General features: G+C 70.9%; 54 protein-coding genes, 1 tRNA gene and 2 pseudogenes (1 of these 57 cut by a window edge). 26 read left to right on the forward strand and 31 right to left on the reverse strand.

The genetic code is table 11. The features are described 5' to 3' along the window. Together CLV43_RS48990 and CLV43_RS44395 are read left to right on the forward strand one after the other, a co-directional pair. Positions 1-184, forward strand: a pseudogene (locus CLV43_RS48990) (hypothetical protein); the annotation flags it as partial. Positions 185-223: 39 nt separating this feature from the next. Continuing rightward, positions 224-472: pseudogene (locus CLV43_RS44395) on the forward strand (tyrosine-type recombinase/integrase); the annotation flags it as partial. Between the two features lie 136 nt (positions 473-608). Here the strand turns inward: CLV43_RS44395 and CLV43_RS44400 are convergent. From CLV43_RS44400 to CLV43_RS44430, 7 genes are all read right to left on the reverse strand, one after another. Next, positions 609-682, reverse strand: a tRNA-Pro gene (locus CLV43_RS44400). Between the two features lie 108 nt (positions 683-790). Further along, positions 791-2,227: a ribosome biogenesis GTPase Der gene (gene der, locus CLV43_RS44405; protein WP_106196583.1), complete on the reverse strand. Its 1,437-nt coding sequence runs from the start codon at positions 2,225-2,227 to the stop codon at positions 791-793. Continuing rightward, a complete protein-coding gene (locus CLV43_RS44410) occupies positions 2,224-2,883 on the reverse strand; it encodes a lysophospholipid acyltransferase family protein (protein WP_106196584.1) in 660 nt (219 codons plus the stop codon). The genes der and CLV43_RS44410 overlap by 4 nt, the downstream gene beginning before the upstream one ends. Then, the gene (cmk, locus tag CLV43_RS44415; protein WP_245887493.1) at positions 2,880-3,590 is read right to left on the reverse strand and encodes a (d)CMP kinase; all 711 of its coding nucleotides are present in this window, start codon (positions 3,588-3,590) and stop codon (positions 2,880-2,882) included. The genes CLV43_RS44410 and cmk overlap by 4 nt, the downstream gene beginning before the upstream one ends. Positions 3,591-3,713: 123 nt before the next feature. Beyond that, positions 3,714-4,394, reverse strand: coding sequence for an SDR family NAD(P)-dependent oxidoreductase (locus CLV43_RS44420; RefSeq protein ID WP_106196586.1), 681 nt, complete (start codon positions 4,392-4,394; stop codon positions 3,714-3,716). Between the two features lie 105 nt (positions 4,395-4,499). Beyond that, entirely contained in the window at positions 4,500-4,862 is a 363-nt protein-coding gene (aroH, locus tag CLV43_RS44425) for a chorismate mutase (protein ID WP_106196587.1), read from the reverse strand. Between the two features lie 14 nt (positions 4,863-4,876). Next, positions 4,877-6,025, reverse strand: coding sequence for a DUF1015 family protein (locus CLV43_RS44430; RefSeq protein ID WP_106196588.1), 1,149 nt, complete (start codon positions 6,023-6,025; stop codon positions 4,877-4,879). A 92-nt stretch (positions 6,026-6,117) separates the two neighbouring features. On the opposite strand from CLV43_RS44430, the gene CLV43_RS44435 reads away from it, so the two are divergent. The 4 genes from CLV43_RS44435 to CLV43_RS44450 all read left to right on the forward strand — a co-directional run bounded on the left by CLV43_RS44435 (position 6,118) and on the right by CLV43_RS44450 (position 9,312). After that, positions 6,118-6,600 carry a cation:proton antiporter regulatory subunit gene (locus tag CLV43_RS44435; RefSeq protein ID WP_106196589.1) on the forward strand — a complete coding sequence of 161 codons (483 nt, stop codon included), beginning with the start codon at positions 6,118-6,120 and terminating at the stop codon, positions 6,598-6,600. Between the two features lie 6 nt (positions 6,601-6,606). Continuing rightward, positions 6,607-7,791: a cation:proton antiporter gene (locus tag CLV43_RS44440; RefSeq protein WP_106196590.1), complete on the forward strand. Its 1,185-nt coding sequence runs from the start codon at positions 6,607-6,609 to the stop codon at positions 7,789-7,791. A gap of 99 nt (positions 7,792-7,890) precedes the next feature. Continuing rightward, positions 7,891-9,063 (forward strand): S8 family serine peptidase, encoded by a 1,173-nt coding sequence (locus CLV43_RS44445; RefSeq protein ID WP_106196591.1) that lies wholly within the window; start codon positions 7,891-7,893, stop codon positions 9,061-9,063. 21 nt (positions 9,064-9,084) lie between these two features. Then, a complete protein-coding gene (locus CLV43_RS44450; protein WP_106196592.1) occupies positions 9,085-9,312 on the forward strand; it encodes a hypothetical protein in 228 nt (75 codons plus the stop codon). A gap of 35 nt (positions 9,313-9,347) precedes the next feature. On the opposite strand, the gene CLV43_RS44455 is transcribed toward CLV43_RS44450, so the two are convergent. Together CLV43_RS44455 and CLV43_RS44460 are read right to left on the reverse strand one after the other, a co-directional pair. After that, on the reverse strand, positions 9,348-10,310 hold the full coding sequence (locus tag CLV43_RS44455) for an alpha/beta hydrolase family protein (protein ID WP_106196593.1): 963 nt from the start codon (positions 10,308-10,310) through the stop codon (positions 9,348-9,350). Positions 10,311-10,418: 108 nt separating this feature from the next. After that, positions 10,419-11,033, reverse strand: coding sequence for a TetR/AcrR family transcriptional regulator (locus tag CLV43_RS44460; RefSeq protein ID WP_106196594.1), 615 nt, complete (start codon positions 11,031-11,033; stop codon positions 10,419-10,421). 103 nt (positions 11,034-11,136) lie between these two features. Here CLV43_RS44460 and CLV43_RS44465 point away from each other — a divergent pair, with 103 nt between their 5' ends. From CLV43_RS44465 to CLV43_RS44485, 5 genes are all read left to right on the forward strand, one after another. Then, positions 11,137-12,282 (forward strand): acyl-CoA dehydrogenase family protein, encoded by a 1,146-nt coding sequence (locus CLV43_RS44465; RefSeq protein WP_106196595.1) that lies wholly within the window; start codon positions 11,137-11,139, stop codon positions 12,280-12,282. Positions 12,283-12,309: 27 nt separating this feature from the next. Then, positions 12,310-13,071, forward strand: a complete 762-nt coding sequence (locus tag CLV43_RS44470) for an SDR family NAD(P)-dependent oxidoreductase (RefSeq protein WP_106196596.1) — start codon at positions 12,310-12,312, stop codon at positions 13,069-13,071. A 71-nt stretch (positions 13,072-13,142) separates the two neighbouring features. Continuing rightward, positions 13,143-13,676, forward strand: coding sequence for a 3'-5' exonuclease (locus CLV43_RS44475; protein ID WP_245887494.1), 534 nt, complete (start codon positions 13,143-13,145; stop codon positions 13,674-13,676). Between the two features lie 13 nt (positions 13,677-13,689). Next, positions 13,690-14,265 carry a TetR/AcrR family transcriptional regulator gene (locus CLV43_RS44480; RefSeq protein WP_106196597.1) on the forward strand — a complete coding sequence of 192 codons (576 nt, stop codon included), beginning with the start codon at positions 13,690-13,692 and terminating at the stop codon, positions 14,263-14,265. A gap of 62 nt (positions 14,266-14,327) precedes the next feature. Next, complete coding sequence (locus CLV43_RS44485; RefSeq protein ID WP_106196598.1) at positions 14,328-15,107, forward strand: alpha/beta fold hydrolase; 780 nt, start codon at positions 14,328-14,330, stop codon at positions 15,105-15,107. A 166-nt stretch (positions 15,108-15,273) separates the two neighbouring features. Here CLV43_RS44485 and CLV43_RS44490 read toward each other — a convergent pair whose 3' ends face one another. Continuing rightward, positions 15,274-15,726: a MaoC family dehydratase gene (locus CLV43_RS44490; protein WP_106196599.1), complete on the reverse strand. Its 453-nt coding sequence runs from the start codon at positions 15,724-15,726 to the stop codon at positions 15,274-15,276. Between the two features lie 11 nt (positions 15,727-15,737). Continuing rightward, positions 15,738-16,502, reverse strand: a complete 765-nt coding sequence (fabG, locus tag CLV43_RS44495; RefSeq protein ID WP_106196600.1) for a 3-oxoacyl-ACP reductase FabG — start codon at positions 16,500-16,502, stop codon at positions 15,738-15,740. 132 nt (positions 16,503-16,634) lie between these two features. On the opposite strand from fabG, the gene CLV43_RS44500 reads away from it, so the two are divergent. Both CLV43_RS44500 and CLV43_RS44505 read left to right on the forward strand, forming a co-directional pair. After that, positions 16,635-17,444 carry an SDR family NAD(P)-dependent oxidoreductase gene (locus CLV43_RS44500; RefSeq protein ID WP_245887495.1) on the forward strand — a complete coding sequence of 270 codons (810 nt, stop codon included), beginning with the start codon at positions 16,635-16,637 and terminating at the stop codon, positions 17,442-17,444. 5 nt (positions 17,445-17,449) lie between these two features. Continuing rightward, entirely contained in the window at positions 17,450-18,409 is a 960-nt protein-coding gene (locus CLV43_RS44505) for a quinone oxidoreductase family protein (RefSeq protein ID WP_106196601.1), read from the forward strand. A 61-nt stretch (positions 18,410-18,470) separates the two neighbouring features. On the opposite strand, the gene CLV43_RS44510 is transcribed toward CLV43_RS44505, so the two are convergent. The 3 genes from CLV43_RS44510 to CLV43_RS44520 form a co-directional block, all read right to left on the reverse strand. Beyond that, a complete protein-coding gene (locus CLV43_RS44510) occupies positions 18,471-18,971 on the reverse strand; it encodes a DUF6319 family protein (protein WP_245887496.1) in 501 nt (166 codons plus the stop codon). 599 nt (positions 18,972-19,570) lie between these two features. Further along, positions 19,571-19,840 carry a GlsB/YeaQ/YmgE family stress response membrane protein gene (locus CLV43_RS44515; protein WP_106196603.1) on the reverse strand — a complete coding sequence of 90 codons (270 nt, stop codon included), beginning with the start codon at positions 19,838-19,840 and terminating at the stop codon, positions 19,571-19,573. A gap of 118 nt (positions 19,841-19,958) precedes the next feature. Continuing rightward, complete coding sequence (locus CLV43_RS44520; protein WP_106196604.1) at positions 19,959-20,750, reverse strand: sporulation protein; 792 nt, start codon at positions 20,748-20,750, stop codon at positions 19,959-19,961. A 146-nt stretch (positions 20,751-20,896) separates the two neighbouring features. On the opposite strand from CLV43_RS44520, the gene CLV43_RS44525 reads away from it, so the two are divergent. Beyond that, a complete protein-coding gene (locus CLV43_RS44525; RefSeq protein WP_106196605.1) occupies positions 20,897-23,899 on the forward strand; it encodes a carboxyl transferase domain-containing protein in 3,003 nt (1,000 codons plus the stop codon). Positions 23,900-24,081: 182 nt separating this feature from the next. Further along, positions 24,082-26,406, forward strand: a complete 2,325-nt coding sequence (secA2, locus tag CLV43_RS44530; RefSeq protein ID WP_211304860.1) for an accessory Sec system translocase SecA2 — start codon at positions 24,082-24,084, stop codon at positions 26,404-26,406. 878 nt (positions 26,407-27,284) lie between these two features. Here secA2 and CLV43_RS44540 read toward each other — a convergent pair. From CLV43_RS44540 to CLV43_RS44555, 4 genes are all read right to left on the reverse strand, one after another. Beyond that, positions 27,285-28,403 (reverse strand): aromatic ring-hydroxylating oxygenase subunit alpha, encoded by a 1,119-nt coding sequence (locus CLV43_RS44540; protein ID WP_106196607.1) that lies wholly within the window; start codon positions 28,401-28,403, stop codon positions 27,285-27,287. After that, on the reverse strand, positions 28,400-29,563 hold the full coding sequence (gene solA / locus CLV43_RS44545; RefSeq protein ID WP_106196608.1) for an N-methyl-L-tryptophan oxidase: 1,164 nt from the start codon (positions 29,561-29,563) through the stop codon (positions 28,400-28,402). Before solA ends, CLV43_RS44540 begins: the two co-directional genes overlap by 4 nt. Positions 29,564-29,567: 4 nt before the next feature. Continuing rightward, entirely contained in the window at positions 29,568-31,961 is a 2,394-nt protein-coding gene (locus tag CLV43_RS44550; RefSeq protein ID WP_106196609.1) for a GcvT family protein, read from the reverse strand. Between the two features lie 203 nt (positions 31,962-32,164). After that, positions 32,165-32,947 carry an IclR family transcriptional regulator gene (locus CLV43_RS44555; protein ID WP_106196610.1) on the reverse strand — a complete coding sequence of 261 codons (783 nt, stop codon included), beginning with the start codon at positions 32,945-32,947 and terminating at the stop codon, positions 32,165-32,167. A 129-nt stretch (positions 32,948-33,076) separates the two neighbouring features. Between CLV43_RS44555 and CLV43_RS44560 the strand changes: the two genes are divergently transcribed. From CLV43_RS44560 to CLV43_RS44575, 4 genes are all read left to right on the forward strand, one after another. Beyond that, on the forward strand, positions 33,077-33,391 hold the full coding sequence (locus CLV43_RS44560; protein WP_106196611.1) for a bifunctional 3-phenylpropionate/cinnamic acid dioxygenase ferredoxin subunit: 315 nt from the start codon (positions 33,077-33,079) through the stop codon (positions 33,389-33,391). Then, positions 33,388-34,521, forward strand: a complete 1,134-nt coding sequence (locus tag CLV43_RS44565) for an NAD(P)/FAD-dependent oxidoreductase (RefSeq protein ID WP_106196612.1) — start codon at positions 33,388-33,390, stop codon at positions 34,519-34,521. The genes CLV43_RS44560 and CLV43_RS44565 overlap by 4 nt, the downstream gene beginning before the upstream one ends. 73 nt (positions 34,522-34,594) lie before the next feature. Further along, complete coding sequence (locus tag CLV43_RS44570) at positions 34,595-36,076, forward strand: aldehyde dehydrogenase family protein (RefSeq protein ID WP_106196613.1); 1,482 nt, start codon at positions 34,595-34,597, stop codon at positions 36,074-36,076. Further along, positions 36,069-37,535, forward strand: a complete 1,467-nt coding sequence (locus CLV43_RS44575) for a GMC family oxidoreductase (RefSeq protein WP_106196614.1) — start codon at positions 36,069-36,071, stop codon at positions 37,533-37,535. Before CLV43_RS44570 ends, CLV43_RS44575 begins: the two co-directional genes overlap by 8 nt. Before the next feature lie 41 nt (positions 37,536-37,576). Here CLV43_RS44575 and CLV43_RS44580 read toward each other — a convergent pair whose 3' ends face one another. Then, positions 37,577-37,801: a hypothetical protein gene (locus CLV43_RS44580; RefSeq protein WP_146175154.1), complete on the reverse strand. Its 225-nt coding sequence runs from the start codon at positions 37,799-37,801 to the stop codon at positions 37,577-37,579. A gap of 128 nt (positions 37,802-37,929) precedes the next feature. On the opposite strand from CLV43_RS44580, the gene CLV43_RS44585 reads away from it, so the two are divergent. After that, positions 37,930-38,901, forward strand: coding sequence for a helix-turn-helix domain-containing protein (locus CLV43_RS44585; RefSeq protein WP_106196616.1), 972 nt, complete (start codon positions 37,930-37,932; stop codon positions 38,899-38,901). A 14-nt stretch (positions 38,902-38,915) separates the two neighbouring features. Beyond that, the gene (locus tag CLV43_RS44590) at positions 38,916-39,326 is read left to right on the forward strand and encodes a hypothetical protein (RefSeq protein WP_170156290.1); all 411 of its coding nucleotides are present in this window, start codon (positions 38,916-38,918) and stop codon (positions 39,324-39,326) included. Here the strand turns inward: CLV43_RS44590 and CLV43_RS44595 are convergent. Continuing rightward, on the reverse strand, positions 39,323-40,249 hold the full coding sequence (locus CLV43_RS44595) for an extracellular catalytic domain type 1 short-chain-length polyhydroxyalkanoate depolymerase (protein WP_106196618.1): 927 nt from the start codon (positions 40,247-40,249) through the stop codon (positions 39,323-39,325). The genes CLV43_RS44590 and CLV43_RS44595 overlap by 4 nt on opposite strands. Before the next feature lie 127 nt (positions 40,250-40,376). On the opposite strand from CLV43_RS44595, the gene CLV43_RS44600 reads away from it, so the two are divergent. Further along, a complete protein-coding gene (locus tag CLV43_RS44600) occupies positions 40,377-41,600 on the forward strand; it encodes an alpha/beta hydrolase family protein (RefSeq protein ID WP_425445810.1) in 1,224 nt (407 codons plus the stop codon). Here CLV43_RS44600 and CLV43_RS44605 read toward each other — a convergent pair. From CLV43_RS44605 to CLV43_RS44615, 3 genes are read right to left on the reverse strand one after another with little or no spacing between them, the layout of a single operon-like run. After that, the gene (locus tag CLV43_RS44605) at positions 41,597-43,462 is read right to left on the reverse strand and encodes a GAF domain-containing protein (RefSeq protein ID WP_106196620.1); all 1,866 of its coding nucleotides are present in this window, start codon (positions 43,460-43,462) and stop codon (positions 41,597-41,599) included. The two genes, CLV43_RS44600 and CLV43_RS44605, sit on opposite strands and share 4 nt — an antisense overlap. 4 nt (positions 43,463-43,466) lie before the next feature. Then, on the reverse strand, positions 43,467-44,807 hold the full coding sequence (locus CLV43_RS44610) for an MFS transporter (protein WP_106196621.1): 1,341 nt from the start codon (positions 44,805-44,807) through the stop codon (positions 43,467-43,469). A 36-nt stretch (positions 44,808-44,843) separates the two neighbouring features. Then, positions 44,844-45,614 (reverse strand): 3-hydroxybutyrate dehydrogenase, encoded by a 771-nt coding sequence (locus tag CLV43_RS44615; protein ID WP_106196622.1) that lies wholly within the window; start codon positions 45,612-45,614, stop codon positions 44,844-44,846. Between the two features lie 195 nt (positions 45,615-45,809). Between CLV43_RS44615 and CLV43_RS48310 the strand changes: the two genes are divergently transcribed. Then, positions 45,810-45,959 carry a hypothetical protein gene (locus tag CLV43_RS48310; RefSeq protein ID WP_170156291.1) on the forward strand — a complete coding sequence of 50 codons (150 nt, stop codon included), beginning with the start codon at positions 45,810-45,812 and terminating at the stop codon, positions 45,957-45,959. A gap of 13 nt (positions 45,960-45,972) precedes the next feature. Here the strand turns inward: CLV43_RS48310 and CLV43_RS44620 are convergent, their stop codons facing one another. The 6 genes from CLV43_RS44620 to CLV43_RS44645 form a co-directional block, all read right to left on the reverse strand. Then, positions 45,973-46,986 carry an LCP family protein gene (locus CLV43_RS44620; RefSeq protein WP_106196623.1) on the reverse strand — a complete coding sequence of 338 codons (1,014 nt, stop codon included), beginning with the start codon at positions 46,984-46,986 and terminating at the stop codon, positions 45,973-45,975. A gap of 83 nt (positions 46,987-47,069) precedes the next feature. Continuing rightward, positions 47,070-47,459 carry a DUF3037 domain-containing protein gene (locus CLV43_RS44625; RefSeq protein ID WP_106196624.1) on the reverse strand — a complete coding sequence of 130 codons (390 nt, stop codon included), beginning with the start codon at positions 47,457-47,459 and terminating at the stop codon, positions 47,070-47,072. After that, on the reverse strand, positions 47,443-48,237 hold the full coding sequence (locus tag CLV43_RS44630; RefSeq protein WP_106196625.1) for a HipA family kinase: 795 nt from the start codon (positions 48,235-48,237) through the stop codon (positions 47,443-47,445). Before CLV43_RS44630 ends, CLV43_RS44625 begins: the two co-directional genes overlap by 17 nt. Before the next feature lie 509 nt (positions 48,238-48,746). Then, positions 48,747-49,499 (reverse strand): SGNH/GDSL hydrolase family protein, encoded by a 753-nt coding sequence (locus CLV43_RS44635; RefSeq protein ID WP_106196626.1) that lies wholly within the window; start codon positions 49,497-49,499, stop codon positions 48,747-48,749. Positions 49,500-49,540: 41 nt separating this feature from the next. Further along, positions 49,541-50,683, reverse strand: a complete 1,143-nt coding sequence (locus tag CLV43_RS44640; RefSeq protein ID WP_170156292.1) for a lactonase family protein — start codon at positions 50,681-50,683, stop codon at positions 49,541-49,543. 88 nt (positions 50,684-50,771) lie between these two features. Then, a complete protein-coding gene (locus tag CLV43_RS44645) occupies positions 50,772-51,641 on the reverse strand; it encodes a PPK2 family polyphosphate kinase (RefSeq protein WP_106196627.1) in 870 nt (289 codons plus the stop codon). 141 nt (positions 51,642-51,782) lie between these two features. Between CLV43_RS44645 and rocD the strand changes: the two genes are divergently transcribed. Both rocD and CLV43_RS44655 read left to right on the forward strand, forming a co-directional pair. After that, complete coding sequence (gene rocD / locus CLV43_RS44650) at positions 51,783-53,018, forward strand: ornithine--oxo-acid transaminase (RefSeq protein WP_106196628.1); 1,236 nt, start codon at positions 51,783-51,785, stop codon at positions 53,016-53,018. Between the two features lie 77 nt (positions 53,019-53,095). Continuing rightward, positions 53,096-54,475 (forward strand): DUF2252 domain-containing protein, encoded by a 1,380-nt coding sequence (locus CLV43_RS44655; protein ID WP_106196701.1) that lies wholly within the window; start codon positions 53,096-53,098, stop codon positions 54,473-54,475. Here CLV43_RS44655 and CLV43_RS48995 read toward each other — a convergent pair. Continuing rightward, on the reverse strand, positions 54,459-55,106 hold the full coding sequence (locus tag CLV43_RS48995; RefSeq protein ID WP_106196629.1) for a hypothetical protein: 648 nt from the start codon (positions 55,104-55,106) through the stop codon (positions 54,459-54,461). The genes CLV43_RS44655 and CLV43_RS48995 overlap by 17 nt on opposite strands. A gap of 41 nt (positions 55,107-55,147) precedes the next feature. On the opposite strand from CLV43_RS48995, the gene CLV43_RS44665 reads away from it, so the two are divergent. Beyond that, complete coding sequence (locus CLV43_RS44665; RefSeq protein ID WP_106196630.1) at positions 55,148-55,951, forward strand: histidine phosphatase family protein; 804 nt, start codon at positions 55,148-55,150, stop codon at positions 55,949-55,951. Positions 55,952-56,406: 455 nt separating this feature from the next. Here the strand turns inward: CLV43_RS44665 and CLV43_RS44670 are convergent, their stop codons facing one another. Next, positions 56,407-56,545, reverse strand: partial view of an ABC-F family ATP-binding cassette domain-containing protein gene (locus CLV43_RS44670; protein ID WP_106196631.1) — the 3' portion only. It continues 1,481 nt past the right edge of the window; the window shows 139 of its 1,620 coding nt (coding positions 1,482-1,620); its start codon lies off the right edge, out of view — the gene reads right to left on this strand; it ends in the stop codon at positions 56,407-56,409.

A 56,545-nucleotide genomic window follows, 5' to 3' on the forward strand; every position in this document is an offset into this window, starting at 1 on the left:
TGGACAGGTTGCTGCCATACCTGCCGACAACCCGTCCAGCCCACAGGCAGTCCAACAAAACCCCAGCTCAACAGCACCTAACGAAGTCCTACTAGCCACCCGATACGAACGACACGGCAACAACTTCTGCGCGTTTCTCACTCTGGCCGCAGCGCTGACCTGCTTCAAGAAGCTACCCACATGAGACGCCCTCTAAGAGGTCGGCACGGCGCTCGACTCCCACAACGTCCGCCGGGCGTTCCGGCGAGTCGTCAACGCGGCTGGACTCATCGGTGCGGAGTGGACGCTGCGGGAGATGCGGCACAGCTTCGTGTCGGTGCTCTCCGCGTCCGGGGTGACACTTGAGGACATCGCACGCCTGGTCGGCCACAGCAGCACCACCGTCACGGAGACGGTCTACCGCCACCAGATCGTGCCCGTGATGCAGCACGCCGCGATCACGATGAACGACATCTTCCCGTCAGCCAGCTAGGCCGTTGTCACTCAGTTAGTCACTCCGGTCCACAACTGATCGCACAGGCAAGATCATGAGGATGATCCATCCGAAGGCATGAAAAGGCCCTGCTGACCAGGCATTATGCCGTGGTCAGCAGGGCTGATTCAGACCGTCGGGACGACAGGATTCGAACCTGCGACCCCTTGACCCCCAGTCAAGTGCGCTACCAAGCTGCGCCACGTCCCGGCCGCTCCCCGTCTCCGGGGTGCTGGGAAAGCTTAGCGCATCTGCAGTAGTGCTTCGACACGGGGGGTCGGTTTGGTGATCAAGGGGGGTGAGCTGGGGGTTTGGGGGTTATCGCTTGGTGGGTTTGCCGGGCTTGCCGGTTGCGCCGCGCTTCTCGCGGACGCGGACGGAGATGCGGACTGGGCTGCCGGTGAAGCCGAACTCCTCGCGGAGCTTGCGTTCGATGAAGCGGCGGTAGCCCGCCTCGAGGAAGCCGGAGGTGAAGAGGACGAAGGTGGGGGGCCTGGTGGCGGCCTGGGTGGCGAAGAGGACCTTGGGCTGCTTGCCACCACGTACGGGGGGTGGGGTGGCGGCGATGAGGTCGGTGAGCCAGGAGTTGAGGCGGCCGGTGGGGACGCGGGTGTCCCAGGAGGCGAGCGCCGTGCGGAGGGCGGGGGCGAGTTTGCGGACGGCGCGGCCGGTGAGGGCGGAGATGTTGACGGTTTCGGCCCAGGGGACGCGGACGAGGCCTCGTTCGAGCTCTCGGACCATCTCCTTGCGGCGGTCCTCGTCGACGAGGTCCCACTTGTTCATGGCCAGGACGATGCCCTTGCCGGACTCGACGGCCATGGTGAGGACGCGGAGGTCCTGCTCGCTGATGGGCTCGCTGGCGTCCAGCAGGACGATGGCGACCTCGGCGGAGTCGATGGCGGCCTTGGTGCGCAACGAGGCGTAGTACTCGGCGCCGCTGGCGAAGTTGACGCGCTTGCGCAGCCCGGCCGTGTCGACGAAGCGCCAGGTCTCGTCGTCGAGCTCCACGAGGGTGTCGACGGGGTCGACGGTGGTGCCCGCCACGGAGTCGACGACGGAGCGGTTCTCGCCGGTGAGGCGGTTGAGGAGGCTGGACTTGCCGACGTTGGGCTTGCCGACCAGCGCGACGCGGCGGGGGCCCGCGACGGGGTTGAAGTCGTCGCGGGGGGACTCGGGCAGGGCGCGCAGGATCTCGTCGAGCAGGTCGCCGGAGCCGCGGCCGTGCAGGCCGCTGACCGGCCACGGCTCGCCGAGGCCCAACGACCAGAGGGACGCGGTCTCGGCCATGAGCCGTTCGTCGTCGACCTTGTTCGCCACCAGCAGCACCGGGCGCTTGGAGCGGCGCAGGATCTTCGCCACGGCCTCCTCGGTGGTGGTGGCGCCGACGGTGGCGTCCACGACCAGCAGGATGACGTCGGCGGCCTCCATGGCCAGCTCGGCCTGAGCCGCGACGGCGGCCTGCAGGCCGGTCGCGTCGGGCTCCCAGCCGCCGGTGTCGACGACCGTGAACTTGCGGCCGTTCCACAGCGCGTCGTAGGCGATCCGGTCGCGCGTCACGCCGGGCACGTCCTGCACGACCGCCTCGCGGCGGCCGATGATGCGGTTCACCAGGGTCGACTTGCCGACGTTCGGGCGTCCGACCACGGCCAGCGTCGGCTGCGGTACGGCGACGCCCTCCTCGCCGTCCTCCGAGCCGTCACCGTCGAAACCCGACCAGTCGGACTCGTCCGTCCACGTGCCGTCCAAGTCCGTCACTTTGCTTCTCCACTCAGACTTCTGTCGCGAAAATCGTCCAGTTCGGCCACCAGGGTGGCCAGGCGGTCGCGCACCTGCTCGGTGGCAACGTCGAGTGCCTGTTTTCCCTTCCCAGGGGGCAGCTCGAACGGCTCGCCGACCAGCATGTCGACCACGGGCAGAAAACGGCGGGTCGTGCCCGCCGGGCGCAGCGTGCCCCGGCACGCCACCGGCAGCACGACCGCGTTCGACGACCGGGCCAGCCAGGCGGCGCCGTGCTGCGCGTCCGCCACGTCGCCCGCGCCCCGCGTGCCCTCGGGGAAGACCCCGACGACGCCACCGGCGCGGAGCACCTTCAACGCGGCGAGCAGCGGTGCCCGGTCCGGCACGCCGCGGCGCACCGACAGCTGACCGATCTTCCGCAGGAACCAGCCCAGGGGCCCCGCGAACATCTCCTGCTTGATGAGGAACACCACCCGGCGCGGCAGGAAGCCGAACAGCAGCGGCCCGTCCGCCATCGAGCTGTGGTTGGCCACCACCACGACCGCGCCCGTCACCGGCACCCGCTCACGGCCGCGCACCCGCACGCGGAACGGCAGCCCATAAGGGTACCGCGCGATCCACCTGCCGAAATCCGTCCACCCCGCCGACGCGCCGTCGGGGAGCTGTCCGGTCACCTGGTCACCCGATCCGCCACCCGGAGGCCGCGCTCGTCGACCAGGTCCAGCAGCGCGTCCACGGTGCCCACGAGGTCGAGCGAGGTCGTGTCGACCTCGACCGCGTCGTCGGCGGGCCGCAGCGGGGACACCGCGCGCGTCGAGTCGTAGGTGTCGCGCCGCTGCACGTCCGCCAGCGTCGCGTCCACCGTGACGACCCGCCCGGCGGCGGTGTCCTGCCTGGTCCGGCGCTGGGCGCGGGCCTCGGCGGACGCCGTCAGGTACACCTTCAGGTCGGCGTCGGGCGAGACGACGGTGCCGATGTCGCGGCCCTCGACGACGATGCCGTCGGCCTCCGCGATGATCCGGCGCTGCTCGGCGACGAGCAGCTCGCGCACCTCGCGCACGGCCGAGACGGGCGACACGGCCAGAGTCACGTCGGCGCCGCGGATCTCGGTGCCGACGTCCTGGCCGTCCAGCGTCGTGGTCGCGTGCTGCGGGTCGGTGCCGAGCTCCAGCCTGCACGCGCGGGCGATCGAGATCACCCGTTCGGTGTCGAGCGGGTCGACGCCCGCGCGGAGCACGGCGAGCGTGACCGCCCGGTACATCGCGCCCGTGTCCAGGTACCGGGCACCGAGGATCGCCGCGAGGCGGCGCGCCACGGAGGACTTGCCGGTGCCGGAAGGCCCGTCGAGGGCCACCACGCCACGCAGCTCACCTTGTCCCACCGCGACTTCCTCCTGTTGTCGACTGGCGAGGGCTGCTATTTTCCGATGCCCGCGCGCTTCCATTGTGCCTGGTGCGGAGCGTCACGCCCGCAGCAGGCGTGGTTAGTCCCCGAACTCGGCCCGCTAGTCCTTGCCGCCGTCCACGAACAGCTCCTGCCCGGTGATGCCGGAGGCCTGCTCGGAGCAGAGGAACAGCACCGCCGCGGCGACCTCGTCGGCGGTGGCCAGCCGCTGCAACGGGGTGCGCGAGGCCACGTCCGCGACGTGGTCGGCGAAGTCCCCCGTCGCCGCCGCGGTGCGCTCGGAGGCGATGAGGCCGGGCACGACCACGTTGACCGTCACGCCCGAGGGCCCGCCGTCCCACGCCAGGCTGCGGGCGGCGGCGTGCACCGAGCCCTTGGCGGCGGCGTACGCGCCGAGGCCGGGGATGCCCGCGCGCACGACGGCGCTGGACAGCAGGACGACCCGGCCCCAGCCCGCGGCCGTCATGCCGGGCATCGCCGCGCCGACCAGGTCGAGCATGCCCTCGGTGTTGGCGCGCAGCGCCGTGCGCCAGTCGACGGCCGGGTCGGACCAGGCGAACGCGTTGTGCACCAGCACGTCCACCGGGCCGACCGCGTCGAGCAGCGCGGCCGCGGACCCCGGTCGGGCCAGGTCGAACGGTTCGGCGCGGACGCCGAGCGCCTCGACGCGGGCGCGGTCCTCCCGGTACGTGCCGACGACGTCGTAGCCCTCCTTGACCAGGGCCGACGTGATCGCGGCACCGATCCGACTGCCGCCGCCGGTGACGATCGCCTTGCGCACGAGCCACTCCGTTCACGGGGTCCGACCCCGTCAACGGTACTCACCCTGCAGAGCCGACCGGCTACCGCTCGTGAACCGATCGGTCCTCCGGGCGGCTCCCGGCCGTCAGTGGTTGAGGTCGGTGCGCAGGCCCGCGGCGCCGCGCAGGTAGACGTGCTTCACCTCGTCGCGGTGCAGGTCGGTCTCCACGTGCGCCATCAGCCGGATCACCCTGGGCATCGCGCCGGGTACCGCGATCTCGGTCGCCGACAGCAGCGGCACGTCGTCCAGCCCGGCCAGCCGCGCGGCGTAGGCCGGGAACTCGGACACGACGTCCGGTGTGGCCGTCAGGATCACGCTGATCAGGTCGTCCGTGCTCAAGCTGTTGCGCGTCAGGACCTCGCGGACCAGCTCGGCTGTCGCCTCGAGCACCTGGTCCCGGTCGTCCGCGTCGATCTGGGTCGCTCCGCGAATCGCTCGTACCGCCATTCGGGGGACTCTAGTCAGGCGAGGTCGGCGAGCAGCAGGCCGCTGCGCGGTTTGGGGGTGAAGTAGGTGCTCTTGCGGGGCATCCGCTCCCCCGCCGCGTGCACGGCCAGCACGTCGGCGAGCGGCACCGGGGCCACGAGCAGGACGGCGTCGGCGGCGACCGAGCGCCACCGGTCGTCGGCGACCGGGCGCACGCGCGGGGACTCGGGGTCCAGGCCGAGCGCCTTCTCCAGCAGCACGGACTCGACGGCGGCGTGGTCGATGCCGGGGGTGGGGAGCCCGACGCGGAGCACCCGGTCCGGGCAGACCACGACGACCGCGCCGGGCGCGGGTGGTTCGACGGCGGCGAGGTCGTCCACCCGGAGGCCGACCCCGCGCCAGGCGGTGGCGAGGTCGTCGGCGGTGAGGCCGGTGTCGACCAACGCGCGGTGGATGGGGCCGATCCGCAGCGCGGGGCCTGCGGTGACCAGTGCCAGCAGGCCGCTGAGCCCGGCGGCGGCCGCGGCGGCCACCCGGTGGTTGCCGTCCGCGACGAGCAACGGGTGCGCGCCCGCCGCGTCGAGCAGGGTGTCCTGGCGCGCGCCGGGACCGACCAGCCAGAGGCGGTGCCGACGGCCGCCCGAGTCCACCAGCGACACGGCGGGCTCGGAGCCGAACTCGGCCTGCAGCAACGAGGTCAGCTCGTCGTGCGGGGCGACCGGCACGAGCATCGCGGCGCTGGTGGCGACGCCGAGCCCGGCCAGGACGCGGGCGCGTTCGGCCACGACCTCGGGGTAGACCTGCTCGCTATGCCGCACGCGGGTGAACCCGTCGGCGTCGACCGCGGCCGGGTCGACCATGCACAGCAGGCCGCACGCGGTCCCGTCCGGACCGTCCACCCAGTACGGCGCGACCACGTCGACGACCGGCCGGTAGGACCGGCGCACGAGCTCCGCCAGCGCCGCGCGGGCCACCGGCAGCGAGTCGAGCAGGCTCGTCCCGGCGGCCAGGGCGGCGGGCGTGCGGTGCGGGTGCTGGACCGCGAGCAGCGTGCCTCGACCGCCGTCGGGACCGGCCAGCGCGCGGACCACGCGGTCCGGTTCGGCGAACTCGTCGACGTCCGGACCGGGCACCCGGTCGCGCACCACCCATCCCCGCCGCACCGGCTGAAGCCATCCCGTCATCCGGGCACGGTACTGCCGTGGACGGTGCCGGCACGCGGTCGCGGCGGCGCAGCGGCCGGTCCTGTCATGGGACGTAAAGTAAGCTTTAGCTCATGAACGTCGAGGTGACCCCACTGCCTGGCATCGGCACCCGCCAGGACTTCATGATCCGCGCGGATCGCCGGATCGGGGTGATCACCTACCGCGACGGCAAGTTCGAGCTGATCGTCTCCAAGACCGACGACCCCGACGCGTGCATGGCGTCGATACCGCTGACGCCCGCCGAGGCGGGCACGCTCGCCGGCCTGCTCGGCGCGCCGCAGCTGGTGGCGCACCTGGCGAACCAGCACAGCGAGGTCACCGGGATCGACACCAAGCAGTTCCCGATCGTCCCCGGCTCGCACTTCGACGGCCGCGAGCTCGGCGACACCCAGCTGCGCACCAGGACCGGCGCGTCGATCGTGGCGGTCGTGCGGGCGGGCACCGTGCACCCGTCGCCCCGGCCGGACTTCGTGTTCGCGGGCGGTGACCTGGTCGTGGTGGTGGGGACGTCGGACGGACTCTCGTCCTCCGCCGAGATCCTGGGTGGTGGCTGAGCACCCGTGCACACGACAGCGATCGCCCTGATCCAACTCGGCGCGGTCTTCTTCGGCCTGGGCCTGCTCGGCCGGGTGGCGTGGAAGATCGGCATCTCCCCCATCCCGCTCTACCTGATCGGCGGTCTGGCCTTCGGGCACGGCGGCCTGGTCCCGCTGGACGGCATCGAGGAGTTCACCCACATCGCCAGCGAGATCGGCGTGGTCCTGCTGTTGCTGCTGCTGGGCCTGGAGTACTCGGCCAGCGAGCTGGTGACCGGCCTGAAGCGGTCGTGGATGGCGGGCCTGCTCGACATCGTGCTGAACGCGACGCCGGGCGCGGTCGCCGGGCTGCTGCTGGGCTGGGGCCCGGTCGGCGCGCTCGCGATGGCCGGTGTCACCTACATCTCGTCCTCGGGGATCATCGCGAAGGTCCTCGGCGACCTCGGCCGCCTCGGCAACCGGGAGACGCCGGTCGTGCTGTCGGTGCTGGTGTTCGAGGACCTGGCGATGGCGCTGTACCTGCCGATCCTGACCGCCGTGCTGGCGGGCGTGAGCTTCCTCGGCGGGCTGAGCGCGGTGGGGATCTCGCTGGCCGCGATCACCGTCGTGCTGGTGATCGCGCTGAAGTACGGCCGGTACGTGTCCGCGATCGTGGACTCGCCGGACGCCGAGGTGTTCCTGCTCAAGGTGCTCGGGTCGGCGCTGCTGGTGGCGGGCATCGCCTCGCAGCTGCAGGTGTCCGCCGCGGTGGGCGCGTTCCTGCTGGGCATCGCGATCTCCGGGTCCACCGCGGAGAACGCGACCAGGATGCTCGAACCGCTGCGCGACCTGTTCGCGGCGATGTTCTTCGTGGTGTTCGGCCTGAACACCAACCCCTCCTCCATCCCGCCCGTCCTCGGCGTGGCCGTGGCGCTGGCCGTGGTGACGACGCTGACGAAGGTCGCGACCGGGTGGTGGGCGGCTAAGCGGCAGGGGATCGCCAAGATGGGCCGGGCCCGTGCCGGGGCGGCGCTGGTGGCGCGCGGCGAGTTCTCGATCGTCATCGCCGGGCTCACCGTGGCCTCCGGCGCGGTGGACGAGAAGCTGGCCGCGCTGGCGACGGCGTACGTGCTGCTGATGGCCGTGTTCGGGCCGGTCACCGCGCGGATCGTGGAGCCGGTGGTCGGGTTCGTCCGCAAGCGTCGGGGCCTGCGCACGGCAACCGCCTGAACCCCTTGGGCATTCGAGTGAACCCCGGTATCCAGGCCGGTGGCGGCGTCTCACTACTCGCGTAGGGATCCGCCGCCACCGTCCCCGAAGGGGGTCGTCATGTCACAACCGACGAGCACCGAGACCACCGGTCGCTACCTGGTGCTCCTGGAGTCCGGCTCCACCGCCGCGAGCGTGCGCGAGCTGGACCACGTCGCGGGCATCCAGGTCGCCAGCACCACCGACACCGTCGCCGAGCAGATCGCGAGCTCGGACGGCCTGATCTTCCACGAGCTGGGCATCGCGCTCGTGGACGCCACCCCCGACCAGCTGCCCGGCCTCAACCGCGCGGTCGACGAGCCCGGCCCGGTGCTCGCCGTCGAGGCCGAGCGGGTCGTGCACGCGATCACGGCGACCGACCAGGACGCCGACGTGACCGCGGTCGACGAGAGCGCGTTCACCTGGGGCCTGCAGGCCGTCCGGGCGAACCTGAGCACCGCCACCGGCAAGGGGATCCGGGTCGCGGTGCTGGACACCGGGTTCACCGTCGCGCACGCCGACTTCGTCGGCCGCACCGTGACCACGAGCTCGTTCATCCCCGGTGAGGCGGTCGACGACGCGCACGGCCACGGCACGCACTGCGTCGGCGTCTCGTGCGGTCCGCGCAAGCCGGCGAGCGGCCCTGGTTACGGGGTCGCCTACGAAGCCGAGATCTTCGCGGGCAAGGTGCTCAGCAACGCCGGTTCCGGCAGCGACGGCGGCATCCTCGCGGGCATCGAGTGGGCCATCGCCAACGGGTGCGCGGTCATCTCCATGTCGTTGGGCGCGGCCACCCGCCCCGGCACCGCGTACTCCGCGATCTTCGAGCAGGCGGCGTCGCGCGCGCTCGCCAAGGGCACGCTGATCATCGCGGCCGCGGGCAACGAGAGCAGGCGGCCCGGCTCGGTCAACCCGGTCGGCCACCCGGCGAACTGCCCGTCGATCATGGCCGTCGGCGCCACCGACGTGCAGGGCGCGCTCGGCTTCTTCTCCTGCGGCACCGTCGACGCGGTCGGCGCCGTGGACGTCGTCGCACCCGGTGTCGACGTGTACTCCAGCTGGAACGCGGCTCCGGGCACCAAGCGCCTGCAGGGCACCAGCATGGCGACCCCGCACGTCGCGGGCGTCGCGGCGCTGATGGCCGAGCGGTACGGGGCGCGCGGGTTCGAGCTGTGGGCGCGGCTGGCGCAAACCGCTCGCCGACTCCCCTTGCCTTCCACCGATGTCGGTGCAGGATTGGTGCAAGCTCCCTGAGGTCGCACCCGGAGGTCGCCGGTGGAGAAGGTCGTGGTCTCGATCGCCGACGACAGGCTGGACCGGTTGCCCGAGGTCGTCGCCGCGCTGCGCGCGGCGGGGCTGGTCGTGGACGACGTCCTCGAGGCACTCGGTCTGGTGACCGGGGCGGTGCGAGCCGGGGGGCTGGCCGCGTTGGCGGCCGTCGACGGGGTGCTCGACGTGGAGCGGCAGCGGGGTGTCCGGGTGCTGCCGCCGGAGGGTCCCTGAGCGCGTCCGAGGCCGTCGGGGGGCGGCCTCGTCGCTCACTTGCGGTCGACCCGCCCTTGCGCGGCACCGTGTTCCTGGAACGCCTCGCACGCCCGTGCCCACGCCGGGTCACCCTCGACCAGCGCGGAACGCAGGTAGGCCCACGTCATGCGCTGGGTGACGGCCAGCCGGTCCGGGTCCTCGTCGTCCGACTCGCGCGCGTCGTAGCCCGTCACGCCGCCGAGGAAGTGCTTGGCTCCCACCAGGGTCAGCAGGGCGTCCGCGCCGGGGCCGTGGTGGAAGGGGTCGGCGTGCCAGTCGGCGCCGCGCGCGGTCAGCGCCGGGCTCACGTCGTCGTCACCGAAGACCACGAGCGTCCGGGTCGTCATGCCGGAGAAGTCGGTGCTCAGCTCGGGCAGCCGTTCCCGCAGGGAGGGCAGGACGTCGGCACCGCCGCCGACCGGCGCGAGCAGGACACCCGCTTTGACCCGCGGGTCGAGGTACCCGTCGCCGTCCTCCAGGTCGGTCAGCCGCGCCCCGAGCAGCATCGCGGCCGTGTGCGAGCCGCCGGAGTGCCCGACCACCGCGATCCTGTCGTGGTCGAGACGGCCCGCGACCGCGGGTGCCTGCGCCTCGATCTCGTCGAGGCCGTCCAGGATCCGCACGAGGTCCGCGACGCGGGACCGCCAGAAGATCGGGAAGCCCGGCGCGGCGGGGTCGAGCCCGAGTCCGCCGACCCGCGCGCTGAGGTGCGTCGGCTGGACCACGGCGAAGCCGTGCGCGGCGTAGAAGTCCACCAGCGGGCCGTAGCCGTCCTTCGACGGGAGGTAGGTCGACTCGCCGCCGCCGTGCGAGAGGAGGACCACCGGCAGGTCGCTTCCGGTCACCGGTGCGGTGACGCGCAGCGCGAGCGGCAGTGCCCGGTCGGGTGCGGGCAGGGTGACCGGGTTGACCGCCGCGGTCGGGGTCGCCTCGACGACGGGGATGTGCCGGGCGGTGCGGAACAGGCTGTCCGTCATGCCACCACCGTGCCGCGCGGCGGACGGCTCGGGCAGGCAGCGCACATCCCAGGAGCGCCTCTCCCCGCCTGCGGCGCCGCACGGGGACGTTCACGGTCGGGCGCGGGCTCAGGGGGTGCGGAGCATGCGGAGCACGAGGTCGGCGTAGAGGGAGCCGATCTGCTCCGGGGTGCGGGTGCCGTCCGGGCGGTACCAGCGGGCGACGTCGATGCAGAGCGACAGCACGGCCAACGAGGTGCCCTTGAGGTCCGGCACGGTGAAGGCGCCGGACCGCACGCCCTCCTCGACCATCGAGCGCACGTGCGTCTCGATCTTGCGGCGCAGCTCGGCGACCACGGCGTGGTGCTCCGGGGAGAGCGCGCCCAGCTCGTACTGGACGACGCGGGCCGTGGTGCGGAACTCGGCGTGCCAGCGGGCGAACGACGCCACGGTCCTGGCCATCCGGTCGACCGGGTCGGGGTCCTGGACGCCGGTGAGGACCTTGAGGGAGCGCTCGTGGCCGATCCTGCTGATCTGGAAGAGCAGGTCCTCCTTGGACCGGTAGTGGATGTAGACCGCGGCCGGGCTCATACCCGCGCGCGCGGCGATGTCGCGGGTCGTCGTGGCGTGGTAACCCTTGTCGGCGAAGGCCTGGGCGGCCGCGATCAGCATCCGGCGGGCGGCGTCGGGGACCACGTCGTGCCAGGACTGGTCGAGCAGGGCGTACTCACCCAGGCTGGTCATGTGCCCTCCGCGATCGTGTTGACAGGGGGTCGGATGGTACTGCAATCTAAGCGCACGCTTATCTCTAAGCAACCGCTTAGTATGTCGTTTTGAGGAGGCTTTCGTGCAGCGGACGCTGTTCGACGCGGACCACAACGCGTTCCGGGAGTCGGCACGGGAGTTCGTCGACCGCGCGCTGCGTCCGAACTACGAGAAGTACGTGGAGCAGCGGTTCATCGACCGCGAGGCGTGGCTGGAAGCCGGTCGCCAGGGGCTGCTCGGCCTCGAGGTGCCCGAGGAGTACGGCGGCAGCGGCGCGGGCGACTACCGGTTCAACGCCGTGTTCGGCGAGGAGCTGTGCAAGCTCAGCGCGGGCATCGCGTCGTGCATCGGGATCCACGCCGACGTCGTCGCGCCCTACCTGGTGGACCTGTGCACCGAGGAGCAGAAGCAGCGGTGGCTGCCCCGGTTCTGCTCCGGCGAGATGACCACCGGCATCGGCATGACCGAGCCGTCGGGCGGGTCCGACCTGGCCGCGCTGCGCAGCGTCGCCGTGCGCGACGGGTCCGACTGGATCCTCAACGGCTCCAAGACGTTCATCACCAACGGCTACTCCGCGGACATGATCGTCGTGGCCGCCCGCACCTCCCCGGAGAAGGGCGCGAAGGGCATCACGCTGTTCGCCGTCGAGACCGGGATGAAGGGCTTCGAGCGCGGCCGCAAGCTCGACAAGGTCGGCCAGCCCGAGTCCGACACCGCGGAGCTGTTCTTCAGCGACGTGCGGCTGCCCGCCGAGCAGGTCATCGGCGAGGTCGACCGCGGGTTCATCTACATGATGGAGCGGCTGCCGCAGGAGCGCATCGGCGGTGCCATCTCGAACCTGGCGCACGCCGCGCAGATCCTGCTGGAGACCATCGAGTACACCAAGGAGCGCAAGGCGTTCGGCCAGTCCATCGGGTCGTTCCAGGCCAACAAGTTCCTGCTCGCCGAGCTGGTCACCAAGGTCGACGTCACGCAGGCTTTCCTCGACCAGTGCACGCTCGCCCACACCCGCGGCGAGCTGACCGCCGTGGACGCGGCGAAGGCGAAGTACTGGAGCGCGGACGTGCAGAACGAGGTGCTCGACGCCTGCGTGCAGCTGCACGGCGGCTACGGGTACATGACCGAGTACCGGGTCGCCCGCGCCTGGATGGACGCGCGGGTCACCAGGATCTGGGCAGGCTCCAACGAGATCATGAAGGAACTCATCGGCCGCGACCTCGGCCTGTGACCACCCACCCGGAAGGGCTTTGCTGACATGGGAATCCTCGACAAGTTCCGCCTCGACGGTCAGGTCGCCATCGTCACCGGCGCCTCCTCCGGTCTCGGTGTCGCGTTCGCCAAGGGCCTCGCCGAGGCGGGCGCGGACGTCGTGCTCGCCGCCCGCCGCGCGGACCGGCTCAAGGAGACCGCGCAGCTGGTCGAGGCCGCCGGTCGGCGCGCGCTGATCGTGCAGGCCGACGTGTCGCTGCCCGAGGACTGCCGTCGGGTCGCCGAGGAGGCCGCCGCGTTCGGGCCGGTGTCGATCCTGGTCAACAACGCCGGTGTCGGCACGGCCGTGCCCGCCTCGCGCGAGACGCCGGAGCAGTTCCGCGACGTCATCGACGTGAACCTCAACGGCGCGTACTGGATGGCGCAGGCCGCCGCGGCGGCGATGGCGAGCGGCGGTTCCATCATCAACATCTCCAGCGTGCTGGGCCTGATGTCCGGTGGCCTGCCGCAGGCCGCGTACTCGTCGTCGAAGGCCGCGCTGCTCGGCCTCACCAGGGACCTGGCCGCGCAGTGGAGCTCCCGCAAGGGGATCCGCGTCAACGCCATCGCGCCCGGCTACTTCGAGAGCGAGATGACCGACACGTACCCGGACGGCTACCTGGAGGCGCACCTGAAGAGGGCGCCCATGGGCCGTGTCGGCGACGCGGAGGAGCTGGCCGCGGCCGTGGTCTTCCTCGCGTCCAGCGCGGGCGGCTACGTCACCGGCGCCACCCTCGTCGTCGACGGCGGCCTGTCGATCGCGGGCTGAGAACGCTCCGGGAACCCCGTGTCCGGCGAAAGTCGGGCGCGGGGTTCCCGCATTCCTGCGACGATCCTCACGTGGAACTGGATCGGGTGCTGGTGGTGGACGTCGAGGCGACCTGCTGGGCGGGGCGACCGCCGGACGGCGAGACGTCGGAGATCATCGAGATCGGACTGTGCGAACTGGACGTCGAGTCCGGGCGGCGGATGGGCAAGCACAGCATCCTGGTGCGGCCGGAACGGTCGTCGGTCAGCGAGTTCTGCACGTCGCTGACGACGCTGACCCCCGAGCAGGTCGCGGGCGGGGTGACCTACGCGGAAGCGTGCCGCTTGCTGCGCAAGGACTTCCGCTCGCGCGACCGCGTGTGGGCGAGCTACGGCGACTACGACCGCAAGCAGTTCGAACGCCAAGGCGCCTACCCATTCGGCCCGCGCCACCTCAACGTCAAGACCTTGTTCGCCCTCACCAGGAACCTCCCCCGCGAAGTCGGCCTCGCCGAGGCGCTGCGCATCGCGGGTCTCCCGTTGGAGGGCACCCACCACCGCGGCGACGACGACGCCTGGAACATCGCCGCCCTGCTGGCCGGAATCCTGCTTTCCGCGCGCCGGTAGGTAGGCTTCGCCGGTGAGCAACGCCACCGTCCCCGAGCGCCTGATCAGCGCGGCCACCGAACTGTTCGCGGCCAAGGGCTTCGACCGGGTGGCCGTGCAGGAGGTCGTGGACCGCGCGGGCGTCACCAAGGGCGCCATGTACCACTACTTCGGCTCCAAGGACGACCTGCTGCACGAGATCTACGGCAGCGTCCTGCGCATGCAGACCGCCCGCCTGGAGGAGATCGCCGCGGGCCCGGAACCGATCACCCACCGCCTGCACGCCGCGGCCGCCGACGTCATCGTCACCAGCATCGACAACTTCGACCAGGCCAAGGTCTACTTCCGCTCCGCCGACCACCTCGCCGAGGACAAGCGCCTCGCGATGCGCGCCGAACGCCGGACCTACCACGAACGCTTCCGCGCCCTCGTCGAGGAAGGCCAAGCCGCGGGCGTGTTCCGCACCGACATCCCAGCGGACCTCACGGTGCACTACTACTTCGGCTCGGTGCACCACCTCGGCACCTGGTACAGCCCGGAGGGGCCGTTGGCGGCGAAGGACATCGGACGGCACTACGCCGATCTGCTGCTGGCTTCGTTGCGACTTTAGTCGCGGACATCCGCGCCGTTCCGGAGATCCCGCGCAGCCGCGTCGCGTGGCAGGATCCCGTGATGACGGTCTTCGTGAACGAGCTGGGGCCGCGCGACGCGCCCAGCGTCGTCCTGCTCCACGGTCTGAGCACCAGCGGATGGATGTGGCGCGAGCAGGCGGCCGCGCTGGTCGGGGACCTGCACGTGCTGATCCCGGACTTACCCGGACACGGCCTCAGCAACGACCACCCGTGGATCTCCCTGTCCGACACCGTCCGGGTCGTCGCGGACGTCATCGCCTCCCGCACGCCGTCGGGCCGTGCCCACGTCGTCGGGTTGTCGCTGGGCGGGTACGTCGCCGCCCTGCTGGCGGCGGACGCGCCGGAGGTGGTGGACAGCGCGATCGTCAGCGGGGTCAACGTCCTGCCGTTCCCGAACCCCGCGGTGATGCGACTGGCGGGCCGCGTGATGGGGCCGTTCGCGACATCGGGCCCCGTACTGCGGGCGAACGCCCGGACGCTCCGCGTGCGCGACGAGGACTTCCAGGCCTACCGGGCTTCCGCGAAGGCGATGGCCAAGGGCACGATCGGGCGCGTCACCGGCGACGTGATGGCCTTCCGCGTCCCGGCCGCCGCGGGCACGTCGCCGTGCCGGTTGCTCGCGGTGGCGGGCGGGGACGAGAACGAGCTGATCCTCCGGTCGCTGCCCCGGTTGGCCGCCGGGTTCGCCGCGGGCTCGGCGCGGATCGCGTCGGGCATGGGGCACGCGTGGAACGGCGAGGAGCCGGGGCTGTTCACCGCCATGATCCGCGCGCACGTCGCGGACTCGCCGCTCCCGGAGGGGTTGTCGGCCGTGGAGTGAGCACGTCCGTGACGCCGAACGCACCCCTGACACCGGAATTGTCGGACCCTCGAAGTAGCCTCGAATCCGGGGGCCCATCCCACACGCGCGCGGGCGGGGGTCCCCCGAATCCAAGGCTACCCAAGGGGTACGACAATTCCGGCCGACGGTCGGACGTGAAGATCGTTCAAGCCACGAACAGGACCACGGTCTCCGCGACGCAGCCGGGTTTGGGGTTGCCGTCGATTTCGACGGTGACCTTCACGACAGCCTGCTTGCCCGGTGGGAAGTCGACCACGTCGAGGATCTCGGCGCCGGCGCGGACGCGGGAGCCGACGACCACGGGGCTGGGGAAGCGGACCTTGTTGAGGCCGTAGTTGACGCCCATCTTGAGGCCTTCGATGGTGTAGATGTCCTTCACCAGCAACGGGATCAGCGACAGCGTCAGGTAGCCGTGGGCGACCGGGGCACCGAAGGGGCCCGCTTTGGCCTTCTCCAGGTCGATGTGGATCCACTGGTGGTCGCCGGTGGCGTCGGCGAACAGGTTGATCTCGTCCTGGGTGATCTCGTGCCAGTCGCCGTAGCCGAGGTGTTCGCCCTTGGCCTCGGAGTACTCGTCGAGCGAAGCGAAAACGCGCATCGGAAGCCCCCTCAGTCCTTCGGTCCGCCGGCGACGTAGATGACCTGACCGGAGACGAAGCCCGCGCCGTCGCTCACGAGGAACGAGACGGTGTGGGCGATGTCGTCGGGGGTGCCGACGCGGGCGACGGGGATCTGGGAGGCGGCGGCCTTCTTGAAGTCCTCGAAGTCCATCTTGACCCTGGCGGCCGTGGCGGCGGTCATCTCGGTGGCGATGAAGCCGGGGGCGATGGCGTTGACGGTGACACCGAACTTGCCGAGCTCGATGGCGAGGGTCTTGGTGAAGCCCTGCAGACCCGCCTTGGCGGTGGCGTAGTTGGCCTGGCCGCGGTTGCCGAGCGCGGAGGTGCTGGAGAGGTTGACGATGCGGCCCCAGCCCTGTTCGGTCTGGAACTTCTGGACCGCGCGGCTCATCAGGAAGGCGCCCCGGAGGTGCACGTTCATGACGGCGTCCCAGTCGTCGTCGGTCATCTTGAACAGCAGGTTGTCGCGCAGGATGCCCGCGTTGTTGACCAGCACCGTGGGGGCGCCGAGCTCGTCGGCGACCTTCTGCACGACCTCGGCGACCTGGGCCGAGTCGCTCACGTCGAGCGCGGCGGCCAGGGCGCGCCCGCCGGAGGCGTTGATCTTCTCGGCGGCGTCGGAACAGCCTTCCACGTCGAGGTCGAGCAGCGCGACGGCGAAGCCGTCCTGCGCCAGCCGCCACGCGGTGGCGGCACCGATGCCCCGTGCCGCGCCGGTCACGATCGCTACCCGCGAAGCGGTCTCTGCAGCCACTGGTTCCTCCTTGAACGTGAGCTAAGCAAGCGCTTAGAAAGTACTCCGCGCGGGCTGGCTAGCGCCAGCTTGACGGCCTAGCATGTCACCAGAACCATACCGACTGGTCGGAATGTAGTCACGAGGAGGCACGTGCCGGTGGAGGACCGCAGGTTCGAGGGCAAGGTCGCGCTGATCACCGGTGCGGCGAACGGAATCGGCGCGGGCGCGTCCCGCCGCCTCGCCGAGTCGGGGGCGCACGTCGTGGTCGCCGACATCGACGGCGACCGGGGCAAGGTGATCGCCGACGAGGTCGACGGCCTGTTCGTGCACTGCGACGTGCGCGACCCCGAGCACAGCAAGGCCGCCGTCGCGGCCGCCGTGGAGCGGTTCGGCAAGCTGGACCTGGTCGCGCTGAACGCGGGCATCTCCACCGGGTTCACCCTCGGCGAGGACTTCGACCCCGAGCGCTACCGCAGCGTCATGGGCATCAACCTCGACGGCGTCGTCTACGGCGTGCACGCCGCGCTGCCCGCGTTGCGGGAGACCGGCGGCCAGATCATCGCCACGGCGAGCATGGCGGGTATCACGCCGACGCCGATGGACCCGATCTACGGCGCCAACAAGACCGCCGTCGTGGGCCTCGTGCGCTCGCTCGCGCCGTCGTTGCAGAAGACGGGCGTGCGGGTCAACGCGCTGTGCCCGTCGTTCGCCGACACCGCGATCATCGGGCCCTTCCGCGCGCAGCTCGAGTCGACGAACATGCCGATCATGGAGGTCGCCGACGTCGTGAAGGCGTTCATGGCGATCGCCGAGTCCGACGGGACCGGCGAGTGCTGGTTCGTCGTGCCCGGCCGCGAGTCCCAGCCGTTCACCTTCCGCAACGCCCCCGGTCCGCGCACCGCGACCGGTGAGCGCATGTCCGTCGATCCCGGCGCCTTCGCGACCGGGCAGGAGGCCTGAAACCCATGCGTGCCATCCAGATCACCGCGTTCGGCGGGCCCGAGGTCCTCACCGAGGTCGAGCTGCCCGACCCCGTCGCCGGTCCGGGCGAGGTGCTGATCGACGTCAGCCGCGCCGGCCTCAACTACGCCGACACCCACCAGGCGGAGAACTCCTACCTGTCGTCGATGACGCTCCCGCTGGTGCCCGGCGGCGAGATCGCGGGCGTCACCGCGGACGGCAAGCGCGTGGTCGCGCTGACCAGTGGTGGCGGCGGTTACGCGCAGAAGGCCGTGGCCCCGGCCGCGACGACGTTCGAGGTGCCGGACGGCGTGGACGACCTGACCGCGCTGAGCCTCGTCGTGCAGGGCGCGACCGCGTGGCTGCTGCTGCGCAAGAGCGCGCACCTGGCCGAGGGCGAGAGCGTCGTCGTGCACGCCGCCGCAGGCGGGGTCGGCTCGATCGCCGTACAGCTGGCGAAGCTGTGGGGCGCGGGACGGGTCATCGCGACGGCCAGCACCGAGGACAAGCGCAAGCTGGCGCTGGACCTCGGTGCCGACGTGGCGATCTCCTCGACCGAGGAGGACATGACGGAAGCCTTGCGGGAAGCCAACAACGGCCGCCGCGTGGACGTCGTGCTCGACATGACCGGCGGCGCCGTCACCGACCAGAGCGTCGCCGCGCTGGCCGCGTTCGGCAGGCTCGTCTTCTACGGCATGGCCAGCCGCGAACGGCCGAAGCCGGTGCAGCCGGTGAACCTGCTCGTGCACTCCACGGCCGTCATCGGCATGTGGCTGCCGCACGCGTTCCGGCTGCCGGGCCGCGTCGTGCACACGGCGATGGACGAGATGTTCCAGCTCGTGCTGGACGGCAAGCTGCGCGCCGTGCCAGGCGGGGAGTACGGGATGTCCGACGTCCGCCAGGCGCACGAGGACCTGCGGGCCCGGCGCACGAGCGGCAAGCTGCTGCTGGACCCGAACCGGTAGTCCCCCGTCCACGCGGAAGGGCCCCTCTCCCGAGCGGGAGAGGGGCCCTTCGTGCGAAAGATCAGTCGCTCAGCTCGGCCAGGGCCTGCTTGACCTTGGCGAGCTCGGCCTCGAGCTCCTCCATGCGGGTGCGGTGCTGGTCTCGCGCCGCCTCCAGCACGGTCTCGATGCCGCTGAAGATGTCCTCGTGCAGCTCCTTGGCCGCCTTGGACACCGCGATGGCGGGGATGGAGAGACCCTGCACGACACGGGTGGTCCCGTGCAGCAGGTCGGCCTGCCAGTCGCCGTCCATGGTGCCGGTGACCGTGAGCGTGAGCTCCACGGTCCGCGTCTTCTTGGCCGTGCTCTTGGCCCGCTTGACCGGCTTGGCCGGGGGGTCCTCCTGCACCGGCGCGTCGGTGGGCTTGTCCGCCTGCTTGTCGGCGGAAGTGTCGGCGGGGGTGTCTGCCGGCTTGTCGGCGGGCTTCGGGGACAGCGGGTTCGCGGAGGCCTCGGGGGCCGCCGGAATCGTGGCTTCCACCGCGTCTACCTGGTCATCCTGCTCCGTGAGCGTGTTGGCCACGTTCTGGTTTCCTCTCTGGCAATACCGGGTCGACCCGGCCATATCATAGAACACGTGTTCGATGCCGAAACGTCAGGCTCGAGCGGCGCGGACGTCAGCACCGGCGTCGTGCGGGACATCCTTGCACTGCGGGTGGGTGGAGCGGGCGGGGGTTGAGGGAAAGAGGGAAGCCCAGCCCCCGGCGCGCGATTGTCTCAATGCCCCACCCCTGTTTGTCAAGACGGTGAAGCTGTCTTGACAAACAGGGGTGGGGCAGGAGGGCGCTGTTTATCGGGGGCGGGAGGGGATCTGGCTTCGCCAGCAAGGCATCGGGCTCCGCCCGACAAGGCATCGGCTGCGCCGACAGGGCATCCTCGCTGCGCGTCGGACTCAAGCGGGCGGGCGCTCCGCGCCGGATGCGAGGTGGCGGCTGCGCCCTGTCCGGGATCCTCGGCTTCGCCGTCGGACGGGGCATCCTCGCTGCGCGTCGGACAAGGCATCCGAGCTTCGCCGGACAAGGCGGGCGGGCGCTCCGCGCCGGGTGGGGGTGGCGGCTACGCCGGGGGTTGAATGGCCGAGCGCCTGTCGACTGGGTCGGCAGGCGCTCGGTGGGGGTGGAGCTAGTGGGCTTGTTTGCCGTAGATGCCTGCGGCGAGGGTGACGCCTACCGCGGCCAGGGCGATCTGGACGAGGAGTTCGATCCAGTCGATGCCGGGGGTGTCCACGACGCCGAAGATGCGTGCGACGAACGTGCCCAGGAACGCCGCGACGATGCCGACCACGATGGTCAGCCAGATGGGAATGCCCTGCTTGCCGGGAGCGACCAGCTTGCCCAGCACGCCGAGGACCAAACCGATGACCAGGGCGCCGATGACGCTGCCGATGCTCATGCTGCCTCCTGCGGGTCAGTCAACCCCTCGAAGAGGACCCGATCGGGTCGGGGCCTCGGTGAGCATCATTCCACCGGAGGAGCGGGGTGCAGCGCGGCAAGCGGGGCATTCGCCCGCTTCAGTGACCGAAGACGCCGCGGCGGCCCGCGGTCTGGTCCATCCACTGGTGGAGGATGCCCGCCCAGTCGGCGCCCATGGCCTCGTGGTGGCCCATGTGGAAGTGGCCGAAGCTGTCGCCGCCGGAGCGGAACATGCCGCCGCGGCGGTCGGCCTCGAGGATGACCCAGAGGCTGTGCGGGTCGGCGACGAAGGTGAGCTCGACCTGGCTGATCTTGCTGATGAACTGGTGCGGCGGGTGGAACTCGATCTCCTGGTAGAAGCCGAGCTGCTGCGGGACGCCGTGCAGCCTGCCGCCCTCGTTGTCGGCGCGGGTGAAGCGGAAACCGAGCTGCATGAAGGCGTTGAGGACGCGCTCCTGCGAGGGGAGCGGGTGGATCGCGACCGGGTCGAGGTCGCCGGGGTCGATGGCGCCGCGGACGGCGAGCTCGGTGCGCAGGCCGAGGGTCATGCCGTGCAGCTGCTGGCCCGCGACGACGTTGATCGGGGACTCCATCGGCACCTGGTACTGGAACGGGATGGAGAGCTGCTGGCCGGGGGCGACGGCGACGCGCTGGGCGACGTAGGCGTGGCCGTAGTCGACGTTGCGGACGGTCTCGCTGTCGCTGCCCTCGAACTCGACCCTGGTGACCAGCGAGAGCGCGACGTGGTCGATGTCGACGGGGTGGTCGCCGCCGGCGATGCGCACCTCCCCGGTCAGCAGCTCACCGGGACGCGCGTTCGGGTTGGTGAGCACGGTGTCCACCGTGGGCCCGCCGACACCGAACGCGCGCAACATCCTCTTGAACACCACTGGGGGACCTCCTGGGGGCGGCTGACGGCTTGGGTGAAGTGTCCCATTGACGCCTGACAGGGGGTTTCGGTTCCGTGTAGACGTGGTACCGCTTCCGCTGCGACCATGGCGGCCGGAACATACTAAGCGGTCGCTCAGGAGGTCGTGTGTCCACTTTGCTGGTCGCGAACAGGGGCGAGGTCGCGGTCCGGGTGCTGCGGACCGCGGCCGACCTGGGTCTGCGCACGGTCGCCGTGCACTCGACCGACGACGCGGACGCGCTGCACGTCCGGCTCGCCGACGTGGCGGTCCGGCTGGACGGCGAGGGGCCCGCGCCCTACCTCGACCCCGACCAGTTGGTGAAGGCCGCGCTGGAACACGGCTGCGACCTCGTGCACCCCGGTTACGGCTTCCTGTCCGAGAACGCCGACTTCGCCAGGGCGTGCGCGGAGGCGGGGCTGGTGTTCGTGGGGCCCAGCCCCGAGGTGTTGGCGCTGCTGGGTGACAAGAGCCGGGCGCGGGCGTTGGCCGCGAGCCTGGACATCCCGGTCCTGGAGGGCACCGGGCCGGTCGACCTGGCCGCCGCACGGGAGTTCTTCACCGGGCCGGTGATGGTGAAGGCGGTCGCGGGCGGTGGGGGCAAGGGCATGCGCGAGGTGCACCGCGCGGAGGACCTGCCCGCGGCGTTCGAACGGTGCCGCGCCGAGGCGCTGGCGGCGTTCGGCGACGGCGAGGTCTACCTGGAGCGGCTGCTGACCCGCGCCCGGCACGTCGAGGTGCAGCTGGTCGGCACAACCGTGCTCGGCGACCGCGACTGCTCCCTCCAAAGTGGACACCAGAAGGTCGTGGAGATCGCCCCGGCGCCGCGGTTGGCGGCCGGGGTGCGCGCGGGTCTGCACGACGCGGCGGCGCGGATCGCGGAGGCGGTCGACTACACGGGCGTGGGCACGGTCGAGTTCCTGGTCTCCCCCGACGGCGGGTTCGTGTTCCTGGAGGCCAACCCCCGGCTCCAGGTCGAGCACACGGTCACCGAGGAGGTGACGGGCGTCGACCTGGTCCGCGCGCAGCTCGTGCTGGCCGCGGGCGGGACGCCCGACCTCACCCGCCACGACCGCGGCTGCGCGGTCCAGCTGCGGATCACCCTGGGCTCGGCGGGCACGGTCGCGGTGTTCCAGCCCGCGACCGGCCCCGGCGTGCGGGTCGACACCCACGCCTACGGCGGGTACCGGGCGGGCGACCGGTTCGACGCGCTGCTGGCGAAGCTGGTCGTGCACGCCGACGACCTGGACACCGCGCTGCGCAAGGCCCGCCGCGCGCTGGCGGAGTTCCGCGTGGACGGTGTGCCGACGAACCTGCCGTTCCTGCACGACCTGCTGGAGCGAGACCTCACCGACGCGCACACCGGGTTCCTCGACGAGCTGCCCGCGCCGCCGACCGGGGACGGCCCGCGCTCCCCCGTGCACGGCACGGTCGTCGCGGTCGAGCCCGGCGCGGTCGTGGTCGAGGCGATGAAGATGCAGCACGTGGTCCCCGTGGGCGACGGCCGGGTCCTCGTGGCGGTCGGCGACACGGTGACCGAGGGCGCGCCGCTGGCCGAGTCCGGCACGGCCGACGCGGTCGCCGAGGTCGAGCAGGCCGACCTCGACGCGATCCGCCCGGACCTCGCGGAAGTGCTGGCGCGCCACGACTTCCGCCGTCCGGACGCCGAGGCGAAGCGGCACGCGGCCGGTCGCCGGACGGCCCGCGAGAACGTCGCGGACCTGTGCGACCCGGACGGTTTCGTGGAGTACGGCGGGCTGGCCATCGCGGCGCAGCGGCAGCGGCGGTCGGTGGCCGAACTGGTCGAACGCACCCCGGCGGACGGCCTGGTCGCCGGGATCGGCACGGTCGACGGCCGCCGCGCGGTCGTGATGTCCTACGACTACGCGGTGCTGGCGGGCACCCAGGGCGTGCGCAACCACGCGAAGCTGGACCGGATGCTCGCGCTGGCCGAGCAGCGGCGGCTGCCGGTGGTGCTGTTCGCGGAGGGCGGCGGAGGGCGGCCCGGCGACACCGACCACGGCATGGTCAGCGGGCTGGACACCGGGTCGTTCCACGCCATGGCGAAGCTGAGCGGCCTGGTGCCGCTGGTGGGCGTGGTGTCCGGGCGGTGCTTCGCGGGCAACGCGGTGCTGCTCGGCACCTGCGACGTGATCATCGCGACCGCGGACGCGAACATCGGCATGGGCGGCCCGGCGATGGTCGAGGGCGGCGGGCTGGGCGTGTTCCGGCCGGAGGAGATCGGGCCGATGGACGTCCAGGTCCCCAACGGGGTCGTGGACGTCGCCGTGGCCGACGAGGCGGAGGCCGTCGCGGTGGCGCGCAGGTACCTCTCCTACTTCGGCGGCCCCAAGGCCGACTGGACGGCTCCGGACCAGCGGCTGCTGCGGCACGCCGTGCCGGAGAACCGGTTGCGCGCCTACGACGTGCGGACCGTGGTGGAGACCATCGCCGACACCGGCGAGGTGCTGGAGCTGCGCCGGGCGTTCGGCCGCGGCATCGTCACGGCGCTGGTGCGGGTGGAGGGCAGGCCGTTCGGGCTGATCGCCAACGACCCCGCGCACCTGGGCGGCGCGATCGACGCGGACGCGGCGGACAAGGCGGCGCGGTTCCTGCGGCTGTGCGACGCGTTCGACCTGCCGGTGCTGTCCCTGTGCGACACACCGGGGTTCATGGTCGGCCCGGACGCCGAGCGCACGGCCACCGTGCGGCACCTGACCAGGATGATGGTCGCCGCGGCGGACCTGGACGTGCCGTTCGGCCTCGTCGTGCTGCGCAAGGCCTACGGGCTGGGCGCGCAGGCGATGGCGGGCGGCAGCCTTGCCGTGCCGGGGTTTGCGGTGTCCTGGCCCAGCGGCGAGTTCGGCCCGATGGGGCTGGAAGGGGCCGTGCGGCTGGGTTTCCGGCGCGAGCTGGAGGCGATCGACGACCCGGCGGAGCGGCAGGCTGCGTTCGACCGGATGGTCGCGGCGTCCTACGAGCACGGCAAGGCGCTCAACCTGGCGGCGGCGTTCGAGATCGACGACGTCATCGACCCGGCCGACACCCGGCGGTGGATCAGCTCGTCGCTGACCGCGGACCGGGGCGAGCAGCGCCGCGAGCGGAGGCGGAAGGTCGTGGACACCTGGTGAGCGTGGGCTGATCGGGTGCGCACCCCCGCCCCGATCGGGGGTGCCCACGGCCTCCGTTCACCTTCTTCGCCCGGAGTATTCGCTGGTCACGGGCGCGCGAACGGCGTCGGGAGCGGCAACTGTGAAGGTCCGCTCCCCCACCACACGGGGAACGCAACCGCCGTGCCGTACGTTTCGGCACCGTGACCACACTCATGGCACGGCTGAAGCAGCGGATGCGTCGGTTCGCACAACGCCCCGGCTCGGCCGACCTCACGCCCTACCGGACCCTGCTGACCGCCGTGAACACCCACGAGGAGCGCATCGGCGCGCTCACCGACTCCGAGCTCACCGAGGCGGCCAAGGAGCTGCGCGAACGGTCGACGTTCGGCAAGGACGAGCTGGTCGAGGTGTGCGCCCTCGCGCGGGAGGCCGCCGACCGCGCGCTGGGGCTGCGGCCGTTCGACGTGCAGATCCTCGGCGCCCTTGGGCTCCTGGAGGGTCACGTCGTCGAGATGGCCACCGGTGAGGGCAAGACGCTGTCCGGCGCGATCGCGGCGGCCGGGTTCGCCCTGCGCGGCGACCAGGTGCACGTGGCGTCGGTCAACGACTACCTCGCCCAGCGCGACGCCGAGTGGATGGGTCCGCTGTACAAGCTGCTCGGCGTGTCCGTGGGGTGGCTGAACCAGAGCTCCAAGCCGGACGAGCGCCGCGCGGCCTACGAGGCCGAGGTCACCTACGCCGCGGTCAGCGAGATCGGCTTCGACGTCCTGCGCGACCGGTTGGCCACCGACGAGGCCGACCGGATCGTGCCCGAGCCGCGCGTGGTGCTGGTCGACGAGGCGGACTCCGTGCTCGTGGACGAGGCCCGCGTGCCGCTGGTGCTGGCCGGGTCGACCGCGAACGAGGCCGCCGACCCCGTCATCGCCGACCTGGTCCGCAGGCTCCGCCTCGACCTGCACTACGAGGTCGACGACGAGGAGCGCAACGTCTACCTGACGGGTGCGGGCTCCGAGGCCGTGGAGCGGGCGCTCGGTGGCATCGACCTGTACTCCGACGAGCACGTCCAGACCACGCTGAGCAAGGTCAACGTGGCCCTGCACGCGCACGTCCTGCTGCACCGCGACATCGACTACATCGTGCGCGACGGCAAGGTGCACCTGATCAACGACACCCGCGGCCGGATCGCCCGGCTCCAGCGCTGGCCCGACGGCCTGCAGGCGGCCGTGGAGGCCAAGGAGTCGGTGGCGGCGACCGACAGCGGCGAGGTGCTGGACTCGATCACCGTGCAGGCGCTGCTCAACCGCTACCCCACCGTGTGCGGCATGACCGGTACGGCGGTCGCCGTCGCCGAGCAGCTGCGCACGTTCTACAACCTCGAGGTGCTGGTCATCCCCTCGAACCAGGAGTGCATCCGGGAGGACGAGGCGCCGCGGCTGTACACGACGCTGGAGCTCAAGGAAGCCGCGCTGGTCAAGGAGATCGCCTCGGTCCACGAGACCGGGCGGCCGATCCTGGTGGGCACGCTGGACGTGGCCGAGTCCGAGCGGCTCTCGACGAAGCTGCGCGCGGCGGGCCTGGAACCGGTGGTGCTGAACGCGAAGAACGACGCCGAGGAGGCGACGATCATCGCGGACGCCGGGTCGTTCGAGCGGATCACCGTGTCGACGCAGATGGCCGGGCGGGGGACGGACATCCGGCTGGGCGGGCACGACGGCGAGGACCACGACCGGATCGTGGAGCTCGGCGGGCTGTACGTGGTCGGGTCCGGACGGCACACCTCCAGCCGGTTGGACGACCAGCTGCGCGGACGCGCCGGACGGCAGGGCGACCCCGGCGGGTCGGTGTTCTTCGGGTCGTTGCAGGACGAGCTGGTGACGCAGTTCGCGCCGGACCACGACTCGCCCGTCGAGGTGGACGACGACGGGCTGATCACGGACGCGGGGACGCTGCACACGGTGGAGCACGCGCAGCGGGTGGCCGAGGGCGTGCACCTGGAGATCCACCGGAACACGTGGCGGTACAACAAGCTGGTCGAACACCAGCGCGAACTGCTGATGTCGCACCGGGACAAGGTGCTGACGTCCGACGCCGCCTGGGAAGAGCTGTCCACGCGGTCGCCGGAGAGGGCGGCGGAGCTGAAGGAAGCCGTGTCGGACGAGGAAGTGCTCGTCTCGGCGGCGCGCCTGATCACGCTGTACCACCTGGACCAGCGGTGGAGCGAACACCTGACGTTCCTGACCGACCTGCGCGAGGGGATCCACCTGCGGGCACTGGCCCGGCAGAACCCGCTGGACGAGTTCCACCGGGAAGCGATCCCGGCGTTCAACCGGATCGTGCCGGACTCGTGGGAAGCGGCCGAGGAGACGCTGGCGGAGGCGAAGGTCGGGGAGGACGGGGTGGAGCTGGTTAAGGCGGGGGTGAAGAGGCCGAACACGACCTGGACGTACCTCGTGCACGACAACCCGTTCTCGTCGGGGTTGGAGGAGACGTTCAAGGGGTTGGTGAAGATGGTGAAGCGGCGGTAGGGGTTGGAGGTCTTGGGGGAAGCCCGGCCCCCGGTGCGCGATTGTCTCAATGCTTCACCCTTGTTTGTCAAGACGATAAAGCCATCTTGACAAACAAGGGTGAAGCAGGAGGGCGCTGTTTATCGGGGGCGGGAGGGGATCTGGCTTCGCCAGCATCAGGCTGCGCCTGACAGGGCATCCTCGGCTTCGCCGTCGGACAGGGCATCCTTGCTGCGCTGCGGACAAGGCCCCAGGCGCTCCGCGCCGGATGCGCGTTGGCGGGCTGCGCCCCGTCGGGGTGGTCCTCGCTGCGCGTGGACACGGCATCGGTTGGCGCCGACGGGCCCTAGGCGCTTCGCGCCGGATGCGAGTGGCGGTGCGCCCGGCGGGTCATCCTCGCTGCGCGTCGGACCGAGCGGGCGGGTGTGTTGTTCTGTGGTCTTCGCTGTGCGTTGGACCGAAGGCTTGGGGGTGGCGACCCCGGCGGGGGTTGCCCGCCGGGTGTCGTGCTGTTGTTCGGCACGGCCGATGCCCCGGACCGGTTGGTTGCCGGGGCATCGGTGTGCTTACTACTGGGTCCGGACAGCGAGGACGACCCTGTGGTCGTCCGCGGGCTCGGCCTGTCGGGGCATCATGGACTTCGAGGTCACCGTGAGGTGCGACTCGGTGAGTGCGCGGATCTCCGCCAAGAGCGCCAAGTGCTCCTGGGAGGGGGGTGGACCCACGAAGTTGGAGTGGTCGTGGGCCGTCCGTTCAGCACGCCGGGCCAGGTGCTGAATCCGCCGAATGAGTACCAGGTCTTCGTCCGAGACCTGCGAGCGCCGTTGCTCCATCACCACAGCAGCGTTCACCCCCGGCGGTGGGATGGTCCATCCCCTAGAGGAGCGAACCTCGGACCGTCACATCAGTACCCGTTCGACCCACGCGTGGAACTGCCCGATGTGGTGTTCCGACGGTACGAGCACACCTCCGTTGGCATACGCGCGTGACGACATACCCGGTTGGCAGCGTTCGCAGGCGTCGAAGTCCTGTTCGTTCACCCGGTGGAACAACTCGACCGACCGCGAGACGTCACGCCCCCCGGACACGACCTGTTCGGCGTACAGCCAATCGCACTCCACGATCGTGAGATCCGGCGCCATCGGGTACATGCGGTGGATGATCACGTGATCGGGGACGAGGTTGATGAAGACCTGCGGGCGGATGGTGATGGCGTAGTAGCGGCGGTCCTGGTCGTCGCTGACGCCGTCCAGCTTCTCGAAGCCCTCACTGCCGTCCACGGTGAAACCGCTGATCCCCGAGCCGAACTCGGCGCCATGTCCGACGTAGTACTGAGCCGCGTACCCATCGGCGAACTCGGGCAGCACCTCGGTCAGTTCGGGGTGGATCGTCGCGCAGTGGTAGCACTCCATGAAGTTCTCGATGATGAGCTTCCAATTCGCCTTCACCTCGTACCTGATCCGCCTGCCGACCCTCAGTTCGTCGATCTCGTACCCGTCGATGGCGTCCAGAGCGCCGAGACGTTCGGTCACGGCGCTCTGGACGGTGTCGGCGAAGGAGGCTGGCTCCTCCGCCAGGCTGATCCACGCGTAGCCGAGCCACTCGCGCAGGTGCACCCCGGTCAGGCCGTACTCGACGCGGTCGACGTCCGGCATGGAGGTGAGGTTGGGCGCGGCGATCAGCTTGCCGTCCAGACCGTAGGTCCAGGCGTGGTAGGGGCACTGGAAGGCGCGCTTCACCGAGCCGGTCTCGGTGGTGCACAGCCGGGCGCCGCGGTGGCGGCAGACGTTGAGGAACGCGCGCAGCCCGCCGTCGCGCCCACGGGAGATCAGCACGCTCTCGCGGCCGATCGTGACGGTGCGGAAGTCGCCGGGGTTCGGCAGGTCGGAGCCGCGCACCGCGCAGAACCACATCTGCTCGAAGATCTTCTCCTGCTCGGCGGCGAACACCCCGGGGTCGGTGTAGAACCTCCCGCCGAGGGTGCGGATCAGGCTGCTCGGCTGCTCGGTCGCGGTCATCTGGTGGCCACCCTCTCCTCGGAACCGGCCAGCCGCGCCGGGTCGAACAACGCGATGGGGTGCCGGGTGGCGCCGTCGGCCACCAGGTCGGCCAGGATCTCGCCGACCACCGGCACGAACTTGAAGCCGTGCCCGGAGAAGCCGCACGCGACGACCACGGCCTCGTGGTCGGGGTGGCGGGCGATGACGAAGTGCTCGTCGGCGGTGTTGGTGTACATGCAGGTCGCCGCGCGCAGGAAGTCACCGGGCAGGGTGGGCATGGCGGCGCCGACGAAGTCGGCCATCGCGGCCACCTCGTGGGGGTGCACGGTGCGGTCGATCGTCTCGGGGGTGCAGGTGAGGCCACCGCGGAAGAACGCGACCTTCACACCGCCGTCGAGCCCGTTGTGCGCGGGGAAGCCATAGAACTGGCGGCCCTCCGGGTTCTCCCAGATGTAGACGGGGTGCCGGTCGGACAGGAACGGGGTCGCGCCCCCCGCCGGTTCGAACCAGTACTGGACCTGCCGCTCGACGGTGAAAGGGATGCCGAGGTCGGCGAGCAGGCCGGGTGCCCAGGCACCGGGGCAGATCACCAGCTGGTCGGCGCGGTAGGTGCCCTGGGCGGTGGTGACCTCGACGCCGCCGTCGGCGGTCCAGGACAGGACCTCCTCCTCGAAGCGCAGCTCGGCACCGGCCCTGGCCGCCAGGTCGAGGTGCGCGCCGACGCTGGCCTCCGGGACCACCAGGCCGGCGCCCGCCTCGTAGAGGGCGATGTCCTCTTCGGACGGTCGCATGGTCGGGAAGCGGTGGCGGATCTCCCGCGCGTCCAGCAGCTCGTGCGGCAGGTCCCACTCCTGCGCGGACAGCAGGCTGCCCGCCACGGTCCGGGACTCCGGCCTGCCGACCATGACGCCGCCCACCCGGTGGAAGATCCGCCGTCCGGAGTCGGCCTCGATCTGGTCCCACATCTCGTGCGCGCGCAGCAGCAGCGGCACGTAGTCGGGGTCCTCGAAGTAGGCCTGCCGGGTGATCCGGGAACCACCGTGGCTGGACCCCTGCGTGTGCACGGGCTTGAACTTCTCCAGCCCCAGCACGCGCTGCCCGCGTTCGGCCAGCCGGTACGCCGCGGCGCTGCCCATCCCGCCGAGGCCGATCACGATGACGTCATGGGTGTTGGGCACGGCGTCAGCTCCTCAGCCGGGTCATCTTCGGGTCGAACAGGGGCTCCTCGGCGACGACGGCCGCGACGCGCTCGCCGAAGTACTCGACCTCCACCGCCCGACCGGGTTCGGCCAGCTCGGCGGGCAGCCACGCGTAGGCGATGTTGACGCCGGTCGTGTACCCGTAGGCCGCGCTGGTCACGTAGCCGACCGGGGCGCCGTCGACGTGCACGGGCTCGTTGCCGAGCACCACGGCGTGCGGGTCGGTGATGGTCAGGCAGGCCAGTTTCCGCGTCCGGGTCCGCGCGGCCAGCGCGTCGCGCCCGACGAAGTAGCCCTTGTCCATCCGCACCGCGAACCCGACACCGGCCTCGTGCGGGTCGTGCTCGGTGGTCATGTCGGTGCCCCAGGACCGGTAGCCCTTCTCCAGCCGCAGGCTGTTGAACGCCCCGCGACCGGCCGCGATGACGCCGTGCGACTGGCCGGCCTCCCAGAGCGTGTCCCACAGCTCGCGGCCGAGGTCCGCGGTCGTGTACAGCTCCCAGCCGAGCTCGCCGACGTAGGACAGCCGCAGCGCGGTGACCGGGACGTGGCCGACGTAGGCCCGCTGCGCCTTGAAGTAGCCGAGCCTCGTGTCCACTGTGGAGATCGGCTCTACCAACTCGCGCGCGAGCGGTCCCCACAGGCCGATGCAGCACGTGCCCGAAGTGATGTCGCGGACCTGGACGCTGCCGTCACCGGGCAGGTGCCTGCCCAGCCAGTCGAGGTCGAGGTTGCCGTTCGCGCCGACCTGGAACCGGTTGTCCGCCAGCCGCGCCACGGTGAGGTCGCTGCGCACGCCGCCGTCCTCGCCGAGCAGCAGCGTGTAGGTGACCGCGCCGGGCTTGCGGGCCAGGTTGTTCGTGGTCATGGTCTGCAGGAAGTCCAGCGCGCCGGGGCCGGTGACCTCCAGCCGCTTCAACGGGGTCATGTCGAACAGCGCCACCCGGCTGCGGGTCACCAGCGCCTCGGCACCGGCGATCGGCGACCAGAAGCGCGACGCCCACTCGTTGCGGGCGGGGACCTCGGCGACCTCGGACAGGTCGGCGTTGGCCTCGTACCAGTGCGGCCGCTCCCAGCCCGCACCTTCGAGGAACACCGCGCCCAGCGCTTGCTGGCGTTCGTAGAACGGGCTGGTGCGCAGCGGCCGCGGGCTCTCCATGGGCTGCAACGGGTGCAGGATGTCGTAGACCTCGACGAAGTTCCGGCAGCTGCGCTCGCGGATGTAACCGGGCGAGAGCTGCACGTCCTCGAACCGGTTCAGGTCCGCCGAGTGCAGGTCCTGCTCGGGCTGGCCGTCGACCAGCCACTGCGCCACGGCCCGCGCGACCCCCGCGGAGTGCGTGATCCACACGGCCTCCGCGACCCAGAACCCGTCCAGGTCGGGGTGCTCGCCGAGCAGCGGCATCCCGTCGGTCGTGAACGAGAACAGCCCGTTGATGCCGTCGTCCACCTTGGACTCGGCGAGCACGGGCAGCAGGTCCACCGCCGCGGCCCACGAGTCGTCGAAGTCCTCGGGAGTGAACAGCCGCTCGGAGGGCATCGACTTGGTGAACCGCGGGTCGCCGATCTCGCGGGGATCGATCGGCATCGGGTCGTGCCCGTAGGCGCCGATGCCGAGCCGGTCGCCGTGCCCGCGGAAGTAGAGGTCCGCGTCCTGGTGCCGCAGGATCGGGCCGCCGACCCGACCCGACGCCAGCGCGGTGGTCTTCGCGTACTGGTGGGCCATCGGCACCAGCGGCACGGTGAGGTCGACCATCTCGCCGAGCAGCGGCCCCCACATCCCGGCGCAGGACACCACGACGTCGGCCTTGAAGGTGCCGCCGCGGGTGGTCACGCCGGTGACCCGGCCCGCGGAGCGCTCGACCGCGGTCACCTGCTGGTCCGGCACGAACGTCGCCCCGCGCGCGATGGCCCGTTCCGCCTGCGCCCGCGCGGCGGCCACGGGCTTCGCGAGCCCGTCGGTGGGGATGTGGAACCCGCCCAGCACCTTGTCCGCGGCGATCAGCGGGTGCAGCGCGACGCACTCCTCGGGCGAGACCAGCGACGTCTCCACGCCCCACGCGGTCGCCCAGCCGTGCCGCCGCTTCAGCTCGGTCAGCCGTTCCGGCGTGGTCGCGACCTCCAGGCCGCCGACGGCGTCGAAGCAGCCCAGCTCGCCGTACTTGCGCGCGGTGTAGCTCGCGAACTCGGTCATGGTCTTGTTGCCGGTGGTCTGGAAGACCAGCCCCGGCGCGTGCGAGCTGGACCCGCCGGTGGCGAACAGCGGTCCCTGCTCCAGGACCGTGACGTCGGTCCAGCCCCGCTCGGTCAGCTCGTCGGCCAGCGCGCACCCCACGATGCCCGCGCCGACGATGACCACCCGTGGTCGACCCGCCATCCGTACCCTCCCACCGGAGTTGCGAAAGGCGCTTGGTGTTCCGCCCTCTGCAACAAGCTGCGCTCAGCGCTCCCCGATGTCAATCCCTCCATCCGAGTAGTAGCACGCCGGAAACGCGGCGTTCGGCCGCTACTCGCAGGTAATGGGACAGAACGACAACAACCCCGTCCCACCAGGTGAAACGGGGTCCAAGATCGTCGGGGCTAGTCGGCGAAGTAGCCCAGCTGCGCGGACAGCTCGGAGGCCGCCTCGGTCATCGGGGGCACGATCTGGCGCACCCGCTGCCGGGACAGCCGGTAGGAGGGCCCGGACGCGCTCATGGCGGCGATCACCTCGCCGCGCTGCCCCCGGATCGGCACGGCGACCGCGTGCAGGCCGAGCTCCAGCTCCTCGTAGCAGGCCGCGTACCCCTCGACGGCGATGCGGTCCAGCTCCACCGACAGCTCGTCCGGCTCGACGACCGTGCGCGGCGTGTACCGGTCCAGCGGCAGGCCCAGCAACCGCTTGCGCTCCTCCGGGACCATGAACGCGAACAGCACCTTGCCGCTCGAGGTCGCGTGCAGCGGCGTGCGCTGCCCGATCCAGTTCTGCGCGCTGATCGCCGCCGACCCCCTGGCCTGCGTGATGTTGATGGCGACCCCCTGGTCGGCCACCGCGATGTTCACCGTCTCGCCAAACTCGTCGGCCAACGACTGGCACGTCGGCTGCCCCAGCTTGGCCAGGTCCATGCGGCCGGTCGCCGCACCGGCCAGCCGGACGACCCCGAAGCCGATCGCGTACTTGCCCCGGTCGCCCAGCTGCTCCACGAGCCCGCGGGACTCCAGCACGCTCACCAGCCTGGACGCGGTGGACTTGTGCACACCCAGCTCACCAGCGATTTCGGTGATGCCCGCCTCGCCGTGCGCCAGCATCTCCAGCACGCTGATGGCGCGGTCCACGGACTGGACCTGCGCCACCGTTCCCCGATCTGCGTCCGAGTTGCTCATGGCGCAACAGTAACCACCGGGTAAACCACGTCTGCTCCAACCAGGCGAACCCCTTGACGGCGGCCCCCGCCAGCCTCACATTGTTGCGTTATCCAGGTCGTGTTCTGCATCGCGCAACGGAGGCGCCCCATGATCCGCGTCTGCACCGTCCTCGACCTCCCCCCTGGCGAGGCGGTCCGCGTCGTGGCGCACGTGCCCATCGCGGTGTTCAACGCCGACGGCGAGCTGTACGCGGTCGACGACACCTGCACCCACCAGGACGCCTCGCTCGCCGACGGCTGGCTGGAGGGCTGCTGGGTCGAGTGCCCGTTGCACGCGTCGTCGTTCGACCTGCGGACCGGGCTGCCCAACGGGCTGCCCGCCAAGAGACCCGTCCGCACCTACCCGGTCGTCGTGCGCGACGACGTGGTCTACGTGGACACCGCCGTGCAGGACGTGGCGTGAGGACCATCGCGGTCATCGGCGCCTCGCTCGCCGGACTGCGCTCCGCGGAGGCGTTGCGCGCACAGGGTTTCGACGGCAGGTTGGTCGTGGTCGGCGACGAGCCCCACGAGCCCTACGACCGGCCCCCGCTCTCGAAGGGCTTCCTGCTCGGCACCACCGACCGCGAGTCGCTCGCGCTGGCCGACGCCGACGGGCTCGCCGCGCTGGACGCGGAGTGGCGGCTGGGCGTGCGGGCCGAACGGCTCGACACGAGCACCCGCGAGGTCCACCTGTCCGACGGCGCGACCGTGGTCGCGGACGGCGTGGTGATCGCGACCGGCGGCGCGCCGCGGACGCTGCCCGGCACCCGCGCGCTGCGCACGCTGGACGACGCGGTGGAGCTGCGGGCCGCGCTCACCGGTGGGGCGGAACGGCTCGTGGTGGTCGGCGCGGGCTTCATCGGCGCCGAGGTCGCCTCGACCGCGCGCCTGCTCGGCCTGGACGTGACGGTGGTGGAGGTGCTGCCGATCCCGCTCGGCCGGATCCTCGGACCCGAGATCGGCGCGGTGTGCGGCGAGCTGCACCTCGACCACGGCGTGCGGCTGCGCTGCGGTGTGGGCGTGGAGGAGGTGTCCACCTCCGGGGTCGTGCTCACCGACGGCGAGGTGCTGCCCGCGGACGTGGTCGTCGCGGGTGTCGGCGCGCGGCCGGAGACGGACTGGCTGGCGGGCTCGGACGTGGCCGTCGGCAACGGCGTGCTGTGCGACCAGGGCGGTGTGACCAACGTCCCCGGCGTGGTCGCCGTCGGCGACGTCGCCCGGTGGAGCGGGCAGCGGCACGAGCACTGGACCAGCGCCGCCGAACAAGCGGCCGTCGCGGTGCGCAACCTGCTCGCGGGGGCCACCGTGGACACCCACGACAAGCCCGGCTACTTCTGGTCCGACCAGTACGGGGTGCGGATCCAGTTCATCGGCGAGACGCACCTCTACGACGAGATCCGCTACGTCGACGGGTCGGCCCAGGACCGCAAGTTCGCCGCCGTGTACCTGCGCGAGGACGTGGTCGTCGGCGTGGTGTCGATGAACGACGCGCGCCACTTCACCCGGCTGCGCAGGCAGCTCGGCACCGCCGCACTGTCCACACCGAACTGACCCGGCTTGACAGGGCCCGCCCCCGGCGGGAACGGTGCTACGACCAGTCCAGGTCTTGAGGAGGCGGGCACCCGTGTCGAAGCTGTACGTCGACGGCCGGTGGGGCGGAGCGAGTGGCGGCGCCGAGCGCGAGGTGATCAACCCGTTCGACCGGAGCGTGGTCGCCACCGTCGCCGAGGGCACCGCCGAGGACGCCGCGGCGGCCATCGCGGCGGCGCGGCGCGCGTTCGACGACGGCGCGTGGACCTCCACCAGCCCGGAGCACCGCGCGGCCGTGCTGAACCACGTGGCGGACCTGCTGGAGCGGGCGAAGGAGGACATCGCCCGCACCGAGACCCTCGACACCGGCAAGACGCTGGTGGAGAGCCGGATCGACGTGGACGACGTCGCCGCGGTGTTCCGCTACTACGGCAACCTCGCGGGCGCGCTGCACCCCCGCGTGGTGACCGGCGCTGGTCCGGACGTGATCAGCCGGATCGACTACGCCCCGGTCGGCGTGTGCGCGATGATCGCGCCGTGGAACTACCCGCTGCTCCAGGTGGCGTGGAAGATCGCGCCCGCGTTGTTGGCGGGCAACACGTTCGTCGTGAAGCCCAGCGAGATCACCCCGTTGTCGACGATCAAGCTGTTCGAGCTGTTCGCCGAGGCCGGTGTGCCCGCGGGTGTCGCGAACCTGGTGCTGGGCACCGGTCCCGAGGTGGGCTCGGTGCTGGTCGAGAGCCCGGACGTGGACCTGGTGTCGTTCACCGGGAGCCTCAAGGTGGGGCAGTACGTCATGCGGGCGGCGGCCGACACCGTGAAGAAGGTCGCGCTGGAGCTGGGCGGCAAGAACCCGAACATCGTGTTCGCCGACGCCGACCTGGACATCGCGGTCGACTACGCGCTCACCGCCGCGTTCTTCCACGCGGGCCAGGTGTGCTCGTCGGGCACGCGGCTGATCGTGCAGGACTCCGTGTACGACGACTTCGTCGCCGAGGTGGCCCGACGGGCGGACCTCGTGAGGCTGGGCAACGGTTTCTCGCCCGACTCGGAGAGCGGGCCGCTGGTGTCGGCCGAGCACCGGGCGAAGGTCGAGGAGTACGTGCGGATCGGACAGGCCGAGGGCGCCCGGCTGCTGGCGGGCGGGAAGCGGCCGACCGAGCCGGAGCTGCAGGACGGGTTCTTCTTCCGCCCCACCGTGTTCGCGGACTGCACGCGGGAGATGCGGCTGGTGCGCGAGGAGACGTTCGGGCCGATCATCACCGCCGAGCGGTTCGGCGACCAGCGGGAGGCCGTGCTGCTGGGCAACGACACCGAGTACGGGCTCGCCGGCGGCGTGTGGTCGCAGGACCTGGAGAAGGCGCAGTGGGTCGCCAGGCGCCTGCGCCACGGCACCGTGTGGATCAACGACTTCGGCCCGTACCTGCCGCAGGCCGAGTGGGGCGGGTTCAAGCGGTCCGGTCTCGGCCGCGAACTCGGGCCGTCCGGGCTGCACGAGTACTGCGAGCCCAAGCACGTCTACCAGAACCTCAAGCCCACGGCCCAGAACTGGTTCGCGAGGAGCGCCGATGCCTGAGTACGACTACGTCGTCGTCGGCGGGGGCACCGCCGGATCGGTGCTCGCCTCAAGACTCAGCGAGGACCCCGACGTGACGGTGTGCGTCGTGGAGGGCGGCCCGAGCGACGTCGGCGACGAGCGCGTGCTGCAGCTGCGGAACTGGATCAACCTGCTCGGGTCCGAACTGGACTACGACTACCCGACCGTCGAGCAGCCGCGCGGCAACTCCCACATCCGGCACTCGCGGGCACGGGTGCTGGGCGGGTGCTCCTCGCACAACACGCTGATCAGCTTCGCGCCGTTCCCGCAGGACGTGGCGGACTGGGGGCCGGGCTGGGACTGGGAGACGTTCGGGCCGTACTACGACCGGCTGCTGAACAACATCATCCCGGTGGCGCCCGCGGACCGGAACCCGATCGCGCTGGACTTCATCGCCGCCGCGAAGGCCGCGCTGGGCGTTCCGGAGATCCAGGACTTCAACGCGAAGCCGTTCGCCGAGGGCACCGGGTTCTTCTCGGTCGCCTACCACCCCGAGAACGGCCACCGCTCGTCCGCGTCCACGGCGTACCTGCACCCGGTCCTGTCCAGACCCAACCTGACCCTGATGCTGGAGACCTGGGTCAGCCGGGTGACCTTTGTGGATGGTCGCGCCGTCGGCGTCGAGACGTCGGCCGGCCCCGTGACCGCGCGCCGCGAGGTGCTGCTGTGCGCGGGGGCCATCGACACGCCGAGGTTGTTGATGCTCTCGGGTGTCGGCCGCGGCTCGGACCTGGCGGCGTTGGGCATCGAGGTCGTGCACGACCTGCCCGGCGTCGGCGAGAACCTGCTGGACCACCCGGAGTCCGTCATCATCTGGGAGACCGACGGCCCGATCCCGCTGAACTCCGTCATGGACTCCGACGCGGGCCTGTTCGTCCGCCGCGACACCGCGGACCCCCGCCCGGACCTGATGTTCCACTTCTACCAGATCCCCTTCACCGCCAACACCGAACGCCTCGGCTTCCCGGTGGTGGAGCACGGCGTCTGCATGACCCCGAACATCCCGCGCCCGCACAGCGTCGGCCGGATGTGGCTCACCAGCGCGGACCCGACCGTGAAACCCGCACTGGACTTCGGCTACTTCACCAACCCCGACGGCTACGACGAGCAGACCCTCGTCGACGGCTTCCGCATCGCCCGCGAGATCGCCTCCCACGAACCCCTGAAGTCCTGGCTGCTGCGCGAGATCGCCCCCGGCCCCACCGTCACGACCGACGAGGCCCTCTCCGAGTACGGCCGCCGCGCCGCCCACACCGTCTACCACCCGGCCGGCACCTGCGCCATCGGCTCGGTGGTGGACCGGTCGCTGAAGGTCATCGGGTTGGAGGGGCTGCGCATCGCGGACGCCTCGGTCTTCCCCACCATGCCCACCGTGAACCCGATGGTGACGGTGCTGATGATCGGCGAACGGGCAGCGGACCTGATCCGCGGCACGTGACCAGGTGTGGAGCTTCCCGGCGGGGAAGCTCCACTCATCGCTCAGTCGAGGATGCGGTCGTGCCGGATCCTGTGCGTGTGCATGTCCTCGTGCCACTTGGACAACGCCAGGTCGACCGACGACTGCAAGGTGCTCATCCGCGCCTCCATCAGGTGCATGGAAGGCGCCACGTGCGCCGTCATCTCCTGCCTGACGTACCGGACACAAGCCACCGCACCGATGAGCACACCCAACAACGCGCCGATGAGGAAGATCAGAACCGTCATCGCGACCACCCGCCCACTTCCGATCAAGCTATCCGCAATTTTTGCGGACTTGATTTCTGGCCGTGCAGCCTGAATTATGCGCTCTTTGTGCGGCCGGTCAAGCCAGCCTCGTAAGCCATACTTGACGCTTGTACAGCCAAACTTCACTCAAGGGGTCGGCCGCTTCGAGTCGATTCCAGCTCAGACAGCGGGTGGATGAAGTGGAAAAACGCGAAGTGAAGCTGGGACAAACGCTCAGTTCACTGATCGAGCGGGGTGGCTACAGCAGAAATAGACGAGACATCCTCACCGCCCTGGACATCAGCCCGGCGGCCCTGTCCCAGTACGCGCGGAACCAGACGCGACCGAGCTTCCAGAAGCTCGTGGCACTGGCCGACTTCTTCGGCGTGAGCCTCGACTACCTGGTCTACGGGCAACCGATGATCGACCACAGCACGACGACCGGCTACATCGAGAGCACCTGGCAGCGGGTAATGGCCAACACCCGCCGCCATTCGGCCCTCGTCGGGCGGATGGGCAGGTTGCTCGCCGACCGCGTTGACGAGGTGGCCCGCGAGTTGGCGAACTCCCCGACCGCAGGACGTGAAGGTCTGATCCAGGACGACGAGGCAGCGCGACTGGAACGCTTCTGCCTGTCCGCCGACATCCTCACGCTGAACCTGGACTTCGACATGGTCAACCTGCCGGACGGCAGTGCCGCCGCGGGCAGGTTCATGGACGTCGTGGCGATGAACCTGCTGGCTGGATGCACCTACAGGTTCCTCGTACCCGTCGATTCGGAGCACGTCATCGAACAGTTCCGACTCCTTCTCGTGAACCAGGTCGGTCGGGACCTGGTCCGTCGCAACTGCTCATTCCGCCGTACAGCTCAACCGGTCTACTCTGGAATGGTGATATACCGACTCGACCTGGGCAGACTCGGCATGGAAGAGCCCGCTCTGCTCACACAGATGCAGGACTACATCGGAGCCCACGGGGAACTCGGCTACGTCATTCGCCCGAACGAGGACTCGAACAGCGACATGATGATGAGCAATGGACACCGCAACCGCGCCAAGGCTGCCTTCAACACACTGTGGGCCTCCGGACGGCATGAATGATCTACGATCCCGCGATGCCCACTGGTGTCGTTGCGGGACTGGTCGTTGAGGTCAACATCCACCCCGGCGGTGACTTCATCCGCCTTGCCACAGTCGATGTCGGACACAACAAAGTGCAGATCGTGTTCGGAGGGCCCGATCTCGTGAGGGCGGGCGACTTCGTCCCGGTCGCCCTGCCCGGAACGAGGCTCCCCGGCCGGAAGAAAATACGGCGTACCAAGTTCCGCGGGAAGACGTCGCACGGGATGTTGTGCAGCGCCGCCGAGCTCGGTTGGGAGCCGGATGGCCCCGATGAGGTCGCCCTGTTGAAACCGGATGGCCTGCGCCCAGGGACCAGATTGGACAACGTCGAGTGGCCAGGCCTCCAAGCCGACATGAGGCCCGGCCACCTTGAGCTTCGTGAGCGTTGGAGACGTGGGCGCTAGGCGTCCAAACCCCACCCGTGCGCCAGGTACCAGGCCGCGCAGATGTTGACGTCGAGCACGTAGGCGGTGGCGGTGCCGCATTGCTTGGGGCCGGTGCCGGGGTCGACGGGTTGGCCGTGGCCCATGGTGGTGAGGGTGTAGGTCTCGACGGCGGGGGTGCCGGACGGGGCGCGGTAGGTGGAGTGGGGGTAGCCGGCGACGGTGTCGGTGGTGTCCGGGGTGGTGTCGGTGCCGAGGGCGTTGGTCCACTGGTCGACCAGTTCGCGCTGGTTCGCGGTGGCGACGGTGTAGTCGGCGGTGCCGTGCCAGATGGTGACGGGTGGGCGGGGGCCGGTGTAGGGGCTGGCGGCGCGGACCTTGTCGCCCCACTGCTGCGGGGTGAGGTTCTTGCCGGGGTTCATGCACGTGTAGGCGTCGATGATGCTTGCCGCGCAGCCGTGCGGGAGGCCGGCGACGATGCCGCCGCCGCGGAAGGACTCGGGGTAGGTGGCGAGCATGACGGAGGTCATGGCGCCGCCGGCGGACAAGCCCGTGACGTAGGCGGGGCCGGCTGCCATCTTGGTGACCATCTGGGCGATGGAGGCGGCTTCACCCTGACCGCGGGTGGTGTCGGCGGTCTGGAACCAGGAGAAGCACTTGTTGGCGTTGTTGGTGGTCTGCTGCTGCGGGAGCAGCACGGAGAAGCGGTAGCGGTCGGCCAGCGCGACCCAGCCCGACGCGGTGCCGTACCCGGCGGCGTCCTGGGTGCAGCCGTGCAGGGCGACCACGACGGGGCGGCCGGCGGGCAGGTCGTCGGGAACGTAGCGGAACATCCTGAGGTTGCCGGGGTTCGTGCCGAACCCGGTGACCTCCGTGATACCCGCGGCCTGGGCGGACGGCGTGAGGGTCGTCAACAGGAGCAGGGCCAGTAAGACGGTTCGCATGCGGACCTCCTTGTCCGCACCCCACGGTAGGAACGCCGCCGGCGCCCCGCGATGGACCGCGCCACCACATCCGCGGCGCGCGGAGTGGCGGCCACAACCATTACCCCGCAACGGCTACGGCCCTAACGTGACCGCCGTGAACATCGTCGTTCCCCTGTTCGCCGCACTGGCCGTCCTCGGCACGGTCCCCGCCCCGGCCCCGTCGGCCGTCGGCTGCGGCTCATCGCGCGTCCCCGGCGCCGACCACCAGGAGTCGTCGCGCACCACCGACCTGACCACCGCCGGTGGTCTCACCGACCCGGCCGACTGGGCCGGGCTGACACCGGCCGGGCTGGCGGCACCGACCGCCGTGCCCGGCACGCAGGTCGACGGGTACTTCCCCGACGACTCCACGACCAACACCAACCACGGCTGGAACCACGACTCGCAGTTCGTGATCCGGTTGCCGCGGCACTGGAACGGCGGCCTGGTGGTCACCGGGTCGCCGGGCGTGCGCGAGCAGTACGCCAACGACCGCGCCATCGGCGACTGGGTGCTCCAGCGCGGGTACGCGTTCGCGGCGACGGACAAGGGCAACACCGGCGTGGAGTTCCACACCGACGGCGCCGCGATCGAGGAGTGGAACGAGCGCGTGACGCAGCTCGCCCGCGCGGCGAAGGCGTTGGTGCGCCTGCACTACTGCCGTCCGCCGACCCGGACCATCGCGACCGGCCTGTCCAACGGCGGCTACCTGGTCCGGTGGCAGCTGGAGAACCACCCCGAGCTCTACGACGGCGGCGTGGACTGGGAAGGCGTGCTGTGGCGGGAGGAGGGGCCGAACCTGCTCACGTTCCTGCCGCCCGCGCTGCGCGGCGAACCGGTGTTCCCGGCCGAGTCGGAGTTCCTGTGGCCCTTCTACCGGCAGTACTACTGGGAGCTGACCCAGCGCGTCTACCGCGAGGAGCTGGACCCGGACTACCAGGGCGCCGAGGCCGACTACGACTACCGGACCAGGCCCGCGGCCCAGCGCGCCGTGCGGCGGATCGCGCTGACCGGCCGGATCGGCAGACCGCTGATCACCCTGCACGGCACCCTGGACGGGCTGCTGCCGATCACCCAGGACTCCGACGTGTACGCGGACATGGTGCGGGGCAGGGGAAGGGCGGCGCTGTTCCGGTACTACCGGATCGAGGGCGGCACCCACGTCGACTCCCTGTACGACGCGCATCCCGACCGGGTCCGCCCGCTGACCCCTTGCCACCACACGGCTTTCGCCGCGCTGGAACGGTGGCTGGACGGCGTCCGACCACCTGCCTCAGCCACCATCGCCAGGCCGACGGCGGTCTCCCCCGACGACTGCGCCTTGGGCTAGCCGACCAACCGCAGCAGCCGCAACGCCAACTGGACCTCCAGCACCCGCTCCGGGGACACCCAGTCGTCCCCGAGCAGGGTGGCGACCCGGTCCAGCCGCTGCACGACCGTGTTCACGTGGACGTGCAGCTCGTCCTTGGCACGACTCAGGTTCGCGCCGCACGCGAAGTACGCGGACAGCGTCCGCACCAGCTCCGTCCCCCGGCTCGCGTCGTAGTCCAACAGGGGCCCCAGGGTCGTGCGCACGTACCCGGCCACGTCGGCGCGCTCCCCCAGCAGCACCCCGACGAACCCGAGGTCCGCGGGCGTCCCGCCCTGACCGCACCGGTCCAGCACCAGCAGCGCGGACAGGCAGCGGGCGGCCTCGGCGTGCGCCTGCACGACCTGGTCCGGCCCGGCGGCCGGACCACCCGCCCCCACGGTCACCGGGGCGCCGACGGCCTTCCCCAGCACACGGGCGGTGTCGGCGGCGGCGGAGGCCGCGTCCGTGCCGGGCAGCAGCAGGACGACGTGCTCGCCGTGCGCACCGGCCAGCCCGCGACCGACCGAGGCCAGGTGCGCGGCGGCGGCCAGCAGGCGTTCGCGAGGCGCGGACGCACCGTCGGCGACCAGGACGACGTGCGGCACCCCGAGCTCCACGCCGATGCGGCGGGCACGGGCCGTGAGCCCGGCGGGGTCGCGGTCCGGAGCCGTGAGCAGGTCGGCGATCAGCTCACCGCGCACCTTGTTCTCCGCCTCGGCCACGCTGCGGCGCAACAGCAGCAGCAGCGCCGTCACCACGCTGGCGCGCTCGAACAGCCGCCGGTCCGCGTCGGTCAGGTCGGGACGGCCCGCGAGCGTGATGCTGCCGAGCAGCTCCCGCCCGGCCAGCACCGCGCACACCCACGTCCCGTCCTGGGCCACGGCCCGGCCGGTCGCGCGCGAGGAGTTGACCGCCGACCGCGCCGGAGTCCCCTTGGTGGCACCGATCCTGGCCAGCTCGCCCAGGTCGCTGTCGTGCACGGCGATCGCGCCGCCGAGCACCTTGGCGACCGCGGCGGCCACCTCGGGCACGTCGGCGCCGCGCAGCACGAGGTCGGCGAGCCGGTCGTGGGCCTCCTCGGCCCGGCGCATCGCCTCGCTGTTCGCGCGGATGACCTCGTTGGCCTCGTTGCGCTCGCGCAGCGCGACCCTGGTCTCCTCCAGCAGGTGCGCGGTGTCCAGCGCGATGGCGGCGTGGTCGGCCAGCGAGGACAGCAGAGCCACCTCGTCGGGCGGGAACTGCCGGGTCGTCCGGTTCGCCGCGTACAGCACGCCGATCACCCGGCTGCCCAGCGTCAGCGGCACGCCCAGGATCGCGACGAGCCCCTCGTCCTTCACGGCGGTGTCGATCGGGGTGGTGTGGTCGAACCGCAGGTCGGCGAAGTAGTCGGCGGTGGCGTACGGCCGGGCCGTCTGGGCGACGAGGCCGCCCAGCCCCTCCCCCATGCCCAGGCGCACCTCCTGGAACAGCGCGGACACCGAGCCGTCGGTGACCCGCATGGAGGTCCCGTGCGCCGAGGGCTCGTTCATGCTCAGGTACGCCACGTCCGTGCCGAGCAGCAGCCGGGCGCGGCGCACGATGGACTTCAGCACGGCGTCCGGGTCGCGGGCGCCCGCGAGGTCGCTGGCGGTGTCGAACAGCGCCTCCAGCTCGGCCTCGCGGCGACGGTGCTCGGTCAGCGTGCGACGGATCCGCAGCGCCCACTCGGTGGCCCGCTCGACCCGGTCGAGGTCCGCGCCCGCGGCCCCCGCGGCACGGGCCGCGGGGAGCACCTGCGCGAGCCGTTCGCTCCCCGCGTCCTGGGCGAGCAGTTCGAGCAGGCGCTCCACCGGGTCGGTCATGGCATCATGCTGGCACTTCGGCGGGGTCGGTGGCGCTCTTCTCCAGCGACACGCCCCTGGTCTCCTTCGCGACCACCACCGCGATGACGCTGAGCAGGCAGGCGAACCCGACGTACAGCGCGACCGGGACCGTGCTGCCGTACGCCTTGAGCAGCGCCGTCGCGATCAGCGGGGCCAGCGCACCGGCCACGATGGACGCGAGCTGGTAGCCGATCGAGGCACCCGAGTAGCGGACCCTGGTGCCGAACAGCTCCGAGAAGAACGCGGCCTGCGGTCCGTACATCGCGCCGTGCAGCACGAGCCCGACGGCGGTGGCGAGCAGGATCGCGCCGAAGGACTTGGTGTCGAGCAGCGTGAAGAACACGAAGATCCACACGCCGACGCCGACCGCGCCGAACAGGTACACCGCGCGGCGGCCGACCCGGTCGGACAGCGCGCCCCACAACGGGATCGAGACGAAGTGGATCACCGAGCCGATCAGCACCGCGTTGAGCCCGTAGGACTTCGACAGCCCCAGCGGTCCGGTGATGTAGACGAGGATGAACGCGGTGATCACGTAGTACGACACGTTCTCGCCCATCCGCGCGCCCATCGCGATCAGCACCTCGCGCCAGTGCTCCCGCATCAGCGTGACGATCGGCGCCTTCTCCACGATCGGGGCCTTGGCCAGCTCCGCCTTGCGCTGCGCCTCCAGGAAGATCGGCGACTCGCTGACGGTCAGCCGGATCCACAGCCCGATGCCGACCAGCAGGCCGGACAGCAGGAACGGCACCCGCCAGCCCCAGGACAGGAAGGCGTCGTCGGTCTGCACGGCCGCCAGCACCGCGAGCACCGCGGTCGCCAGCAGGTTGCCCAGCGGCACACCCGCCTGCGGCCACGAGGCCCAGAAGCCGCGCCGCTTCGCGTCCCCGTGCTCGGAGACGATCAGCACCGCACCGCCCCACTCGCCACCCAGCGCGAACCCCTGCACCAGCCGCAGCAGGGTCAGCAGAATCGGCGCGCCGATGCCGATCGTGGCGTATGTCGGCAGCAGGCCCATCGCGAACGTCGCGCCGCCCATCAGCACCAGCGCCAGCACGAGCAGCCTCTTGCGGCCGATCTTGTCGCCGAAGTGGCCGAACACCAGACCGCCCAACGGCCTGGCCAGGAAGCCGATGGCGTACGTCGTGAACGCCAGCAGCGTGCCGGTGAGCGGGTCCACGCTCGGGAAGAACAGCTTGTTGAACACCAACGCGGCCGCGGAGCCGTAGAGGAAGAAGTCGTACCACTCGATGGTGGTGCCGATCAGGCTCGCCGCGACGACCTTGACGATGGACTTCTTCGGTGGGGCAGGGGTCTCGACCATGAGATCACCACTTCTTCGGGGTGGGCTTGCGGGTGACTACTGGGCGGACCAGCCGCCGTCGATCGTGAACGTCGTGCCGGTGACGTGCCCGGAGTTGGCTCCGCAGAGCCACAGCACGGTCGCCGCGATGTCGACGGGCTCGATCAGCCGCTTGATCGCGGTGCGCTGGAGCATGACCTCGGCCAGCACCCGGTCCTCCGGGATGCCGTGCGCGCGGGCCTGGTCGGCGACCTGCCCCTCGACCAGCGGCGTGCGGACGTAGCCGGGGCTGACGCAGTTGCTGGTCACGCCGTGCTCGGCGCCCTCCAGCGCGGCGACCTTGCTCAGCCCCTCCAGGCCGTGCTTCGCCGCGGTGTAGGCGGACTTGAACGCGCTGGCGCGCAGCCCGTGCACGCTGGTGAGGTTGACGATCCGGCCCCAGCCGCGCTCGTACATGTGCGGCAGGCAGTGCCGCATCAGCAGGAACGGGGCGGTGACCATGACCCGCTGCATCAGCTCGAAGCGCTCGGGCGGGAAGTCGTGGATCGGCGCGACGTGCTGGAGCCCCGCGTTGTTGACGAGGACGTCGACGTCGCGCGGGAGGTCGCGCACCGGGTCGGGCGCCGAGAGGTCGACCACGTGCGTCGTGCCCTCGACCTCCTCGGCGACGGCGCGCACCGCGGCGTCGTCCCGGTCGACGAGGTGGATCTTCGCACCGGCTTCGGCGAACGCGAGGGCGCAGGCGCGGCCGATGCCGCCCCCGGCCCCCGTGATGAGGGCGGTGCGGCCCGCGAGGCCTTCGCCGGTGTGACCGAGACCACTGTTCATGCCCACGACGCTAGCGAGGGGCACGTGGGTCAGCACATGTGTGACCAGCACATAACGGCGTATTGCTTCATGTGCCCGGCCGACAGTCCGGATTGTGATTCTCGGCTTATGCAATACCTGGTGCAATCACCCCTGGTGCATGAGTACTCTTCATTGATCCGTTCGGGGGACGACCACGTACTTGGGGGTAACTAAATGTCATTAACGCCGATCTACGACGACGTCATGCGCGAGCTCGACGGCATCATGGCAGCCAGCAAGGCGAAGCAGGCCCAGGTCGCGGCGGACACCGCGAACGCGGAGAAGGCCGCCGAGCAGAAGCTCGACGACCCCCTCGCCAGCTAGCGGACCCGGAGACCTAGCCGGGCTGCTGGAGCAGGTCCGCGGGGACCGGCTCGTCCTTCTCCAACGCGCCGAACAGGCGCAGGGCGTTCTCCCGGTCCCACTGCACGACCGAGCCGACCCCGTCCAGCGTCGGCGTGCTGCCGATGGGCACGGTCGCCGTGTCCACGCCGCCACCCATGCCGAACGCCAGGCCCACCAGGTTCTGCAGGTGGTCGCTGTCGTCGACCGAGATGGCGTCCGTGCTGGCGAACAGCAGCGGGAACGCCCGGAACGGGTTGGCCAGCGTGCCCACGCTCGTCGCCCGCTCGGACAGCGCGGCGAGGAACTTGCGCTGGTTCTGCACGCGCTGGAGGTCCGCCGTGGCGAACGCCCTGGTGCGCACGTAGCCGAGCGCCTGGGTGCCGTCCAGCTCCTGGCAGCCCGCCTTGAGGTCGAGGCCCGCCAACGGGTCCTGCATCGGCTCGTCGATGCACATGTCGACACCGCCGACGGCGTCCACGATGCCCGCGAACCCGCCGAAGCCGATCTCCATGTAGTGGTCGAGGTGCAGCCCGGTCGCGGTCTCGACCGTCCGCGCCAGCAGCGGCGCGCCGCCGAGCGAGAACGCGGCGTTGATCTTGTTCTTGTCGTTGCCCGCGATGTCCACATAGGAGTCGCGCGGCAGGCTCACCAGCGTCGCCTTCCCGGAGCCGTCCGGGATGTGCAGGATCATGATGGTGTCCGTGCGCTTGCCGCCCGCGTCACCGGTCGACAGCGCGTCCTTCTGCTCCTGCGTCAGGTCGTCGCGGGCGTCCGAGCCCACCAGCAGCCAGTTGGTGCCGGGGGTGTCCGCCGGTCGGCCCTCGTAGTCCGGCAGCGCGTCGGAGCGCTTCAGCGACGAGTCGACGTAGAACCACAGACCGACCACGGCCAGCAACAACACGAACACGACGGCCAGGAACACACGGCCCTTCTTGACCTTGCGCCGCTGCGGCATCGGCCTGCGCGCGGGCGGTTGCTGGTACCCCTGCTGGTATCCAGCGCTCATGTCGCCAACCCCGATCTGGATGGATGTCTTCGGTCAACCGGTCTTGCACCTAGAGACGCGGCGCAAGCGGAGAGGTTGCCACCTTAGTCAGTCAGCGGCAGGACGAGCGCCCCGAGCAGCCGGGTGAGCTCGGCCTCCGGGTCGGCCGTGAGACCGGTGTGCGTGGGCGACGTCTGGACCACCGTGCTGCGCGGCGCGGTCAGCCAGCGGAACCGCTGCCCCTGCGTCGTCCCGGACACCGGCCCGGCCTCCCGCGCGCCGTCGCACGACGTGCCCAGGTGCGCCAGCGTCGCCTCCAGCAGCTCCACGTCGAACCCCGGATCCAGCGCCTTGACCCGCTGGGCGTCCACGAACGTCTTGGCGCGCAGGAACTTCAGCTCCGGGCAGTAGAGCAGGACACCGACGTTCGCGAACTCGCCGCGCTCGGGCCTGGGCACCGCCCGCAGGACCGCGTACTCAAACACGTGCGGCACGGGCCACCTCCAACGCCTCGACCCACGCCCGCGGACCGGCCAGCCGGGCCGCGAAGTACGCGAGGTACGCCTCCCGCACGGCCGGCGCCCCCTCGAACACCTGGTCCTGCGCCAACCACTCGTCCGGCACCAGCGCCAGCACCTCCCGCAGCAGCTCCGGGGTGACCTTCGCGGCCAGCTCGGCGTCGACGTCCGCGAGCGGACCGGCGAACGGGAGCATCAGGTGGTCGGCGGCGTCGAACCGGTACTCCTTGGCGGGGAAGCGATCCGCGCGCCAACCGTGATGGAAGTAGAGGGCGGCGCCGTGGTCGATCAGCCAGAGCTGCCGGTGCCACAACAAGGTGTTCGGGTTGCGCCAGCTGCGGTCGACGTTGACGGTCAGACCGTCGAGCCAGAGGAGCCGGGTGGCCGTCTCCTGGTCCGGTTCGCGCACGACGGGGTTGTAGTCGAACGAGCCGGGCAGGTAGTCCAGGCCGAGGTTCACGCCACCGCTCTTGCGGAGCAGGTCCTGGATCTCCTCGTCGGGCTCGGAGCGGGCCAGCTCGGGGTCGAGGTCGACCAGGACGATCTCGGGGACGCGGAAGCCGAGGCGGCGGGCGAGCTCGCCGACGACGATCTCGGCGATGAGGGCTTTGACGCCCTGGCCTGCGCCGCGGAACTTGAGGACGTACATGCCGAGGTCGTCGGCTTCGACGAGGCCGGGGAGGGAGCCGCCTTCGCGGAAGGGGGTGACGTACCGGGTGGCCGCGACCGTCCGCAGGCCGTTGGGGGATTCCACGCGGACATCATGGTCTGGGGGTGGGGGTTTCGCGAACTGGTTGGTGGGTGGGGGTGGTGGGTGGAGAGTTGGTTTGGGTGGGGTTGTCGAGGCGTAGCGAGTTCGTCTGGGTGCGTGGCTGGGTGGGTTGTGCGTGGTTGTCGAGGCGTAGCGAGTTCGTTTAGGTGCGTGGCTGGGTGGGTTGTGCGTGGTTGTCGAGGCGTAGCGAGTTCGCCGGGGTGCGTGGCTGGGTGGGGGTTACGACCCGCGGTGGTGTGGTCGATTTGACTTGGGGCCCCTCTTTTTGGGCCTCGTCGGGCGAAAAAGGGCAGGTGGTAGAGCCTGCCCGCCGACCAATTTTAGGCCCAAAAACCCCAAGTAAAATCGACCACGGTTGCGTGCTTTCGTTGCGTACCAGCGGCTTGCGCGGGTCGGACTTTGGTAGGCCTGACTTTGGTGGGTCTGGCTTTGTGTCTTGCTCTCCAGCGGCTTGGGTGGGCTCTGTCCGGTTGCCGTTGCTTTCCCTCTGTCTACCGCTCGCCGAGTGCTGATTCCAGGGCCTTGAGGTAGGCGAGCTGGCCTTGTTTGGTGGGGTGGTAGGAGTCTTCGAAGGGGACGGTGATGCCGTTCAGCCAGGGGTCCGCGGAGCAGATGCCGTGGTTGGCGAAGGGGGTGCGGAGGTCGATGTAGGTGGCGCCGGCGGTGGTCGTGGCGGATTTGACGACGTCTGCCAGGAGGTCGGCGCCGGTGTTGATGGCGGTGCGCTTGGTTTCGGTGAGGCCGGCGGCGCAGGAGGTCGGTTCGAAGAGGTGGGGGTAGCCGAGGACGTAGGTCTTGGCGGCGGGGGCGGCCTTGTTGAGGGCTGTGAAGAGTTGGGTGAGCTTGGCGGGGAGCTCGTCCCTGGTGGTGGTGTTGGCCTTGTCGACGGCTTGCAGGCAGGCGCGGTCGGACTTGAGGGAGCAGGTGCTCATGACGTCGCTGAAGCCGATGTCGTTGCCGCCGATGGTGAGCGTGACGAGGCCGGTCTCGGGGGTGAGGGTGGGGAGTTGGCGTTCCAGGACCTCGCCGACGGTGGCGCCGGAGCAGGCGGGGAACTGGAAGGAGGCGGGGCTGTGGGCGTCCTTCCACAGGTTGGGGTAGGCGAAGGCGGTGCGGCCGCAGCCGCCGCTGGAGCTGCCGGTTCCCACGCCCGCGGCGTAGGAGTCGCCGAGTGCGGCGTACTCCGGTGCGACGGGCGCGGGGACCATGACCAGGCTGAGGACGAGTGCGGCGGCGATACCCATGACCTAGCGGTACCACTGTGGACAGTCCCGGCGGTAGGGCGTTAACCCAGCCGGGTGGGGACCACGCAGACCGGGATCGGGGTCGACAGCGGGGTGCCGGTGGGGCGCAGGCGGCCGGTGGCCAGGTCGACCCTGAACGAGGTGACGGTGTTCGAGTTCTGGTTGGCCGCGAACAGGAATCGCCCGGTCGGGTCGAACGTGATGTGCCTGGGGAACTTGCCGCCGGTGGGCACGGTCTCCACGAAGCGCAGCCGGGCGCCGCCCTGGTCGACCGCGAACAGCGCCACGCTGTCGTGGCCGCGGTTGGACAGGTAGACGAAGCGGCCGTCGGCGGAGACGACGACCTCGGCCGGGTAGTTGCGCGGGGTCGCGGGGGTGCCGATCGGGGTGGTGCGCAGGGTCTGCGCGGGGGTCAGCAGGCCGCGTTCCGGGTCGTAGGCGGCCGCGACGATCGTCGAGTCCAGCTCGTTGGCCAGGTAGGCGAACGAGCCGGACGGGTGGAACGCGAGGTGGCGCGGACCGGCGCCGGGCTTGACCTTGGCGGTGCCGACCAGGGTCAGCTTCCCCGTGGTGGTGTCCAGCCGGTAGCTGTAGACGGAGTCGGTGCCAAGGTCGACGGCGAGCAGGTGCTTGCCCGCGGGGTCCGGCAGGACCTGGTGGGCGTGCGGGCCCTCCTGGCGCTCCTTGTCCGGCCCCGAGCCCTGGTGCTGCACGAGGTCGACGCGGGCGCCCAGGCCGCCGTCGGCGCGCACCGGGTGCACGGCGACGCTGCCGGAGGAGTAGTTCGCGCTCAGCAGGTACCGGCCGCTGGGGTCCAGGGCCAGGTGGCACGGGTCCGCGCCGCCGGTGCTCTGGCTGTTGATCACCCGCAGCCCACCGCCGGCACCGATCGCGATCGAGGTCACCGCGCCCGCGGACTGCTCGTTGACCGCGTAGAGCGTGCGCCCGGCCTCGATGACGAACGACGGGTTCGCGACACCGGGGAACACGCCGGTCTGCCGCAGCTGACCGGTGGTCTGGTCGTAGGCCGCGAGGCCGATCCCCGTCCCCCCGCCCGACCAGGTCGTGTACGTCCCCAAGTACGCGGTGGTCTCCGCGCGTGGTTGTGCCGCAGCGGCCTCACCGGTCACCAGCATCCCCGCCCCAACGCCCACGGCTCCGAGGAACCTTCGCCTGTCGATCATCGCTGCGCACCTCCGCTTCATCACTGGCGGCGAACCCACAGTGGCCTAGACCACTGCGTCCCGACAAGGGATGCAACGAAGATTGCGCCTACCGCAACGGGTCGGCCTCGGTCAACGTGGCCAGCTCCGCTACGGGGTCGTAGTCCGGCACAGGATACGTCGGCGCGAGGTCGCGCAAGGTGTGCAGCAGCAGCCGGGCGACGGCCCAGTTGCGGTACCACTTGCGGTCCGAGGGCACGGCGTACCAGGGCGCGGTCGGCGGCGAGCACTTGGTCAGCAGGTCGGTGTAGGCCAGCTGGTACTGCGACCACTTGGCCCGCACGGCGAGGTCCTGCGGGTTGTACTTCCACCGCTTCTCCGGCGTCTCCAGCCGGGCCACGAGCCGTTCCTTCTGCCGTTCCGGCGAGATGTGCAGGAAGCACTTCAGGATCGTCACGCCGGACTCGGCCAGCTCGGCCTCGAAGTCGTTGATCTGCTGGTAGCGGGCCCGCCACACCGACGGCGGCACCAGCTTGTCCACCCTGGGGACCAGCACGTCCTCGTAGTGCGACCGGTCGAAGAAGCCGATCTCCCCCGGCGTGGGCAGCTGGCGGCGGATCCGCCACAGGAAGTCGTGCGACAGCTCCGAGCGGGTCGGCTTCTTGAACGACACGATCCGCAGGCCCTGCGGGTTGACCAACCCCGCGACGTGCCGGATCGTGCCGCCCTTGCCCGAGGTGTCCATGCCCTGGAGCACGACCAGCACGCGCCGCTTCCCGCCGAGGACGCCCTCGGCGTAGAGGTTCTCCTGGAGCTGGTCCAGCTCGGCCGCCATCCCCGCGAGGTCCTCGGCCGCGTCGGACTTGCTCTTCGGGCCGACCGGGGAGCCCGCCGGGTCGACCGCCGAGAGGTCGACGGCCTCCGGGTCGATCCGGAGGACGTCGCGGACGGACTGGACGTGCGCCGACTTCTTCGCCATCGTCGGAGGGTAACCAGGACGTGATCACTTCGCAGGGCGCGCAACGGATCTCCGCCGATCATCGCGTTTGCGCAACGAACCTGACACATGCGCAACACCTCACGGATGAAATCGCTGGCATTTCCCCCTTAGCCTTGTCCTATGACCGCCATCGCCGTTCCCACCACCGTGACCCCGGCCCACGCGGCCGACTACATCGCGCTCGACGAGGCCTGGAGCACGCACAACTACCACCCGCTGCCGGTCGTGATCTCCCACGGCGAGGGGGCGTGGGTGACGGACGTGGACGGTCGCCGGTACCTGGACTTCCTGTCCGGCTACTCGTCCCTCAACTTCGGCCACCGGCACCCCGCCCTGGTCGCCGCCGCGGTCGAGCAGCTCGGCCGCGTCACGCTGACCAGCCGCGCGTTCCACCACGACCAGTTCGGCCTGTTCTGCCGCGAGCTCGCCGAGCTGACCGGCACCGAGATGGTGCTGGCGATGAACTCCGGGGCCGAGGCCGTCGAGTCGGCCATCAAGGTCGCCCGCAAGTGGGCCTACCAGGTCAAGGGCGTTCCGGAGGGCACCGCGGAGATCGTCGTCGCGGGGGCCAACTTCCACGGCCGGACCACCACGATCGTGTCGTTCTCGACCGACGAGGTCGCGCGCGCCGACTTCGGGCCGTTCACGCCCGGCTTCACGGTCGTGGCCTACGGCGACGAGCAGGCGCTGCGGGACGCGATCACCGAGCGCACCGCGGCCGTGCTGATCGAGCCCATCCAGGGCGAGGCGGGCATCGTGGTGCCGCCCGCGGGCTACCTGGCGGCCGTGCGGCGGATCTGCGACGAGAACAACGTCCTCATGGTCGCCGACGAGATCCAGTCCGGGCTCGGCCGCACCGGCGAGCTGCTGGCGCTCGACGACGCGGGCGTGCGCGCCGACCTCTACACGCTCGGCAAGGCGCTGGGCGGCGGGATCATGCCGGTGTCGGCCGTGGTGGGCAGCCGGTCGGTGCTCGGCCTGCTCAAGCCCGGCGAGCACGGGTCCACGTTCGGCGGCAACCCGCTGGCCTGCGCCATCGGCCGCGCCGTGGTGAAGCTGCTGGCGACCGGCGAGTTCCAGGAGCGCTCCCGCGAGCTGGGCGGGTACCTGCACGCCCGACTGGGTGAACTCGTCGGGCACGGCGTGTCCGAGGTCCGCGGCCGCGGCCTGTGGGCGGGCGTCGAGATCGCGCCCGGCGGTCCGAAGGGCCGGGAGGCATCCGAGGCGCTGGCCGCGCGGGGCGTGCTGTGCAAGGAGACGCACGACTCGACGCTGCGCGTCGCTCCCCCGCTGGTGATCACCCGCGAGGAGCTGGACCTGGGCGTGGAGGCCATCGCGGCGGTCGTCGCGCGATAGTCACGATCGGCGTTCGGGCACCTCACGATGCGTGAAACACCTCGTGAGGTGCCCGGACGGCATGCATGATGCCGTTCATGGGTGAACGGGTACGCGCGCAGGCGGCAGCGGCGCTCGGTCGGTGGACCGAGCCGGAAGAGGTCCTCGCGAACGGCCGCGCGCTGCGCGACGCCGTCGGCCACCAGGCGCACCGCAAGGCGCTGCTGGCCGTGGACCGGCCATCCATCCCGGACTACGTGCGCGCCAGCAACCAGGGCAGGCTCGAGGAGCTGATCCCGTTGCGGATCGGCCGGATGATCGCCTCCCCGTTCTCGTTCTTCCGCGGCAGCGCGGGCCTGATGGCGGGCGACCTCGCGGTGAGCCCGCGCAGCGGCGTGGACGCCCAGCTCTGCGGGGACGCGCACGCGGCGAACTTCGGCCTCTACGGCACGCCCGAGGGCCAGATCGTCATGGACATCAACGACTTCGACGAGACGCTGCCCGGCCCGTGGGAGTGGGACCTCAAGCGGCTGGCGACCAGCCTCGTGCTCGCGGGCCGCGAGGGCGGGGTGTCGGAGAAGGGCTGCCGCGACGCCGCCGAGGACGCCGTCCGCGCCTACCGGGGCGCGCTGCGGCACCTGGCCGAGGTGCCGTTCCTGGAGTCGTGGAGCGCGCTGGGCGACGAGTCGGTGCTGAGCAAGGCCAAGGCCGACGACCTGACCGAGGAGTTCAGCAAGGCGGCGTCCAAGGCGCGGAAGAACACCAGCGCGCGGGTCGCCGCGAAGTGGACCCGCAAGGAGGGCGAGCACTGGCGCTTCATCGCGGACCCGCCCGTGCTCACCAGGATCCCCGAGGCGACCGCCGACGCCGTGCTCGGCGCGCTGCCGTCCTACGTGGACACGCTGCGCGAGTCCCGCCGCAACCTGATCACCCGCTACGGGGTGTCCGACGTGGCGTTCCGGGTCGTCGGCACCGGCAGCGTCGGCCTGCGCAACTACCTGGTCCTGCTGCACGGCAACGGCGACGAGGCGCTCATCCTCCAGGCCAAGGAGGCCCGCCCGTCCGCGCTGGCGCCGTTCCTGGGCGCGCCCATGGCCAGGCACGAGGGCAAGCGCATCGTGCACGGCGCGCGGCTCGTGCAGGCCGAGACGGACATCCTGCTGGGCTGGACGACCATCGAGGGCAGGCCGTTCATCGTCCGCCAGTTCCGCAACCGCAAGGGCGAGATCGACGCCACCACGCTCAAGCGCGACGACCTCGACGACTACGGCCGGTTCGCGGGAGCCCTGCTGGCCCGCGCCCACACCCGCTCGGTCGACCCCCGGCTGCTCGCGGGCTACTGCGACGACGGCGAGGACCTCGACGAGGCGTTCGCGAAGTACGCGATCGACTACGCCGACCAGACCGAGTCCGACCACGCGCGGCTCGTGGCCGAGGTGGACGCGGGCCGGATGCCCGCGCTCATCGAGGAGGACTGACCCGCACCAGCGCCTCCCGCGCGACCAGGAACAGCACGACCGCGTTGAGCAGGTGCCACAGGTAGTGCGTGCCCGACGGCCAGTCGGCGCACCACGTGAGGTCGACCGTCCGCAACGTCAGCGACACCGCGAACACCACCCCGGCGACCGCGAACGCGCGCCAGTGGTGCCGCGTCCCGGTCGGGCCGAAGAACCGCAGCGCCACCGCCAGCCCGACCAGCGCCACCCCGGCGGCCAGGTAGGACCCCGAGCCGCCGGGGATGGCCAGCGAGACCGGGACCAGCAGCACACCGAGCACCGCCAGCCCCGGCGCGAACCACCACGCCCGGTGCCACGGCAGCCCCCAGAACCAGTGCCCGAAGCACACGACGTAGAAGAACACGAACACCGCGATGAACAGCACGTCGAACACGCGCGTCAGCTCCGTCGCCGCGGTGTGGAACGCCAGGCTCGCCACCCCGATCAGCGCGAGCAGCACGACCAGCGCCCGCATGCTCCGCTGCTCCGGCCGGAACCGGAACCAGAGCACCGCCGCCGCCAGCAGGAACCCCAGGTTGCTGAGCGCGTTGAGCGGCTCACCCCACAGGCCCGGAGCCAGCCGCTCGCAGTAGGCGTCGACGTAGTTGTTCATGCGGGGGTTTTAGCGCACGGGAATCGGGTACGTCTCGCGGCGTGACGGATCTCGGGTGGATCGGCTTGATCAGGCACGGTGAGAGCACCGGCAACATCGCGAGGGACCGGGCCGAGGCCGCGGGACTGGACGTCATCGAGATAGCCGAGCGCGACGCGGACGTACCGCTGTCGCCGCGCGGCGAGGAGCACGGCCGGGCCGTCGGCCGCTGGCTGACCTCGCTGCCCGCCGACCAGCGCCCCCAGGTGATCGTGTGCTCGCCGTACCAGCGGACGCTGGCCACCGCGTGGCTCGCCACCCGCGAGATCGACTTCCAGCCGGTGCAGGTGGTGGACGAACGGCTGCGGGACCGCGAACTGGGCATCCTGGACCTGCTGACCGGGCACGGCGTGGCCAAGCAGTACCCCGGTGAGCTGGCCCGGATGCGCAGACTGGGCAAGTTCTACTACCGGCCGCCGGGCGGGGAGTCCTGGGCGGACGTGGCGCTGCGGCTGCGGTCGCTGCTGTCGGACCTGGAGAGGGACCATCCGGGTGAGCGGGTGCTGCTGTTCGGGCACGAGGTGACGGCTTACCTGCTGCGGTACCTGCTGGAGGGGGTGCCGGAGAAGGACCTGTTGGCGGTGGCTCGGAGCTCGGTGGTGGCGAACGGGTCGTTGACGTCGTGGAGTCGGGCGGACGCGGAGTTCCGGCTGGTGCATGAGCATTCGGTGGAGCATCTGGAGGTTGGGGGGTCGGAGGTCGCGGGGTCGGAGGTCGCGGGGTCGGAGGAGCCGACTGTGGAGGTGCCGGTGCGGCCTAGTACTTGGAGGGCTACTCGGTCCAGGGCTTGGAGGAGGACGGGGTAGTTCGGTATTGGATTTGCCGAGGTCGAGGCGGGGTGTCGCTACAGCCGTCTCCGGGTGCGGTCGGCTTGACTTGGGGCCCCTTTTTTGGGCTTCGTCGGGCGAAAAAGGGCAGGTAGTAGAGCCTGCCCGCCGACCAATTTTAAGCCCAAAAACCCCAAGTCAAGCCGACCGCACTAGCGGACGAGCACCGCTCGCTTCCAGCTGGGTTGGGTTACCTGTGTTCCGTTCCAGTGTCGTTGGGCGGCTTGGCTTGGGCGTTGGCCGCCGAAAGCGGCGTCCACGGCGGGGTGGATGCGGGTGTTGAAGGCGGTGGTGCAGGCGGATTCGGATTCCCGGACGTCGATGTAGCTGAGGCCGCCGTCGGGGCGGCGTAGCCAGAAACGTCAAGCGTCGGAGCCCGGAGAGGTTCCGGGTGTGGATCGCCGACTCGTGGACCAGGCTGCTGCTGGTCTGAGCTACCGGGCCCGTTGCACGCGGGCCTCGTCCCACACCGGTTCGTCCACCTCGGACACCACGCCGTCGGAGCGGAACAGCAGGAAGCGGTCGAACGACCGCGCGAACCAGCGGTCGTGGGTCACCGCGACCACGGTCCCG

Source organism: Umezawaea tangerina, assembly GCF_003002815.1.
Classification (GTDB): Bacteria; Actinomycetota; Actinomycetes; order Mycobacteriales; family Pseudonocardiaceae; genus Umezawaea; species Umezawaea tangerina.

Bases quoted from the DNA above. Each gene is read 5' to 3' on its own strand.
- aroH (WP_106196587.1), bottom strand. From the start codon at position 4,862: ATGGCGGTACGAGCGATTCGCGGAGCGACCCAGATCGACGCGGACGAC.
- CLV43_RS44430 (WP_106196588.1), bottom strand. From the start codon at position 6,025: ATGACGGGATGGCTTCAGCCGGTGCGGCGGGGATGGGTGGTGCGCGAC.
- CLV43_RS44435 (WP_106196589.1), top strand. From the start codon at position 6,118: ATGAACGTCGAGGTGACCCCACTGCCTGGCATCGGCACCCGCCAGGAC.
- CLV43_RS44445 (WP_106196591.1), top strand. From the start codon at position 7,891: ATGTCACAACCGACGAGCACCGAGACCACCGGTCGCTACCTGGTGCTC.
- CLV43_RS44455 (WP_106196593.1), bottom strand. From the start codon at position 10,310: ATGACGGACAGCCTGTTCCGCACCGCCCGGCACATCCCCGTCGTCGAG.
- CLV43_RS44460 (WP_106196594.1), bottom strand. From the start codon at position 11,033: ATGACCAGCCTGGGTGAGTACGCCCTGCTCGACCAGTCCTGGCACGAC.
- CLV43_RS44470 (WP_106196596.1), top strand. From the start codon at position 12,310: ATGGGAATCCTCGACAAGTTCCGCCTCGACGGTCAGGTCGCCATCGTC.
- CLV43_RS44485 (WP_106196598.1), top strand. From the start codon at position 14,328: ATGACGGTCTTCGTGAACGAGCTGGGGCCGCGCGACGCGCCCAGCGTC.
- CLV43_RS44490 (WP_106196599.1), bottom strand. From the start codon at position 15,726: ATGCGCGTTTTCGCTTCGCTCGACGAGTACTCCGAGGCCAAGGGCGAA.
- CLV43_RS44505 (WP_106196601.1), top strand. From the start codon at position 17,450: ATGCGTGCCATCCAGATCACCGCGTTCGGCGGGCCCGAGGTCCTCACC.
- CLV43_RS44515 (WP_106196603.1), bottom strand. From the start codon at position 19,840: ATGAGCATCGGCAGCGTCATCGGCGCCCTGGTCATCGGTTTGGTCCTC.
- CLV43_RS44540 (WP_106196607.1), bottom strand. From the start codon at position 28,403: ATGACCGCGACCGAGCAGCCGAGCAGCCTGATCCGCACCCTCGGCGGG.
- CLV43_RS44550 (WP_106196609.1), bottom strand. From the start codon at position 31,961: ATGGCGGGTCGACCACGGGTGGTCATCGTCGGCGCGGGCATCGTGGGG.
- CLV43_RS44555 (WP_106196610.1), bottom strand. From the start codon at position 32,947: ATGAGCAACTCGGACGCAGATCGGGGAACGGTGGCGCAGGTCCAGTCC.
- CLV43_RS44560 (WP_106196611.1), top strand. From the start codon at position 33,077: ATGATCCGCGTCTGCACCGTCCTCGACCTCCCCCCTGGCGAGGCGGTC.
- CLV43_RS44575 (WP_106196614.1), top strand. From the start codon at position 36,069: ATGCCTGAGTACGACTACGTCGTCGTCGGCGGGGGCACCGCCGGATCG.
- CLV43_RS44580 (WP_146175154.1), bottom strand. From the start codon at position 37,801: ATGACGGTTCTGATCTTCCTCATCGGCGCGTTGTTGGGTGTGCTCATC.
- CLV43_RS44590 (WP_170156290.1), top strand. From the start codon at position 38,916: ATGCCCACTGGTGTCGTTGCGGGACTGGTCGTTGAGGTCAACATCCAC.
- CLV43_RS44595 (WP_106196618.1), bottom strand. From the start codon at position 40,249: ATGCGAACCGTCTTACTGGCCCTGCTCCTGTTGACGACCCTCACGCCG.
- CLV43_RS44605 (WP_106196620.1), bottom strand. From the start codon at position 43,462: ATGACCGACCCGGTGGAGCGCCTGCTCGAACTGCTCGCCCAGGACGCG.
- CLV43_RS44610 (WP_106196621.1), bottom strand. From the start codon at position 44,807: ATGGTCGAGACCCCTGCCCCACCGAAGAAGTCCATCGTCAAGGTCGTC.
- CLV43_RS44615 (WP_106196622.1), bottom strand. From the start codon at position 45,614: ATGAACAGTGGTCTCGGTCACACCGGCGAAGGCCTCGCGGGCCGCACC.
- CLV43_RS48310 (WP_170156291.1), top strand. From the start codon at position 45,810: ATGTCATTAACGCCGATCTACGACGACGTCATGCGCGAGCTCGACGGC.
- CLV43_RS44620 (WP_106196623.1), bottom strand. From the start codon at position 46,986: ATGAGCGCTGGATACCAGCAGGGGTACCAGCAACCGCCCGCGCGCAGG.
- CLV43_RS44635 (WP_106196626.1), bottom strand. From the start codon at position 49,499: ATGGGTATCGCCGCCGCACTCGTCCTCAGCCTGGTCATGGTCCCCGCG.
- CLV43_RS44640 (WP_170156292.1), bottom strand. From the start codon at position 50,683: ATGATCGACAGGCGAAGGTTCCTCGGAGCCGTGGGCGTTGGGGCGGGG.
- CLV43_RS44645 (WP_106196627.1), bottom strand. From the start codon at position 51,641: ATGGCGAAGAAGTCGGCGCACGTCCAGTCCGTCCGCGACGTCCTCCGG.
- rocD (WP_106196628.1), top strand. From the start codon at position 51,783: ATGACCGCCATCGCCGTTCCCACCACCGTGACCCCGGCCCACGCGGCC.
- CLV43_RS44655 (WP_106196701.1), top strand. From the start codon at position 53,096: ATGGGTGAACGGGTACGCGCGCAGGCGGCAGCGGCGCTCGGTCGGTGG.
- CLV43_RS48995 (WP_106196629.1), bottom strand. From the start codon at position 55,106: ATGAACAACTACGTCGACGCCTACTGCGAGCGGCTGGCTCCGGGCCTG.